This is a genomic window from Shewanella algicola (assembly GCF_014648035.1).
Classification (GTDB): domain Bacteria; phylum Pseudomonadota; class Gammaproteobacteria; order Enterobacterales; family Shewanellaceae; genus Shewanella; species Shewanella algicola.
On the sequence record NZ_BMQI01000024.1, the window covers coordinates 1 to 57671 of the forward strand.

Annotated in this window: 54 protein-coding genes and 1 riboswitch (1 of these 55 running past the window's edge); of the genes, 25 read left to right on the forward strand and 29 right to left on the reverse strand. The window is 43.2% G+C overall.

What is annotated here, in order from left to right; translation table 11 throughout:
• Positions 1–171: 171 nt before the first annotated feature.
• The 3 genes from IEY42_RS11610 to IEY42_RS11620 form a co-directional block, all read right to left on the reverse strand.
• Positions 172–423: a hypothetical protein gene (locus IEY42_RS11610; RefSeq protein ID WP_188925383.1), complete on the reverse strand. Its 252-nt coding sequence runs from the start codon at positions 421–423 to the stop codon at positions 172–174.
• A gap of 618 nt (positions 424–1041) precedes the next feature.
• Complete coding sequence (locus IEY42_RS11615) at positions 1042–1926, reverse strand: cobalamin-binding protein (RefSeq protein WP_268244270.1); 885 nt, start codon at positions 1924–1926, stop codon at positions 1042–1044.
• A gap of 49 nt (positions 1927–1975) precedes the next feature.
• Positions 1976–3013, reverse strand: a complete 1038-nt coding sequence (locus IEY42_RS11620) for a T6SS phospholipase effector Tle1-like catalytic domain-containing protein (RefSeq protein WP_188925384.1) — start codon at positions 3011–3013, stop codon at positions 1976–1978.
• 132 nt (positions 3014–3145) lie between these two features.
• On the opposite strand from IEY42_RS11620, the gene IEY42_RS11625 reads away from it, so the two are divergent.
• From IEY42_RS11625 to IEY42_RS11635, 3 genes are all read left to right on the forward strand, one after another.
• Positions 3146–3688, forward strand: coding sequence for an isochorismatase family protein (locus tag IEY42_RS11625; protein WP_188925385.1), 543 nt, complete (start codon positions 3146–3148; stop codon positions 3686–3688).
• Between the two features lie 61 nt (positions 3689–3749).
• Positions 3750–4742, forward strand: coding sequence for a sulfotransferase family protein (locus tag IEY42_RS11630; RefSeq protein ID WP_188925386.1), 993 nt, complete (start codon positions 3750–3752; stop codon positions 4740–4742).
• A gap of 18 nt (positions 4743–4760) precedes the next feature.
• Positions 4761–5918 carry an aspartyl/asparaginyl beta-hydroxylase domain-containing protein gene (locus IEY42_RS11635; RefSeq protein WP_188925387.1) on the forward strand — a complete coding sequence of 386 codons (1158 nt, stop codon included), beginning with the start codon at positions 4761–4763 and terminating at the stop codon, positions 5916–5918.
• A gap of 179 nt (positions 5919–6097) precedes the next feature.
• Here the strand turns inward: IEY42_RS11635 and IEY42_RS11640 are convergent, their stop codons facing one another.
• On the reverse strand, positions 6098–7672 hold the full coding sequence (locus tag IEY42_RS11640) for a tetratricopeptide repeat-containing sulfotransferase family protein (protein WP_188925388.1): 1575 nt from the start codon (positions 7670–7672) through the stop codon (positions 6098–6100).
• A gap of 262 nt (positions 7673–7934) precedes the next feature.
• On the opposite strand from IEY42_RS11640, the gene IEY42_RS11645 reads away from it, so the two are divergent.
• The 4 genes from IEY42_RS11645 (at position 7935) to IEY42_RS11660 (ending at position 12707) form a co-directional block, all read left to right on the forward strand.
• A complete protein-coding gene (locus tag IEY42_RS11645; RefSeq protein ID WP_188925389.1) occupies positions 7935–9245 on the forward strand; it encodes an ABC1 kinase family protein in 1311 nt (436 codons plus the stop codon).
• Between the two features lie 69 nt (positions 9246–9314).
• Positions 9315–10103 carry a DIM/SIM/IMP family subclass B1 metallo-beta-lactamase gene (gene blaDIM, locus IEY42_RS11650; protein ID WP_188925390.1) on the forward strand — a complete coding sequence of 263 codons (789 nt, stop codon included), beginning with the start codon at positions 9315–9317 and terminating at the stop codon, positions 10101–10103.
• Positions 10104–10458: 355 nt separating this feature from the next.
• Positions 10459–10836, forward strand: coding sequence for a VOC family protein (locus IEY42_RS11655; RefSeq protein WP_188925391.1), 378 nt, complete (start codon positions 10459–10461; stop codon positions 10834–10836).
• A gap of 146 nt (positions 10837–10982) precedes the next feature.
• Positions 10983–12707, forward strand: a complete 1725-nt coding sequence (locus tag IEY42_RS11660) for an RluA family pseudouridine synthase (RefSeq protein WP_188925392.1) — start codon at positions 10983–10985, stop codon at positions 12705–12707.
• 84 nt (positions 12708–12791) lie between these two features.
• Here the strand turns inward: IEY42_RS11660 and IEY42_RS11665 are convergent, their stop codons facing one another.
• The 3 genes from IEY42_RS11665 to IEY42_RS11675 form a co-directional block, all read right to left on the reverse strand.
• Complete coding sequence (locus tag IEY42_RS11665; RefSeq protein ID WP_188925393.1) at positions 12792–13373, reverse strand: hypothetical protein; 582 nt, start codon at positions 13371–13373, stop codon at positions 12792–12794.
• A gap of 236 nt (positions 13374–13609) precedes the next feature.
• Entirely contained in the window at positions 13610–14389 is a 780-nt protein-coding gene (locus IEY42_RS11670) for a 2OG-Fe(II) oxygenase family protein (RefSeq protein ID WP_188925394.1), read from the reverse strand.
• Positions 14390–14455: 66 nt separating this feature from the next.
• A complete protein-coding gene (locus IEY42_RS11675) occupies positions 14456–15823 on the reverse strand; it encodes an aldehyde dehydrogenase family protein (protein WP_188925395.1) in 1368 nt (455 codons plus the stop codon).
• A 110-nt stretch (positions 15824–15933) separates the two neighbouring features.
• Between IEY42_RS11675 and IEY42_RS11680 the strand changes: the two genes are divergently transcribed.
• Together IEY42_RS11680 and IEY42_RS11685 are read left to right on the forward strand one after the other, a co-directional pair.
• On the forward strand, positions 15934–16290 hold the full coding sequence (locus IEY42_RS11680) for a winged helix-turn-helix transcriptional regulator (RefSeq protein WP_160053181.1): 357 nt from the start codon (positions 15934–15936) through the stop codon (positions 16288–16290).
• Positions 16291–16404: 114 nt separating this feature from the next.
• Complete coding sequence (locus IEY42_RS11685) at positions 16405–17172, forward strand: substrate-binding periplasmic protein (protein ID WP_188925396.1); 768 nt, start codon at positions 16405–16407, stop codon at positions 17170–17172.
• A 589-nt stretch (positions 17173–17761) separates the two neighbouring features.
• Here IEY42_RS11685 and IEY42_RS11690 read toward each other — a convergent pair.
• The gene (locus tag IEY42_RS11690) at positions 17762–18301 is read right to left on the reverse strand and encodes a hypothetical protein (protein WP_188925397.1); all 540 of its coding nucleotides are present in this window, start codon (positions 18299–18301) and stop codon (positions 17762–17764) included.
• 511 nt (positions 18302–18812) lie between these two features.
• On the opposite strand from IEY42_RS11690, the gene IEY42_RS11695 reads away from it, so the two are divergent.
• On the forward strand, positions 18813–19151 hold the full coding sequence (locus IEY42_RS11695) for a cytosolic protein (RefSeq protein WP_188925444.1): 339 nt from the start codon (positions 18813–18815) through the stop codon (positions 19149–19151).
• A 265-nt stretch (positions 19152–19416) separates the two neighbouring features.
• Here the strand turns inward: IEY42_RS11695 and cobO are convergent, their stop codons facing one another.
• The 7 genes from cobO to IEY42_RS11730 form a co-directional block, all read right to left on the reverse strand.
• On the reverse strand, positions 19417–20055 hold the full coding sequence (gene cobO / locus IEY42_RS11700; protein ID WP_188925398.1) for a cob(I)yrinic acid a,c-diamide adenosyltransferase: 639 nt from the start codon (positions 20053–20055) through the stop codon (positions 19417–19419).
• A 142-nt stretch (positions 20056–20197) separates the two neighbouring features.
• Positions 20198–20728: a bifunctional adenosylcobinamide kinase/adenosylcobinamide-phosphate guanylyltransferase gene (cobU, locus tag IEY42_RS11705; RefSeq protein ID WP_188925399.1), complete on the reverse strand. Its 531-nt coding sequence runs from the start codon at positions 20726–20728 to the stop codon at positions 20198–20200.
• Positions 20728–21513, reverse strand: a complete 786-nt coding sequence (locus tag IEY42_RS11710; protein WP_188925400.1) for an adenosylcobinamide-GDP ribazoletransferase — start codon at positions 21511–21513, stop codon at positions 20728–20730. The genes cobU and IEY42_RS11710 overlap by 1 nt, the downstream gene beginning before the upstream one ends.
• Positions 21514–21522: 9 nt before the next feature.
• Positions 21523–22641, reverse strand: coding sequence for a nicotinate-nucleotide--dimethylbenzimidazole phosphoribosyltransferase (cobT, locus tag IEY42_RS11715; protein ID WP_188925401.1), 1119 nt, complete (start codon positions 22639–22641; stop codon positions 21523–21525).
• A 12-nt stretch (positions 22642–22653) separates the two neighbouring features.
• The gene (locus IEY42_RS11720; protein ID WP_188925402.1) at positions 22654–23742 is read right to left on the reverse strand and encodes a FecCD family ABC transporter permease; all 1089 of its coding nucleotides are present in this window, start codon (positions 23740–23742) and stop codon (positions 22654–22656) included.
• Positions 23735–24544: an ABC transporter ATP-binding protein gene (locus IEY42_RS11725; RefSeq protein ID WP_188925403.1), complete on the reverse strand. Its 810-nt coding sequence runs from the start codon at positions 24542–24544 to the stop codon at positions 23735–23737. Before IEY42_RS11725 ends, IEY42_RS11720 begins: the two co-directional genes overlap by 8 nt.
• 79 nt (positions 24545–24623) lie before the next feature.
• A riboswitch (cobalamin riboswitch) is annotated at positions 24624–24742 on the reverse strand.
• Positions 24741–25451 (reverse strand): histidine phosphatase family protein, encoded by a 711-nt coding sequence (locus IEY42_RS11730; protein WP_188925404.1) that lies wholly within the window; start codon positions 25449–25451, stop codon positions 24741–24743. It overlaps the preceding riboswitch by 2 nt.
• Before the next feature lie 207 nt (positions 25452–25658).
• Here IEY42_RS11730 and metH point away from each other — a divergent pair, with 207 nt between their 5' ends.
• The gene (gene metH, locus IEY42_RS11735; RefSeq protein WP_188925405.1) at positions 25659–29375 is read left to right on the forward strand and encodes a methionine synthase; all 3717 of its coding nucleotides are present in this window, start codon (positions 25659–25661) and stop codon (positions 29373–29375) included.
• 185 nt (positions 29376–29560) lie between these two features.
• Here the strand turns inward: metH and IEY42_RS11740 are convergent, their stop codons facing one another.
• From IEY42_RS11740 to pbpG, 10 genes are all read right to left on the reverse strand, one after another.
• Complete coding sequence (locus tag IEY42_RS11740) at positions 29561–30019, reverse strand: DUF3465 domain-containing protein (RefSeq protein WP_188925406.1); 459 nt, start codon at positions 30017–30019, stop codon at positions 29561–29563.
• 5 nt (positions 30020–30024) lie between these two features.
• Positions 30025–30780, reverse strand: a complete 756-nt coding sequence (locus IEY42_RS11745) for a Clp protease/crotonase-like domain-containing protein (protein WP_188925407.1) — start codon at positions 30778–30780, stop codon at positions 30025–30027.
• A 298-nt stretch (positions 30781–31078) separates the two neighbouring features.
• Positions 31079–31501 carry a thioredoxin TrxC gene (gene trxC, locus IEY42_RS11750; RefSeq protein WP_188925408.1) on the reverse strand — a complete coding sequence of 141 codons (423 nt, stop codon included), beginning with the start codon at positions 31499–31501 and terminating at the stop codon, positions 31079–31081.
• Positions 31502–31703: 202 nt separating this feature from the next.
• Positions 31704–32072 carry a PH domain-containing protein gene (locus IEY42_RS11755; RefSeq protein WP_188925409.1) on the reverse strand — a complete coding sequence of 123 codons (369 nt, stop codon included), beginning with the start codon at positions 32070–32072 and terminating at the stop codon, positions 31704–31706.
• A gap of 97 nt (positions 32073–32169) precedes the next feature.
• Positions 32170–32706 carry a type II secretion system protein gene (locus IEY42_RS11760; RefSeq protein ID WP_188925410.1) on the reverse strand — a complete coding sequence of 179 codons (537 nt, stop codon included), beginning with the start codon at positions 32704–32706 and terminating at the stop codon, positions 32170–32172.
• 193 nt (positions 32707–32899) lie between these two features.
• The gene (locus IEY42_RS11765; protein ID WP_188925411.1) at positions 32900–33550 is read right to left on the reverse strand and encodes a YitT family protein; all 651 of its coding nucleotides are present in this window, start codon (positions 33548–33550) and stop codon (positions 32900–32902) included.
• A 502-nt stretch (positions 33551–34052) separates the two neighbouring features.
• The gene (locus IEY42_RS11770; RefSeq protein ID WP_188925412.1) at positions 34053–35339 is read right to left on the reverse strand and encodes an acetyl-CoA hydrolase/transferase family protein; all 1287 of its coding nucleotides are present in this window, start codon (positions 35337–35339) and stop codon (positions 34053–34055) included.
• A gap of 340 nt (positions 35340–35679) precedes the next feature.
• The gene (locus IEY42_RS11775) at positions 35680–36030 is read right to left on the reverse strand and encodes a HopJ type III effector protein (protein ID WP_188925413.1); all 351 of its coding nucleotides are present in this window, start codon (positions 36028–36030) and stop codon (positions 35680–35682) included.
• A gap of 166 nt (positions 36031–36196) precedes the next feature.
• Positions 36197–36841 (reverse strand): cupin domain-containing protein, encoded by a 645-nt coding sequence (locus tag IEY42_RS11780; RefSeq protein WP_188925414.1) that lies wholly within the window; start codon positions 36839–36841, stop codon positions 36197–36199.
• A gap of 219 nt (positions 36842–37060) precedes the next feature.
• Positions 37061–37969, reverse strand: a complete 909-nt coding sequence (gene pbpG, locus IEY42_RS11785) for a D-alanyl-D-alanine endopeptidase (RefSeq protein WP_188925415.1) — start codon at positions 37967–37969, stop codon at positions 37061–37063.
• 287 nt (positions 37970–38256) lie between these two features.
• On the opposite strand from pbpG, the gene IEY42_RS11790 reads away from it, so the two are divergent.
• From IEY42_RS11790 to rpiA, 3 genes are all read left to right on the forward strand, one after another.
• Entirely contained in the window at positions 38257–39582 is a 1326-nt protein-coding gene (locus tag IEY42_RS11790) for a hypothetical protein (RefSeq protein WP_188925416.1), read from the forward strand.
• An 11-nt stretch (positions 39583–39593) separates the two neighbouring features.
• Positions 39594–40406 (forward strand): mechanosensitive ion channel family protein, encoded by an 813-nt coding sequence (locus tag IEY42_RS11795; RefSeq protein WP_188925417.1) that lies wholly within the window; start codon positions 39594–39596, stop codon positions 40404–40406.
• Positions 40407–40470: 64 nt separating this feature from the next.
• Entirely contained in the window at positions 40471–41130 is a 660-nt protein-coding gene (rpiA, locus tag IEY42_RS11800) for a ribose-5-phosphate isomerase RpiA (protein ID WP_188925418.1), read from the forward strand.
• Positions 41131–41235: 105 nt separating this feature from the next.
• Here the strand turns inward: rpiA and IEY42_RS11805 are convergent, their stop codons facing one another.
• Positions 41236–43098, reverse strand: coding sequence for a methyl-accepting chemotaxis protein (locus IEY42_RS11805; protein ID WP_188925419.1), 1863 nt, complete (start codon positions 43096–43098; stop codon positions 41236–41238).
• A gap of 307 nt (positions 43099–43405) precedes the next feature.
• On the opposite strand from IEY42_RS11805, the gene IEY42_RS11810 reads away from it, so the two are divergent.
• The 3 genes from IEY42_RS11810 to IEY42_RS11820 are packed head-to-tail and all read left to right on the forward strand — an operon-like array spanning position 43406 to position 45479.
• Positions 43406–43936, forward strand: coding sequence for an RNA polymerase sigma factor (locus IEY42_RS11810; RefSeq protein ID WP_188925445.1), 531 nt, complete (start codon positions 43406–43408; stop codon positions 43934–43936).
• Positions 43933–44547 carry a hypothetical protein gene (locus tag IEY42_RS11815; RefSeq protein WP_188925420.1) on the forward strand — a complete coding sequence of 205 codons (615 nt, stop codon included), beginning with the start codon at positions 43933–43935 and terminating at the stop codon, positions 44545–44547. Before IEY42_RS11810 ends, IEY42_RS11815 begins: the two co-directional genes overlap by 4 nt.
• A complete protein-coding gene (locus IEY42_RS11820) occupies positions 44544–45479 on the forward strand; it encodes a DUF4097 family beta strand repeat-containing protein (RefSeq protein ID WP_188925421.1) in 936 nt (311 codons plus the stop codon). The genes IEY42_RS11815 and IEY42_RS11820 overlap by 4 nt, the downstream gene beginning before the upstream one ends.
• Before the next feature lie 136 nt (positions 45480–45615).
• On the opposite strand, the gene rsuA is transcribed toward IEY42_RS11820, so the two are convergent.
• Positions 45616–46308, reverse strand: a complete 693-nt coding sequence (gene rsuA, locus IEY42_RS11825) for a 16S rRNA pseudouridine(516) synthase RsuA (RefSeq protein ID WP_188925422.1) — start codon at positions 46306–46308, stop codon at positions 45616–45618.
• A gap of 301 nt (positions 46309–46609) precedes the next feature.
• Here rsuA and IEY42_RS11830 point away from each other — a divergent pair, with 301 nt between their 5' ends.
• The 4 genes from IEY42_RS11830 (at position 46610) to IEY42_RS11845 (ending at position 50754) form a co-directional block, all read left to right on the forward strand.
• Positions 46610–48697, forward strand: a complete 2088-nt coding sequence (locus IEY42_RS11830; RefSeq protein WP_188925423.1) for a M13 family metallopeptidase — start codon at positions 46610–46612, stop codon at positions 48695–48697.
• Between the two features lie 219 nt (positions 48698–48916).
• Positions 48917–49696 (forward strand): RelA/SpoT domain-containing protein, encoded by a 780-nt coding sequence (locus IEY42_RS11835; protein ID WP_188925424.1) that lies wholly within the window; start codon positions 48917–48919, stop codon positions 49694–49696.
• A 124-nt stretch (positions 49697–49820) separates the two neighbouring features.
• Positions 49821–50222: an SMI1/KNR4 family protein gene (locus IEY42_RS11840; RefSeq protein WP_188925425.1), complete on the forward strand. Its 402-nt coding sequence runs from the start codon at positions 49821–49823 to the stop codon at positions 50220–50222.
• Positions 50223–50253: 31 nt separating this feature from the next.
• Positions 50254–50754 carry a DUF4447 family protein gene (locus tag IEY42_RS11845; protein ID WP_188925426.1) on the forward strand — a complete coding sequence of 167 codons (501 nt, stop codon included), beginning with the start codon at positions 50254–50256 and terminating at the stop codon, positions 50752–50754.
• Between the two features lie 138 nt (positions 50755–50892).
• Here IEY42_RS11845 and IEY42_RS11850 read toward each other — a convergent pair whose 3' ends face one another.
• Positions 50893–51522: a glutathione S-transferase family protein gene (locus tag IEY42_RS11850; protein ID WP_188925427.1), complete on the reverse strand. Its 630-nt coding sequence runs from the start codon at positions 51520–51522 to the stop codon at positions 50893–50895.
• A 104-nt stretch (positions 51523–51626) separates the two neighbouring features.
• Entirely contained in the window at positions 51627–54191 is a 2565-nt protein-coding gene (locus IEY42_RS11855; RefSeq protein WP_188925428.1) for a TonB-dependent receptor, read from the reverse strand.
• A gap of 233 nt (positions 54192–54424) precedes the next feature.
• Between IEY42_RS11855 and IEY42_RS11860 the strand changes: the two genes are divergently transcribed.
• The 4 genes from IEY42_RS11860 to IEY42_RS11875 all read left to right on the forward strand — a co-directional run.
• Entirely contained in the window at positions 54425–54964 is a 540-nt protein-coding gene (locus IEY42_RS11860; protein WP_188925429.1) for a PH domain-containing protein, read from the forward strand.
• 16 nt (positions 54965–54980) lie between these two features.
• On the forward strand, positions 54981–56240 hold the full coding sequence (locus tag IEY42_RS11865) for an NRAMP family divalent metal transporter (RefSeq protein ID WP_188925430.1): 1260 nt from the start codon (positions 54981–54983) through the stop codon (positions 56238–56240).
• Positions 56237–57286 carry a serine hydrolase domain-containing protein gene (locus IEY42_RS11870; RefSeq protein WP_188925431.1) on the forward strand — a complete coding sequence of 350 codons (1050 nt, stop codon included), beginning with the start codon at positions 56237–56239 and terminating at the stop codon, positions 57284–57286. Before IEY42_RS11865 ends, IEY42_RS11870 begins: the two co-directional genes overlap by 4 nt.
• Positions 57287–57370: 84 nt before the next feature.
• Positions 57371–57671, forward strand: partial view of a YehS family protein gene (locus IEY42_RS11875; RefSeq protein ID WP_188925432.1) — the 5' portion only. 164 nt of this gene lie beyond the right edge of the window; the window shows 301 of its 465 coding nt (coding positions 1–301); the start codon lies at positions 57371–57373; its stop codon lies beyond the right edge, outside the window.

A 57671-nucleotide genomic window follows, 5' to 3' on the forward strand; every position in this document is an offset into this window, starting at 1 on the left:
AAAGTTGCACGCTGGGTTCTTAGGAGGGCGGCACTTGGTAACAAGTGTCGTCTATCCGACAAAGAAATGTTTCAGTCCGAACAGGCTGACATAACAAGGAAAAGATTGAATCAGAGATGAGCTGAACTAAATAGAAAAGATGGGCCGAAGAACTAATTTAACTGATGTAAATTAAAGTACATTGGGTTGAAGGCTGGGTGAACCAGATAACCCCATTGAAACAGCAATAACGGTCGCCTTGACCCAACGCAACATTTTAGTTTTCAGACTATTATTCATAGGCTTATTCCTCTTAGTTGGTGTTTTCAGAACTGTTGTTTTATCCTTGCGGATGGTTGTTGTTTCAGGAAGATTTGAACTTCCAAGTATACATGCTTCTAACTCTATGCTTATTTGCGATGGTGTTTCTACGCTATAGGCCAAGCAGATGCCGTTACCGCCTTCATGCCAATGTACTCTAACTAATTGAAAATACCACAGAAGCCTCTGAAAGCGAATACAATTTAAATGTGTATTCGCTGTGTATTGAACGGTAGCTAGCTTAGTTCATTTCTGATGTTTAATAATAAGTTCAAGTAGCCCCAAAAATTTGCCAGAGCCTAACCCTTTCTTTGGGCTAAAGCATTTTGGGGCATAAAAGAGATACGTATCTTGCTTGCAACAGTCCAAATTCAACTCTGAACTTAAGGCCGTTGAAGAAAATGACGTGAGCCAGCCATGGATGGCGAGCTAGCTTTAGAGGGGAAGGGACGCCCCATCTGAAGCGTTAGCATTTTCGAATAAGGCCGAAGAATGCTCAGACGAAGTTAAAAGCTAGATAATTTTCCGTCGCAATTTTTTCGCTCATCAGAAAATGTTGCCGGAACGGCAGGGGTGATCCAAGAGGGGATTGCCGTTGATCCCCTTTTGGCCCGTGCAGGGTGGAACCTTGCGACCTTATTTCAAACGAAGTTTGAACACTTTGGTGTGGACGAAGCTCCACGACGTTAGTGGCCGCAGGCCATATTCACGTAACAACCGTTACCTTTGAAATAAAAAACTCTACTTTCTTACTTTATCCAACGCTTCACAAACCGCATTAACACCTAATATAGCTCTTGGGGTTGCGCGGTGCAGTAAGTCTGCATCGAATTGATAAATATGCTGGTTTTTTACTGCAGGGAGCTCTGGCCAATCGGCCCAGTTAATGCCTAATACGTTGCCCTCATCCTGGCTTTGTAAAATCACCTCGGCGCCAGTGAGTAGCACATTTTCGATACTGATTTGTGGGTACTGACTCGCAGCGTCATAAAATACATTTTCACCGTGGCACACTTCAATCAAGTTTTGGATCCAGCTGCCTTTCGCCACCGTCATCAATGGAGTAGACCATAATTGATAGAACACTTTTACCACTGGCTTAGTCTGATTTTGCTGTTTTATATCAGCTAATTGTTGAAGATAATCATCTGCAACTTGTTTGGCCTTAATTGAATGTCCTGTCAATTTACCAAGCAGTACAAGATCCGTGGCAATATCAGCTAATGTTTTAGGGTCGCTATTAACCACCTTAAAGCCTAAATCTTGCAGTTGCTTGATGTCTTCCATTTTATTGCCGCTTTGCCACACGACGACTAAATCTGGATTTAACTCAATGACTCGCTCAATTTGCACCCCGTAATACCCGCCTATGCTGGGGATATTTTTAGCTTGTTCTGGGTAATCGGCATAATCAGTGGTGGCGACAATGGCATCACCCGCCCCAATGGCATAAAGCATTTCAACACTTTGCGGTGACAAGGCAATAATTCGTTTAGCAGGCACTACAGGCTCTGCACCGTTTACAGAAAGGTCATTAGCCAACACTGTTGCAAAAGCCGTTGAGAGTACACTTGGTAAAATAATTAACGTAAACGCCATCGACAACGAAACAAATAAACGTAACAAAAGGATATCCTTAACAGCTTAAGTAACAGATCAAAAATGATAAAATGGTTTATTCGACCAGTTTATCTGGCCAACCATAGTGATCAATATATTTAACTAAATTTTTAGGTCGATAATTATTGTCATTCAACCAACGAGTTTTCACTGATTTATGTAACACAATCGGCACTAACTCTGGATCTAATTGACGCAGAAAACGTTTTTTAACCCGATAAAAACTGCGATAAGAATCGTGCATATCGGCCATGGGATTAGGTAATAAAGTATCAGACAAATGCAGTTCAACCGTTAGCTTAAACATTTTGGCTTGGTTTAACATCCACTGTAATGCAACGTCCGATAAGGTACTACCATCGCGATTAGGCGCACAGCTACCGCCAATATTACTGTGAGCCCCGGCAAACCACACTTGTTGAATATCAATGCCGCTGCGAGGTTGCCAAATAGTGGGTTCAAAATCGCTACGATGTTCATCCAATGCCAAAGCATGACGTGCCACTTTAACATTGTGACCAAGCTTGGTGTCGTAAAACTCATCTTTGTCTTCAAATAGCCCTAAAAATGACACCGGGATCCCCATGGCGCCCACGGTATCCCACACGCCCACAAAAGCGACTTCGCGCGATGGATGTGAATGCAGCTGTCTAAATTCAACCGAGCGTTCACCTTCTGGTGCAAACGGTTTCGATTTCATTTTATAGTGATCAAATGCTTGTTGAATCAATTTGGCATCGGGGCGAGTCACAATACCGCAATTATTAATTAAGCCGCACAAACAGCGCACTGTGTAAGCGCCACGGCTAAAGCCAAACAAATAAATCTCATCACCTGGGGAGTAGTTTTGCACGATATAGCGGTAGGTATCCATGATGTTTTTATGCAGTCCTCGCCCCGTTGCACCGCCGATTAATGCGTCATGGTATGAGCCGATGCCCCAATCATAAAACACCTGTTGCGGCACACCATCATTACCTAGTGGTTTAATCGCTCGGGCGAGTTTAAGCACATTGGTTGCGTGATCTTTTTCAAGATCCTTTTCAGGCCGATTCCATGTACCATCGGCACAAATTACAATTCGTTTTTTCATCACTTTCTTTGCTCCCTGCCTAAGTCATCCAGTCATAGTCGTCCTGTCATCACTATAGACTAAAAGCCAATTTGAACCCGACAAAAAATGGCCAATACTCGACAATTAACCCTCAGCATAAGGAACCGCGAAATGATCACTGCAGAGCAAAGTGTATTAATGATTGTTGACGTGCAAGGAAAGCTTGCCCAAGTGATGCAACAATCGGCCATGTTACATCAAAAACTAGCCATACTAATTCAAGGGGCGCAACTTTTTGATATTCCTATTATTTGGTTAGAGCAACTGCCAGATAAACTGGGCCACACGAGTGAAGAGTTAGCACACATACTGTCAAAAACGACTCAACCCATCGCAAAACAACATTTTAGCGGCTGGCATTGTGATGAGGTAAAGCAACAGCTCAACACATTAAACCGTCGTAACGTTATTTTGGCAGGGATTGAAACCCACGTGTGTGTATACCAAACCTGCCAAGACTTACAGGCCAACAACTTTCAAGTGCATGTGGTTAACGATGCGGTGTCATCAAGAGAGTTAGAAAACAAAACCCTAGGAGTACAAATGATGCTAAACGATGGCGCTAAACTCACTAACGTTGAGTCGCTATTGTTTGAGTTACAACATGTTGCCCAAGGCGAGCGCTTTAAGGCATTACTCAAGCTGATAAAGTAGCCATATGATGCCAGTATGAGTATGATGTTAAGCACAAATATAACAATAACATCATACTGCTATGCACTCATTTGATCGGCCCATTATTATTTTATCCGCGCCACGTTCTGGCAGTACCCTACTGTTTGAAGTGCTGTCAAAAAGCCAATCGCTGCATACTATTGGCGGTGAAAGCCATGCATTGATTGAAACCATTCCTAAACTCAATATTGCCTATCGTCAGTTTAGCTCTAATGCCTTAAGCGCTGACGATATTGATGATGAGTTAGCTCAGCAATTACAACAACGCTTTAGTGATGAGCTGCGAGGCAGTAAAGGGCAAAAGCCTAAAACATCATCGGTTAGACTGCTTGAGAAAACCCCTAAAAACAGCTTACGAGTTGATTTTTTTAATGCGCTATTTCCAGATGCGTTGTTTATATACCTAGTGCGCGAACCGAAAGAAAATATCAGCAGCATTATGCAAGCCTGGCGTTCTAATAAATTTGTGACCTACCCAAATCTTCCCGGTTGGGATAAACGTCACTGGTCACTGCTATTACCTCCAAACTGGCAAAAGTTAAACCAACAACCGTTGCACAATATTGCGGCGTTTCAATGGCAAGCAGCTAACGATGCCATTATGAGCCAATTGCAAAAGTTACCAGCCGAACGTTGGTGCATGTTATCGTATGACCAATTAGTCTCTCAACCTGAGCAAACAGTGAAAGCACTGTGTGAGTTCACTGGCATTGAGTTTGACCCAGATTTAGCCGCCCTATGCAGCCAACCTTTACCGCATTCGCGCTACACGATTACCACGCCTAAAGCCAACAAGTGGCTAAACAATTATCACGACATTGAAAAAGTGTGGCCCAATATTGCCAATACCCTTGGTCACATTAATCAGCATTTGAGCGCACACGGCCAACCTGTTTTTGAAGCACAATGGCAAGTGCATGACGTTGCACCGCCGCCACAGCCTAAGGCTGACTTTGCAGCAGTGCCACGTAATAGCCCATGCCCATGCGGCTCAGGTAAACGTTTTAAACAATGCCATGGCGCATTAAGTTAATTTATAGAGAGTCATATAATGAAGTTACCTCATGAATTTTATCAGCTCCCTTACCGCTTTGATGTGCCTAAACTCATTGAAGAAATTAGCCAATTTACCGAAGACGATTGGGTGACTCACCACGAGGGATTTCAAGGTAATTCGGCCATTCCATTAATATCGGTCAATGGTGAGTTTAATAACGATTTTAAAGGGCCAATGAAGCCAACTGCCGCGCTTGAAAAAAGCCCCTATATTAAGCAAATATTGGCCTCATTTGGTGAAGTATTGAGTCGTTCACGCTTAATGCGTTTAGCGCCAGGCGCACAAGTGCCGTTGCACTCAGACATTAATTATCATTGGTATAAACGGGTTCGAGTGCATATTCCTATCACCACCACCGAACAGGTTCAGTTTTATTGTCATGATAAGCAAGTGCATATGGGAGCAGGAGAATGTTGGATTTTCGACTCGTGGAAATACCATAAAGTTGAAAATAACAGCGATCAATATCGCGTTCATTTAGTGATTGACCTGGCAGGTTCAAGTGCATTTTGGCGAACAATATTCAACCACTCACGGGCAATTGTTGCCCCGCAAACGCCGCCATTAGCTTGTAGCAGTATCGATTATCAGCCAGAGGCCCAGCCTGAAATCATCACCGAGCAATATAATGCGTCTATTATTATGCCGGTCGCTGAAGTGGAATACTTAACCAACGAGCTGCTTGCGGAAGTAAAGCATAATCCACAAAATCCAGCGGCCGAAATTGATGCGTTTAACCTATTAATTGCCGAGTTTGTTGCCGATTGGCGCATGCTATGGCTGCAGTTTGAATGCCAGCAACAAGGTTGGCCGCAGTATCATGCCCTGCGTGAGCACACCATGAAAAAAGCCATGCAACAAGTGCCGTCACTGCAATTAACCCACTCTGGCTCTGCGGTTAAAGCATTTGAGCAATTAGTGATTGTGGCGTGTATTAATATCGAACTAAGCCAAACTCGTCAAAGTCCGCCTCATCAAACCACTCAAGCTAAGCCTAGACCTACGCCTCAATCTCAACCTCAACCGAGCGTAATGGAACCTTCGGCGACGGCTACACCTCAACAAGAGATTGCAGCACCGCCAACACGCAATAGCCCTTGCCCTTGCGGCAGCGGTAAGCGCTATAAAGCCTGCCACGGTAAAATGAGTTAAGGTAAGCGCTATAAAGCCTGCCACGGTAAAATGAGTTAAGGTAAGCGCTATAAAGCCTGCCACGGTAAAATGAGTTAATACCACCCTTAAAAAATCATTAAATAACAAAGGCGCCATATCGGCGCCTTTGTTATTAACATTCCATCGTTTAAGTATTGGCGAATAAAGTCACATCGTTGTTAACCAAAAAACTGCTGCGCTGCTTTTTGAGCTATCGCGTCTAACTTGGCAATTTCAACTGGCAGATAGTCGCGGTACTTATCACCTTGGCCAATGGCTTTTGGGTTCATTGGTTGTCTCACCTGACTGGCACTGGGCGTTAATACCGCACGCTTTGACTCATAAAACGTAAAACACTGCGCCTGGGTCTCTAAGCCGCAATAATCTAACATTCGCTGAATTTGCGCCTGTGGCTGATTAACCAACTGCTCAAAACACACATGCAGGATTTCATTAGGGTATAGCATGTCCCAATGCGCCATGATATCTAAATAGTGGCCCCAATATGTGCTGATGCCATCGAGTGAGTATGAATAGTCATGGCCATGACTAAAATATTGTTTAAACACACTTAAGCCATTATCGACCGTATTGCGCACCACATTGATGATTTTGGCTTGAGGAAACAGGCTTTTAATCAAGCCAATATGCAAAAAGTTATTTGGGTTTTTATCAATCACATACACAGGTGCATCGTCAAAATAGTGATTCACTTCAGCCAAATATTTTACCTTAAAGGCATTAATCTCAGTGGCGGTTAAGTTATTTAGCCGTGCTTGATAGCCGCCCGACATTTCCAGTTGCAACGCAAAACGCTCCATAAATGGCAGTTCATCCGTTGCGCCAACCTGGGTATGACACGCTAAAATTTGCTCCACCAATGTGGTGCCAGAACGCGGCATGCCCACGATAAAAATTGGGGTTTGGCTATGCACGGCCTGTTGATCAATCTGTGCTGACGGCAGGTGTTTTAACAATGAAAACACCAAATTTGAAAATAGAGCCTGCTTAAAAGGTCGTTGAGAAGACATTAACTCATTGGCTTTTAACATCGCCTGACACGCTTTATCAACTTGCTCGTGTTGCTCATAAGCCTTACATAACGCAAATTGTATCAAGCTATGATTGCTAACACTTAACTGAGTATCACCTGCGCAGCGTTCAAGCTCGCTAATATCATCAGCGCTAAATTGATAACGCTTTAAATCGGCCAAACTCCAATAACCCACACCATATTGATTACCGCTTAAGCTGATGTACTTTTTATAAAAGTCGGCAGCAACATCAGTGTTGCTTTTGGCTTTATGAATGTGGCCTAAATTAAGCATTACGGCAGGTTCTGGCATATTATTGCTCACACACCAGTCAAAACATTGCTCTGCCAGCGCCATGTTTCCCACTTTAGTGGCAACCATCGCCAGCTTATAACGATACTGCAGCGAAGTCGGCTCAAGCTCACATAGCTGCTGTAACAATTGCAAAGCCGCAAAATGGTCTTCTTTTACTTCACTAATACGCACTAAACCTGCCAGTACATTTACTGAGGTTGGCACCAGTGCTTGCGCCGCTTTAAGATGTGATTCAGCCTCTTGCAGTTGTTGCTGCTGCAAATAAATTAACCCCAACATGGTTAATGCTGAAGCATTGTTAGGGTCACGTTTAACCACTTTGCGAGCATACATTCTGGCCGACGAGTAATTTTTAGATTGGTAAAGAGACTCTGCCTGAGATAAATATTGTTCAATAACGCTCACATCATGATCCTTTAATTATTATTTTATCAACTTGAATTGATTATCCTGATTTAAATGAGGTTATCACAACTCACACTGGCGACTGAACCCAATATTAACCTTAATACTGAACGAAATAGCCCATGCTTGCGTATTGCATTACATAGGCATAGAGCATTGAATGTTCCAGTGGTATTGTAAATATCAAAAGCTCATCCATTACCCCAAGCTCAGGTTAAATACATGTTTTTAATATTCACCACCCAAAGCATAGTGAGTTGCCATGAAAAATAATGAAGTAAAAGTCCCCAGTGGCCGTCTGTCCCGTTTATCTAAAATGGGTGGGCTCGCATCACGCTTGGCGGGTAACGTATTATTTGAAGGGGCAAAGCAACTTAGTAAAGGCCAGTCGCCTAAGCTACAACAATTGGTGATGACGCCATCCAACATTGGTCATGTGGCCGAAAAGTTATCGCAACTGCGCGGCGCGGCCATGAAAGTCGGCCAAATGTTGTCAATGGATGCCGGTGATCTCGTCGCGCCAGAATTAGCAGAGGTATTAGCCAAACTGCGCTCGGACGCTAAAGTCATGCCACACAAGCAATTAACCACCTTACTGGTACAACAATGGGGCCGAGATTGGTTAGCGCCATTCGCCCAATTTGAATTGCGCCCTTTTGCCGCTGCATCTATTGGCCAGGTGCATTTAGCTTACCTAGATACCGGTGAAAAGTTAGCGGTAAAAATTCAATATCCCGGCGTACGAGACAGCATCGACAGCGACATTGATAACGTTGCCACTTTATTAAAAGTTTCAAGGCTGATCCCGGCAAACGTCAAGCTTGATACCTTACTCGCCGAAGCCAAAGCGCAATTACATAATGAGGCCGACTATCACTTTGAAGCTGAGCAAATCGCACTTTATCAGCAGCAACTTGGTGATAATCCGCATTTTATTGTGCCTAAAGTGTACTCAGCGCTGAGCAATAACAGCATCTTAGCCATGCAATTTGTTGAAGGCGCCCCTATCGAATCCGTCGCCCAGGCCTCACAAGAGGTACGCAACCTCGTTGCCAGCCGCTTAATGGAATTGTGTTTTAAGGAGTTATTTGAATTTAAGTTACTGCAATCGGACCCTAACTTTGCCAATTTTCAGTATCAGGCCGACACACAAAAAATTGTCTTACTCGACTTTGGTGCTACGCGCAGTATTAGCGATAAATTAGCACAAGGTTATCAGAAGCTGATGGCTGGCGCACTCAAGCACGACAAAGAGCAAATGGCTGTTGCAGCTCAACAAATTGGCTTTTTTCAAGATGCAATAGACCCCGCGCATAAACAATTAATCATTGATATTTTCTATCAGGCTTGCGAACCAATATATTTTGATGGCGAGTACGATTTTGGCCAAAGTACCTTAGCCAAACGCATTACCGAGGCAGGCAAAGTCATGAGTACTCAACAAAATGAATGGCATACCCCGCCAACCGATGCTATTTTTATTCATCGTAAATTAGCAGGTACGTATTTACTGGCGGCTAAACTCAAGGCTAAAGTGAACGTTGGCGAGCTATTTTCTAAATATCGAAGTTAAATCGCCACTCTTATAAAACCCGGTAATGATGCCTGTTAAATTGCACATTTACTTAACCAAGGCATCATTATGACATTGAATCATTTTTGGCGGTTTTGCTCTCTTGTTAGCATAGCGATGCTCATGCTCAGTGCACCAACGTTTGCCCATGAAACCGAACAACCAGTCGCTCAGAACAAAACTGATGCAGCCCAAAAGCCACAGCCGCAACCCGATGAACTCACCCTATCGCCCCTTGTGCCAGATGTGTATTTGCACCAGTCATATAAACAGGTCAGCGGCTTTGGATTAGTTGAATCGAATGGCTTAGTGGTGGTGCAAGACAAGCAAGCGTTTATTATTGATACCCCCTGGACAGATAACGATACCGCTAAGCTAGTTGATTGGATTATCCAGCAAGGTTTAACCGTTACAGCCAGTATATCGACTCATTCACATCAAGACCGCGCAGGTGGTATTGGCTACCTTAACAGCCAAGGTATCGCCACTTGGGTGTCTGATAAAACCCAACGACTATTAACCGCTAACAAACTCAGCAGCGCAAGCCACACATTTAGTACTAAGCAACACACGCTTGAGCAGCAATTCATCGAAGTGTATGACCTAGGCGCAGGCCACACAGTCGATAACCTTGTGGTTTGGCTGCCTAAGCAACAGATTTTATTTGGCGGCTGTTTAATTAAGTCATTGAATTCACGTACTCTAGGTTATACCGGCGAAGCAGATCTACAACAATGGCCGCTGACGGTGGCAAAGGTACAAGCTCAATTTAGCGAGGCAAAAATAGTCGTCCCTGGGCATGGTAAAACCGGTGGTACCTCACTGCTAAGCCACACCATAAATTTACTGACCCAGTAGCCTCAAGGTTATACCATTCCACATTAATAAGTGACCACTCAGAATGCGTCCAGCGGTTTTTGATTAAGGCGTCGCTATGTAGTAATGGTTGTTCCCTTTCAAATAGCGAGAACGTAAAGCAAAAGCGGCTGGGGCATTCCTTTCAGGCGAGTTTTAAAAGGGCTTACACTGCGTTGCATGACTTCGAAAGAGAATAACTATTCATTCAGTCATTCGCCTTGTTTAAGCCCTTTTAAATTCTCGCTGAGAGATCACTTACTAACGCGGAATGGTATTAGTATTGATTTGCTACAAAACCACAATAACAATAGTTTGTTAATTATAGTTCAATTGAACTTACACAAGGAGAGTCACCATGTTTAGTCACGTTATGCTCGGCGTTAATGATATTGAAGCGTCAAAAAAGTTTTATGATGCCACGTTAGGCGCATTAGGCATTGCACCAGGAAAAATTGATCCTAAAGGTCGTTGTGTTTACATGACCCCTACGGGCATATTGTTATTAACTAAGCCGATTAATGGCGAGCCGGCATGTCACGGTAATGGCTCAACTATTGGTTTTGCTGCTGAAACACCTGCATTAGCCGATGCATGGCATGCAGCTGGCGTTGCTAATGGCGGAACCGCCTGTGAAGACGCGCCAGGCATACGTTCAGGCGCAGGGATGGACTTATACCTAGCCTACCTGCGCGACCCAGATGGCAACAAGCTGTGTGCTCTGCACCGAGTGTAAATAACCGCAGCTAACTCAGCTCAGGTTAATAAATTATGATGGCCTGCCTAGTTCACAAGTAGGCCATCAATTTAGTCACGGTTACTGATGCATCACGACGCACTACAGGGTAAAATAGCCGCCCTTTTGTGCTGTGAGTGTATGTAATGACTGTTAGCGATCCGTGTTTTATCCCTTTTACTGATGCGATAGCGTTCAATAACACAGTTGCAGAACAAGGATTGCCTGAGTCTTTTACCTTCCCGTTTTATTATCAACCTCACCCATTAACCGTACTGGCAGCACAACAGTTGCAGCAGGAGCTACTTGAAGCTAATCCTTGGCAGCATAACTTCGGCCTAGACAGCAACAACGATCGCGGCATGGTAATTGGTAAAATGTTTGGGGTGTTAGTGGTGAAAGACATCCACGGACAACTTGGATTTTTAGCAGCGTTTTCAGGCAAATTAGCCGATCAAAATATCTTGCCGCCCTTTGTGCCACCGGTATTTGACATGCTGACCCAAGACAGCTTTTTTAACGCTGAAAACAAACAAATTAACCAGATTAACCAGTTACTCCACCAACATGAAAGCGACCCTTTACTGGCGAGCTTAACCGCGCAGTTAACTCTGCAACAACAGCAAGCTGAACGCGAGCTTGAGCAGCAACGCAACGCAATAGTTGAAAGCCGCAAACAGCGTAAGCTCGCCCGAGAGCATGCAGATAACGCATTAGCCCTGGCCGATATCAGTAGTGATGAGCACAAAACTTTATCAATTGAGCTTAGCCGCCAAAGCGTGCAGCAAAAACATCAGCTCAATGCATTAAAGCAGCAATGGCAGACACAAATAGACGCAACACAATCACAACTAGGCAAGTTACAACAACAGATAAAACAGCTTAAACTTAAACGAAAACAACTGTCTAACAGCTTGCAAAAAAAGCTGTTTGCGCAATATCAGTTTTTAAATATTAAAGGCCAGGCACGCGACTTAAACGCTATTTTTAACGATGCTCCTAATCACTTACCGCCCGCTGGTGCGGGCGAGTGTGCTGCACCTAAATTACTGCAATATGCATTTATTCATCAATTTACTCCGATTGCGATGGCTGAATTTTGGTGGGGGTCATCGCCCAAATCAGAAATAAAACAGCACAAAAACTACTACCCAGCTTGTCATGGAAAGTGCCGTCCAATTCTCACCCACATGCTTAAAGGCATGCAGGTTGACGCTGATCCATTACTGATTAATCCCGGTAAAGACACTCAAATAGATATTATTTATCAAGATGATGTGATGGTCATAATCAATAAGCCAGCGGAGTTATTATCGGTACCCGGTAAAAATATTACCGACAGCGTGTTTAGTCGTATGAAGCAGTTATTTCCTGATGCAACAGGGCCGCTTATTGTCCATCGTTTAGACATGTCGACCTCAGGGCTGATGGTGATTGCATTAACCAAAAAGGCCAACAAAGCCTTACAGCAGCAATTTATACAGCGCAGTGTAACTAAACGTTATATTGCATTAATTGAAGGTGTGCCGAGCCAGGATGAGGGCGATATTAGTTTGCCATTGCGGGTAGATTTAGACGACCGCCCTAAACAGCTGGTGTGTTATGAGCACGGCAAGCACGCAGAAACTTTTTGGCAAGTGTATCAGCGCGTTAATAAACGCACCTTAGTGTACCTGTACCCTAAAACGGGGCGGACTCACCAATTACGCGTGCATTGCGCTCATCATGATGGTCTGCACATGCCAATTGTCGGTGACGATTTATATGGCGTTGCAGCAAACCGCTTGCACTTACATGCTCAATATTTGGCATTAACTCATCCAGGATCTGGTGAAGCAATGGTATTTGAAGTTAAAGCGGATTTTGAATAACGGACGATAAAAACAATAAAACCGATATTGAATTAACAATATCGGTTTTGGTTAATGCATTAGCGTTGCGAATAAAGCCGCTAATTAGAAGTTATTGGGTTTCTCTTCTAAATGCATTTGCTCTACAAGGCCTTGGCCTGTACGTTGCTGATAAGTCGACTCAGCCTGCTGCATTCTGGTTTTGCCACTGGTGACCAGCGCTTGCCCTTGTTCAGTTTCACTTTGACCTTCAGCGACATTGGTATTACCGTCTTCGATAAGATCTTTAGCGTCGACATACATTTCGTCTGCGTCTTCCCATGCATCGGCAATATCATCTAAGCGTTCAACCAAGTCAGCTGCACGTTTACCATTTTGAGCACCTGTCAACGAGCTCGCCATTGCTTGAAACGCTTCACGTTGCTTTTGTGCATTGGTTCTCGCGAGGGTCATTAGCTTTTCACCTTCACGAATTTGTGCATTACCTTTACTTATCGCTTTGCGACCATCGGCTAACAATGTTTCACCTTTTTTAACGTCTTTTTGACCTTGTTCCCATTGCTGAGACACATCAAGATGTTTTTCGCTCTCGGCTTTTACTTTTGAGGCAAAGGTATTTTGAGGCGTGGCACATCCAGTGATTCCCACAACACCAACAACGATCAAACTACGCAGTACTTTGTTCAATTAACGTCTCAATAATTCAGGTTAGGATCGGCGCAATTAAACCGCTTGATCACAAAAATAGCAAGAGCCTAACCACATTAAATCGTGTTAATGAAACCCAGTGCCCTCAGGGTTTAGCGCTAATTACTAATAAACATCACTCATCCAAAATACGCAATAAATCATTGTGATTTTTTAACCTTATTTGCAAAGATAACACATCACTCAATTGACGCTAAAAAGTAGCCAATGTAATGCTACAGCTCGAACAACACATCGGTTCTAATGATGTATTTAACCCCATGATAAATCGGCTCAGAACTGTGAATACAATGCAGTGGATGCATGCCATGAGGAAAACACAATACGCTCCCGGCAGGCGTTCTTACATCGACTTGTTTGACATTATCACCACGTTTTGCCGGCAAATGTGGATTGTCGGCATTGACTAAAAAGCGCGTCGCGCCGCCTTCAAAGTCTTCTGTGAGTAAGATTAAAAAGGTCAACTGACTATAACGATCGCCAAAAGCATCACGCACTAGCTGGCCATCAATCACCTGGCTTCCTGGCCATGAACCGTCAGAATGCGGTTTAAAATAATCCCCTTCACTGTAACGATAAAATCGAAAACGATTGTTTAACCCCAGCGCGGCTTTGCCCGCAAAATTACCTAAATCATCACCCATAAGGTGCTTCACTTTATTCCAAATGGCTTGCTCGGTGGCGTTATCAACCACCCAGGTCAAACTGTCGTTATGGCGAACATCTCGCGGTAACGACACGGCAGCATCGGGCAAAAAGCCCATCGACTCGCTTGCCGCAATTAAGCGTTGGCACTCATTGGCAGACAATACATTCAATAACTGAAACGCCCCTGGTACTTCGTCTAACATTTTTTTAGTTACAGGTGTTACTGCAACATCATTCAGTGACGCGGCATTAGCCTGATGATTTGCCCAGGTGGGCAATGCTGGATGCTCGGCACCCGGCTCGTGAGCGATAACATAAAACGCTGAATTTTCATTTGTGCTGTTCATTAATAACTGACCTTAATACTTAATAAGATTTTTTGTGGAACCCTGCAATAAGCTAATGACTAATGACTAATAACTCATCACTCTTACCTGGGCAAACTGCCGATGGCCCGCCGCCGTACCATGAAAGCCAAAACCACTTTGCTTAGCGCCAACCCATGGTGCATTACCAGCCCCACCGCCCTGGTTAACGCCCACCATGCCGGCTTCAAGTTGTTCAGCCACCGCGTTAGCACCTTGTCCGCCAAATACCGCCGCACTTAAGCCATAAATACTGTCATTAGCTCGAGTAATAGCATCGTTAATGTCATTAAACCGGCTGATGGCCACCACTGGGCCAAAGGTTTCTTCACGCTCAAGCAACATATCAGGGGTTAAACCACTGACCACAGTTGGATGAATAAAGGGTAACGGGTACTCATCACTGCCTAATAAAAATTGCGCGCCTTTGGCTTTAGCATCTTGCAATTGTTGTAATACTTTTTGGTGCTGAGTTGGATTCACCATTGGGCCAATATTCACCTGAGTCTGGTCCCATTTACCCACTTGATATCGGCTAGCTAGTTGCACCACCTTTTGCTCAAACTCATCGGCAATTCGCTCATCTACGTAAACACGCTCGGTTGAGGTACACATTTGCCCGGCATTCTCAAACGAACTTGCCACCGCAAAACGCACTGCAGCATCAATATTGGCACTGGCCATAACAATCATTGGGTCATTACCACCCAGTTCCATCACTAAGCGTTTTAGCCTTGGAGCTGCATTGGCCATAATATGCTTACCTGCGGCCATCGACCCGGTAAAGGCCACCATATTAATGTCGGCGATCACAAGTGCCTGGCCGAGGGCTTTATCACCTTGGGCCACTTGCAATACATGAGCAGGCAACACTTTATTTAAGGTATCAACAAACAGCTGTGCCACTAACGGCGTTTGTTCAGATGGTTTTAAGATCACACTATTGCCGGCAATTAATGCAGGAAGCAGCAAGTTATTTGCCATTGCTAACGGATAATTCCAAGGTGAAATAATCGCGACAATGCCTAAAGGTCGATATTGCAATTGAGTGTTGTTGCCAAGATCTTCAGCTGTCAAGGCGTCGCCTATTTCACCAGCAAAATAAGGCGCGTTTTGAATCGTGCCGCCTACTTCATAAGTGGCGCGGCGATAGTCTTTACCCATTTCCTGGCCAATTAACATAGCCAATTCATCTTGCACCTCGGCTAACGCTTGATAAGCCTTAACCACATACTGTTGGCGCTCGCTTAACGCTAAGCTCGTCCATGCTTTTTGTGATGCTTTGGCTTGCGCTATAATCTGTGGAAGCTCGGATATTGCTAAAGCATCAACACTGCCCACCGCAGTCGCTTGAATAGTGTCGCTCCCAGCCACTTTATGGTAGCTACCTGCATCATAAGAAGTTAATACTGCCATGGAGAAAGGTCCCTTAATGGTACTAGTTTAATTACCGTCTATTCTGATACAGTGCGATACAAAAGCAACCAGTATACTTTTAGTAACCTAGTTAAAATCAAGTTGGAATAATGAAAACAACAATTGAAACAATGAATAACGGTCAAAAAAAAGTTATCAACCCATGTGCTGAACCTTGCTCAGTTGAACGCGGAATGCGAGTGTTAGGCGGAAAATGGAAAGCGTCTATTCTGTGGCACTTACAAGATGAGCCAGTACGCTTTAATGATTTATCGCGCATGTTAGGCGGTGCCAGTAAAAAAATGGTCGACCAACGCCTCAAAGAACTTGAAGCACAGGGCCTGGTCACACGCCATGTGATTAACGACAGACCTATTGCTGTCGCTTATGCTATTACCGACCTAGGCCGCACCGCTTTAGATATTTTAGAACGCTTAAAAGACTGGGCGGATGAGTATGTTGTGTGATGGCGATTTCAGCCACACCATCTAAAATGATCAGATAGTCAGTACTCATTACGATTAGCTAGTGGTGTGTTAATTCATTCAGATACCTAGCTGATTGTTTGTAGTAAGGTATTTATGATCAGATATATCGTCGCCTTTATCATTATCGCCAATATATTTATTTCGCAATCGGTTTACGCGAGAGACAAGGTTGTTTTTTTCACAGAGCACTATCCACCGTTTCAATCACAAAATCACCACGGTGAATTTGTTGGCTTTGCTATCGATATACTCCACGCTGCGCAGCCCCATCTTGATTTTGATATCGATATTCAATTAATGCCCTGGAGCCGGGCTTACTATAATGCCCAGCAAACCCCAAACACATTCATTTTCTCCATTGCTAACACCGACAAGCGCTTAGCACACTTTAGGTGGGTTGGTGAGTTTTATACTGTACAAGACATGATTTACCGTAAAAGTAATCGTCCAGATATTGTGCTCGAAAAAATCAACGATATTGATCGTTATACTTTGGCATTATTACGAAGCGATGCAGCATTAAATCGCCTAAAACTCGATGGTACACACCCCAATATTTATTTCGTAAGAAGCCAAACCGCAGCACTAAAAATGCTGCAGTTTGATCGCGTTGATTTAATTTATAACAATGAGATTGGTTTTGCCGAAGACATCAAAAAAATGGGTTATACACTGAACGACTTTACCGCAGTATTACCTGTTGTGAACATGCCCATTGGTATTTCAACCCACAAAGACACCGACGAAAAGCTGGCCGAAGATATGCGCCAGGCGCTTCACACGCTTAAACAAAATGGCGAATTAGCAAAAATCACCGAGCGTTGGTTCGCCCCTCGAGTTATTCCCCTCGTTACTGAATAACCCAATAGACTCATTTGGGAATAAACCGTGTAACCCCTTCTCGTCGTCCCGGAAATGCTTTAAGCCGAAATCCAGGCGTTTGTTTTGCTTTGTACTTTCATGGCCTGCGCCCACTAACGTCGTGGCGCTTCGCCCACACCAGAGCAAAGGGGTAAAGCGCATTCTTGTTTAGCAATCAACCTTTGCAAACCCTCAGCGTTCCGGCAACATTTTCGCTTTTTAACCAAACAACAGCTGCGAAAAAATTGCGACGGAAAATTAGCGAGATTTTGACCGCGTATTTATCCCTCTTCGGCCACCTCTTTATGGTAAAGAATGAAAATGCTAACGCTTCAGATGGGACTCTGATGTGAATGGATTCAAAAGTTTGTTAGTGGCAAACGGTCTAAAAATGAGCGGTGAAATTAGGAAATGTACGGTAATAAATTAAAGTTTCACTGACTGTAGTGGCTATACTCAAATGAAATCACTTCTATGACACGCGGTAAACCCATCCCTGGGCGCTCTACGAAAACATCCATGTTTTCGAAGGTCATAGCCGCGATTACATCCATCGTTCAGTTATCTTCGATTCAACCTAGTGAGTAATCTAAAGATCTAACGCATTTTTGGACAAAAACGTTTTAGCGCTTAACCATAGATAGTTTATTGTATTTTTTTTGATTAAACAAAGAGGGATATAGTTAGGCTGCTTTTGGTCGGCTTTTAACAAATTTATATAGCCATTATTATCGTCAATGAGTGAAGCATACGACTCATGAATTAATATATGATTATGCTTGGTTGGATGGACCTTTATTGACATTGAGACCGACTTAAAGGGGCTTGGATTTGTAGGTGCTCCCCTTACTCTCGGTCCACGTTTAGAAAAGTTAAAATTTAATATATCATCTTCAGATGGCGATGCCGTTCCATCACTTGTAGATCCCAGCCCCAAATTTAATACCCTTGGTGCGATAGCAGTATAACCTTCACTCTGAAGACTAATTTCAAGAAAAACATCGTTATTATTTATATTAGAATTTAGGGTACAGTCAACTCCTGCTGTCGCTAAATACTCCCCTTCATAATTATGATTACACCCCAATAATGACAAACCTAAGACTGTAACTGAGATTACCTTTTTCATTGAAAACACCTCAACCTGAAAATCGTATAGCATTTGTACAGTGCGCATGCGCACTTATTGGGATTAACACGCATATGAATTTGCCACGTAAAAGAAGACTAAATACGAATTATTATTCAATATACTTACAATAACTTACTTCAAATACCCCAAATATACCAGCCGACTACATGTGCATGGGAATTCTGCTTGAAAGCTTAAACATCATTGGCTTTATTTTTGGGTACTATTACTCAATATTTGATTTTGCATAATTAGGAGGGAAACAAACTTTGGGGAAATGAGTCACCCCCCTAAACCGTTTATGGACAAAAGTGGATTAGAAGTTACCTTTTTATTAAAGTTTACCCTCCCCCGACTAAATTCGACTAAATTTAACGCTTTTTTGGACAAAGACATGTTTAAAGATGGCCTAGTGAATGACCGTAAATTGCACAGAATGACTAAATCTCTACTAGGTTCTGCCTCTGATAATGTTAAAATCTCCGCAACAGAATTACCGAGAAACTCAATGTTTATCCATCATGTTAACGGCATCGACTGGCTAGTGATCACAGCTTTTGAAGAACTGAAAACGATGTTTATCGAAGAAGCCGGTACGATACCCGCTTGCTTCTCTACTGCCAGCGAATTGAGCTTGATTGATCAAGCCAAGCGCACTTATGGGTATTTGCCTACACACAGCGGCGTAATCACCGATACAGGTACGTTACAGAGACAGGGTATCGAAGAAGATTTGAACCCACAGCTTGCCTGCTTAGTTGAGGGGCGTGGTCGGGTGTTTATCTATTACGGTGGCTTTGTGGCTTTTGTTGATGGCGAGCAAACCTTTATTACTCGAATGGACTGAAAATTATCCAATAAGTTGAAATCGGCGAATTGCCCCTAGCTAAAAATGGGGCAAATGAGTTAGATGCCTAATCAATATGTCGAATTTTCAGCAAATGAAACCATCGATAATTTCGTTGCTTTGTTCAGCAATAAAAGGCGCTACCCTTACTTCAACTTGATAGCTCCCAACAAACTTAAATCATAAAAAAGCCTCTGCCCAACAAATGAGAAGAGGCTTGACTGCCTATTCGATGGTCTACATCACATCAAACAACATTAATAAATCAATAATCAAATCCAAGTTGCGCTTTAATGCCGTCATTAAACGCGTGCTTTATCGGTTGAATCTCGCTCACTGTATCGGCTAACTCAATAATGTCGCGATGACAAGCGCGCCCGGTAATAATCACATGTTGCATTGGTGGACGGTTTTTAAGTGCAGTTAATACTCGCTCAAGCTCGATGTAGTGATAACTCACCATATAGGTTAACTCATCAAGCAGCACCAAATTCACCGACTCATCTTTTAACAATTTTTCGGCTTCAACCCAGGCTTCCATTGCCGCTTGGGTGTCTGTTTCTTTATCTTGAGTTTCCCAGGTAAAACCGGTTCCCATGACATGAAACTCAACGCCTGCGCCTTCTAATAAATTACGCTCACCACAAGCCCAAGTGCCTTTAATAAACTGCACTACAGCCGCTTTATGACCATGACCCACAGCGCGAGCAACCGAGCCAAAACCCGAGGTTGATTTACCTTTACCGTTACCGGTGAGCACCAACAAAATCCCCTTTTCATCTTGCGCGGCAGCAATTTGAGCGTCTACGCCTTGCTTTACTTTTTGCTGGCGCGCTTTGTGACGCTCTGCTTTAGTGACATCAATCGCGTTGGTTTGTTCAGTTTGTTGGTTATCCGTTGTCATAGCTGTATTCCTGTCAATGTGCTCATATCCAAATGCGCTTATATTACGCCAACAATACGAGCGATTGGCTGCAAATGGATCTGATTAATCGGTATTTGTTGTACATCGAATCAATGTACGATGAAGTCTTATTGCTTTAATGCTATTGCTTTAACGCCAATGGCAGCCCAGCAACCACCAGCGTCACTTGATCTGCTATTGATGCGATAGCTTGATTTAACCAACCCGCCTCATCGACAAATTGACGATTGAGCTCGCCCATTGGCACTATTCCAGAGCCGACTTCGTTACTCACTAACACCACATCACTGTGTAATTGGGTTAGGCATTCAAGCAATGCCGCCTTTTGTTTAGGCCAACGAACAGGGTTTGGATCGAGTAAATGATTAGTTAATAGCAGCGTTAAACAGTCAATTAAAATGACTTGTTGTGGCTTATCAATTGCCACTAAGGTTTGGGCAACATCAAAAGCTTGTTCGTGCAATGTCCAGTCATGGACGCTGGACACTCTGTCTTGCTGGTGCTTGGCAATACGTTGAGTCATTTCATGATCTAGCGCCGTTGCGGTTGCAACATAAACGCACGAATAACCGATGGCGGCGTATTCGGCAACACGCTGCTCTGCAAATCGGCTTTTACCACTGCGCGCGCCGCCTAACACTAAGTGGATCATTAGCTTAATCCAACGGCTAATATCACCAGGTAACAGCAGACTTCGCTAATTTGTTGCGCGGCGCCCAAGGTGTCGCCGGTGTATCCGCCAATTTGTTTGCGGAAAAAGCCACCCAACAAAATTCGCACCAGCCACAACGAAATAAACAGTGCAAATGCCGCAACACCATTTAGCCACAACAACACAAAAATGCCGCTGGCGATTAAAATAAACAAGTCGTTTAATTGCTGGTATTCAGCAATCGGTTTTGATTTGCTCGTGTCATCATCGCGAACATATTGCTCACTAAAAATGAAACTCGATGCCAACACTCGGCTCAAGGTGTGACCCGCAATAAGTGCGCTCACCGCCGCCATGGGGCTGTATAGAGCAAGTTCAACCAGTAATTGCCATTTAAGCAATAACACGAGTCCGAGCGCTAAAGCACCATAACTGCCTAAGCAAGAATCTTTCATAATTCGTAACTTATCAGCTATTGTCCAACCACCGCCAAAGCCGTCAGCGGTGTCCGCTAAGCCGTCTTCATGAAATCCACCCGTGACGAATACACTCGCAACCATCGACAATAATATGGCAATGCTAGTAGGCAAAATTAATTGTGCTAACCAAAACACCAACGCACAAATTAAGCCGATAACTAAGCCGACTAAACCAAAATAACGACTGGCTTTGTTGAGTTTATCGTTATCAATGACTACCCACGACGGTATTGGGAGCCGAGTAAAAAAACTCATCGCCACAAAAAATAAATTTAACTGCCGCAACCATTTTATATCGCCAGACATCTTGTTCCTTTAAACCACATTATTAACGCCAGCATCATCGAAACTGGCCATTTGATTGTAAAAATTTACTGCCCCTTGAATGAGGGGTAAGGCCAATGCTGCGCCAGTTCCCTCTCCTAACCTTAATCCTAACGACAACAAAGGTGTAGCCTGCAACGTTTGCAGCATTAATTGATGCCCTTGCTCGTGCGACTGGTGAGCAAACACTAAATAATCATTTGATTGTGGCGCTAATTTTAGCGCAACTAATGCTGCTGCAGTAGCGATAAAACCATCTATTACGACTAATATTTTTTGTTCTGCCGCCGCCAAAATAGCGCCGGTCATTTGTACAATTTCAAAACCGCCCAAGTGGGCTAATATCGACTCAATTGACGTCAGCTCATTACGATGTAAATCAATTGCTTGATTAATTAATGTGACTTTTTTGTTTAAGGTTGCATCGTCAATGCCCGTTCCGCGCCCTACACATAGTTCAACATCAAGATTAAGCACTGCCGCCATTACCGCCGCTGCAGCACTGGTATTGCCTATGCCCATTTCACCTAAGGCAATCATGCTACAACCATTATCGACATGCCTTTTGACCAACTGCTTTGCAAACTCAAAACCCTGACGGACTTGAGCTAACAACATAGCCGGTTGCAAATGCATGGCTTGAGTTCCCGCACCTAAGCGCTGATTAACCACACCACAGTCACTGGCTAATGGTTGTAAAATACCGCAATCGATGACTTCTAATGTAAAACCCACCTGACGACAAAACACATTAATTGCCGCGCCACCATGAATAAAATTATGCACCATTTGGGTGGTTACTTCGCTTGGGGCTATCGACACCCCATGCGCTGCAATACCATGGTCAGCAGCAAATACCAGCATGGTAGGCTTATTGATATACAGCGGTAACTCAGTCACGGTCGATTCAGTGCGTTCAGATTGAGCATTAACCCATTCACTTTCGCGGCTATATTGCACTCTGGCTATTTGTAACGCTAGAGATTCAAGCTGGCCTAATGCCCCTAGCGGTTTGGTTTTTTGGTTAATTTTGTGCTCAATGGCCTCATCATATTGGCGGTTTGTTGCGGTAACAGTAAATAACGACTGGGCAATAGATTGCTGATTCAATTCTCAATCCTTTTATCGACGGTGACGTAAAATAAACAAAAAGAACACACTGCCAAGTGCAGCAGTAATAATACCGACTGGTAATTCTTGATTGCCCAATAAGCAGCGCGCAATCACATCAATCCATACCATAAATAAACCGCCCAATACCGCAGTTAATATCATCGGCTGACGCCCAGAAAACAATAGCCTTACAGTATGCGGGATCATCAAACCCACAAAGCCGATACCGCCACAACTGGCCACCAGCATTGCGGTAATCAGTGAACACAGCAGTAGCATGCTTAATCGCAATTTTGCCACATTGACCCCGAGAGTATGCGCGCTCTCATCACCGGCTTGCAGCGCCATTATTTGCCGTTTAAAGGCCAACATAATCAATAGGCTCGCGCCAACCGTTACCGTAGGAAGCCACAGCTGCGACCAACTGGCTTTAGCAAAACTGCCTAAGCTCCAAAACAACACAGATGCAGTCGCTTGCGGACTTGAAAAATACAGTAATAAACTGGTTAAGGCGCCAAACAGAAATGAGGTTGCCACCCCAGATAACAACATACGCTCAACCTGACTCGTGCGGCCAATACCCGACAAAGCAACCACAAACATTACCGATAAACTGGCACCAATAAAGGCCCCAACAGGTAAACTGAGCATCGACCAGGACCACCAAGGCTGGTGACCGAGTGACGATACCACCAGCGCGCCATCAAACAGCTGAGCAAAAATCCCCGTTTGGCTAAATAGCGAAATCACCACAACTGCACCAAACGATGCCCCAGAGCTAATGCCAAATAAATACGGGTCGGCAAGCGGATTTCGGGTCACGGTTTGCAATACACTCCCCGCAATAGACAACCCTGCTCCCGCCACAAACGCCAGCAAAATACGCGGTAAACGCAGCTCTAATATAATCCGCTGGCTTAAACTTGCGCTCTGGCCTGCATCACTATTACCACTCAATAGCGATGTCATAACGCCTAATACGTCAGACAGCATAATATTGGCGGCACCAAAGCTGGCTGCAAAAAAAGGGGTCACTATGGTTGCTAGCACAATCAAAGCTAACACACTGTAATAGCGGGTATGCGCAGCATTAATCATTGTATTGACTCACTCTATTATTGGTCTGGTAACCATAAAAATAACTGATTAACGGCTTACCATGCTGAGGATGTTGGTTAACCTCGCAGCACACGCCAAATACATCACTAATCTGCCGTTCGGTCAGCACTGCGGTTGGATTGCCTTTAGCGATAAGCTTGCCCTGATCAAGTAACAGTAATTTATCACACATGGCACTGGCTAAATTTAAGTCGTGGATTGAGGCGATGACGCTTATTCCAAGCGAAGCCACCAATTCTAAAATTTGAATTTGGTATCGAATATCCAAGTGGTTGGTTGGCTCGTCTAAAATAAGGATTTGCGGTTGCTGCACAATTGCACGGGCAATAAGCGCACGTTGTTTTTCGCCACCAGACAAATGCTCGTAGGGTTGCTGGGCATGTTGAGTAAGGCCCACTTTAGTTAATGCGCTATCAACTAACTGGCGGTCATGTTGAGTTGTCGCGTCAAATAAGCCTTTATGTGGTGTTAACCCCATGGTGACTAATTGCTCTGTGGTGAGGTCAAAATAATGCGGTGTATCTTGTTGTACCACGGCAACGGTGCGCGCTAATGCCTTAGGCGAGTATTCGCTAATGTGTTTAGAAAAAAGCGTAATTTTGCCGCTGCTAGGTTCAATATAACGATACAAACAGCGCAATAGGCTCGACTTACCGGCACCATTAGGGCCAATAAGCCCTAACATTTGCCCTTTAGGTAAGCTGAAATGAATATCTGCAAGAATGGTTTTACCGTCAACTTGCCAAAAAAGGTGTTCGACATCTAATACCGACTCAGACATGGCTTGTACCTCGCCATGACCAAATCACTTTAATAAAAATAAACATAATAACTCCCCTAAGTTGCCCGCTTAGGTATGGATATTGAAGTAATTCAAAGCTGGTATCTGACTTATATTCAATAGGTTATTGAACATCTACAGTTGCGGGTACAGTTTGGGCTTATCCCAATTCCCAATACCTTGAATTACATAATGATTAACGTGTATCAGTTGGCAACATTTGCGGCCAATTTAATCTAAAGGTCACTTCAGGTTGCTGCGTTTGATTATCAGCTAAAGGCGTAACGTCATCGCTTGGTTCAATCCAGTACACATCAACAGACATAATAGCAGCATAGGGGATGGCAAGGTTAGAGAATAATCCGTTGTTTTGGCTGCTTTTAAGCACATAAGCCATAATGCAGCGCATTACCCCGCCGTGCGTCACCACCAGAGCTTGCAGGTTATTTACTTCAGGTTCATCTGCTGCATTTAGCGAGTGCCACATACTGTCGATCACCGCCATAAAGCCTTGTTGCACCCGTTGATAAAAATCTACCAAACTCTCGCCATTTTCGGGTGTATTGGCGACTTGCCATGGGTCTTGCCAGTACGCATCAAATTGGCTTGGGCTGGCCTGATAAATCGCATCATAGGTTTGGCCGTCCCATACGCCAAAGTTAACTTCTTGCAATGCAGGCAGTACAGTAAGAGGTAAGTTTAATTGTTGAGCAATGTTGGCCGCAAAGTTTTGGCAACGCACTAATGGCGAGCTAAAAATTTGCTCAATAGGCTGTGGCACACAACTAAAAGCCTGGTGCATTTTTTCTCGGCCCAGCTCTGTTAGTGCCACATCTATTTGGCCACGGGCGATTTCACCGCCCTCGCACTCACCGTGACGCAAAAATACAATTCTGGCTTGTTTCATTTAATGCCACCTCAGCCTTGCCCTTTGAATAAAAACTCGCGTATTATAGCCGTCTATACGTTTATATGTCTAAATGAAGTTTTTAGGTCATCATTCAGAATAGACTCTTTGCCTTGTACAATGAGTATATCGCCCTTTTTATCAATTTAAGGGTATGCTTATCTCTAATAAGGTATCAAGTAACATAGCGATAAAAAGGTAACAGTTATGGCGAAATCGACTTCTCACAGTCAAACACTTGAACAACTTAACGCATTGTTAGCTGAGCGTATTGTGATTTTAGACGGTGCAATGGGCACCATGATCCAAGATCATAAGTTGGAAGAAGAAGATTATCGCGGTGAACGCTTTAAAGATTGGCACTGCGATGTAAAAGGTAACAATGACTTATTGGTACTGAGCCAACCTGAATTAATTAAGGCGATTCATGTCAAATACCTACTAGACGGTGCAGACATTATTGAAACCAATACCTTTAACGCCACCACTATTGCCATGGCCGATTACGACATGCAAGCCTTGTCGGCCGAAATTAACCTTGAAGGTGCCCGCGTAGCACGCCAAGCTGCTGATGAGGTGGCCGCACAAACAGGTAGCCCACGTTATGTTGCTGGGGTGCTTGGCCCAACTAACCGCACTTGCTCTATTAGCCCAGATGTTAACGACCCAGGCTTCCGTAATGTCAGTTTTGATCAATTAGTTGAAGCCTACATTGAATCCACCAGCGCCTTAGTTGAAGGTGGCGCTGACATTATTTTGGTCGAAACCATTTTTGATACCTTAAATGCCAAAGCAGCCTTGTTTGCCATTGAAAAAGTGTTCGATGAAATCGGCGAGCGTTTACCGGTAATGATCTCGGGCACCATTACCGACGCATCCGGTCGTACCCTTACCGGCCAAACTACCGAGGCATTTTATAATTCGCTGCGTCATATTAAGCCGTTATCGATTGGCCTTAACTGTGCCCTTGGCCCAAAAGAGCTGCGCCCTTACGTCGAAGAGTTATCACGCATTGCCGAATGTTATGTGTCTGCCCACCCTAATGCGGGCTTACCTAACGAGTTTGGTGGTTATGATGAAACCCCAGAAGAAATGGCCGAAGTCATTACTCAATGGGCTGAAGCAGGCATGCTTAATATTGTCGGCGGCTGTTGTGGTAGTACGCCTACTCACATTAGCGCGATCCGTGAAGCCGTGCTCAGACATGAACCAAGACAACTCCCCGACATTCCCGTCGCCTGTCGTTTATCAGGACTAGAGCCATTAACCATCGATAAAGACTCATTATTTGTTAACGTTGGTGAACGTGCCAACGTCACTGGCTCGGCTAAGTTTTTACGCTTAATCAAAGAAGAAAAATTTGAAGAAGCGCTCGATGTGGTGCGTGAGCAAGTTGAAAACGGCGCACAGATTATCGACGTCAACATGGACGAAGGCATGCTCGACGGCGCGGCGTCGATGACCAAGTTTTTAAATCTAATTGCCTCCGAGCCAGACATATCCCGCGTGCCTATCATGATCGACTCATCAAAATGGGACGTAATTGAAGCTGGCCTTAAATGCGTGCAAGGCAAGTCAATTGTTAACTCAATTTCGATGAAAGAAGGCGAAGAAGCCTTTATTAAACAAGCCACATTAGTGAAACGTTATGGCGCTGCGGCGATTGTGATGGCGTTTGACGAGCAAGGCCAGGCCGATACTCGCGCCCGTAAAACCGACATTTGTACCCGCGCTTATCGTATTTTGGTTGATGTGGTCGGCTTTGCCCCAGAAGATATTATTTTCGACCCGAACATTTTTGCTATCGCGACCGGTATTGATGAGCACGACAATTATGCTGTCGACTTTATCGAATCAATTAAAGACATTAAATCGACACTGCCACACGCCATGATTTCAGGTGGTGTGTCTAACGTGTCGTTCTCATTTCGTGGCAACAATCCAGTACGTGAAGCAATTCATGCGGTGTTTTTATACCATGCGATTCAAGCGGGTATGGACATGGGGATTGTTAACGCGGGTCAGTTAGCGATTTACGATGACATTGATAAAGACCTAAAAGACAAAGTCGAAAATGTAGTCCTTAATTTACCTTGCCCAGTGGCCGACTCAAGCAATACTGAGCAGCTACTCGACATTGCAGAGCAATATCGCGGTGACGGCTCACAAGTAGCTAAAAAAGAAGATTTAGCCTGGCGCAGCTGGCCGGTAAACCAACGTCTATCGCATGCCTTGGTTAAAGGGATAACCGAGTTTATCGATGAGGATACCGAAGCTGCGCGCCTTGAAGCGACTCGTCCACTTGATGTGATTGAAGGGCCATTAATGGATGGCATGAATGTGGTTGGCGACTTATTTGGCGCTGGCAAAATGTTCTTACCGCAAGTGGTAAAATCAGCCCGGGTGATGAAAAAAGCCGTGGCCTATTTAAACCCGTACATCGAACTTGAAAAAGTCGAAGGCCAATCTAACGGCAAAATCTTAATGGTGACCGTAAAAGGTGACGTGCACGACATTGGTAAAAACATTGTTGGTGTTGTGTTGGCCTGTAATGGCTTTGAAGTATTCGATTTAGGCGTGATGGTATCGGTTGAGAAAATTCTCGACGCAGTTAAAGAGCATGATATCGATATTATTGGTATGTCAGGGCTGATCACGCCAAGCTTGGATGAAATGGTCCACAACGTGAAAACCTTCCACCGTGAAGGCTTAACCATTCCAGCCATTATTGGCGGTGCAACTTGCTCTAAAATTCATACCGCCGTGAAAATTGCCCCACATTATCCACACGGTGCCATTTACATTGCCGATGCTTCGCGCGCTGTGCCTATGGTGTCAAAACTGATTAATAATGAAACTCGCCAAGCTACCATTGACGAAACCTACGCTGAGTACGACGTTATGCGTGAAAAGCGCCTGTCGCAAACCAAGCGTAAAACCATCGTATCGATTGAAGCGGCTCGTGAGAATCGCTGTAAACACGACTGGGAAAGCCACACCCCATTTACCCCTAATGTACTTGGGCGTCAGGTGTTCGACGACTATCCATTAGAAGACCTCGTGGAGCGTATCGACTGGACACCATTCTTTAGAAGCTGGGAGCTACACGGCCATTACCCTGAAATTTTAAACGATAAGGTTGTGGGCGAAGAAGCACGCAAACTGTTTGCTGACGGTAAAGCCATGCTAGACACCATCATCAAAGAGAAATGGTTAACCGCCAAAGGCGTGATTGGGCTATTTCCTGCTAATACTGTTAATCATGATGACATTGAGCTGTATACCGACGAAAGCCGCACCACTGTTGAAATGACCACTCATCATTTGCGTATGCAACTTGAACGAGTGGGTAACGACAACTTCTGTTTATCTGACTTTGTTGCGCCAAAAGACAGCGGCGTTGCTGACTATATGGGCGGCTTTGCGGTGACTGCAGGCCACGGTATTGACGAGCACATAGCCCGTTTTGAAGCCAACCACGATGACTATAACGCCATTATGCTCAAATGCTTAGCCGACCGCTTAGCCGAAGCGTTTGCCGAGCGCATGCACGAGCGTGTTCGTAAAGAGTTTTGGGGATACGCTGCCGATGAAGTGCTAGACAACGAAGCATTAATTCGTGAACGTTATAAAGGTATTCGACCTGCACCTGGTTACCCAGCTTGCCCTGATCATACCGAAAAAGGCTTGTTATGGGATTTACTCAAACCCGATGAAACCATCGATTTGAATATCACCGAAAGCTTTGCCATGTACCCCACAGCTGCGGTTTCTGGCTGGTACTTTGCCCATCCAAAATCGCGCTATTTTGGCGTGACCAATATTGGTAAAGATCAAGTTGAGGATTACGCACAACGTAAAGGCATGAGCCTGGCAGAAGCAGAAAAGTGGCTAGCGCCAGTGCTGGACTATGATCCTGAGTAAAGAATGATCCTGAGTAAAGGATCATTCTGAATAGCTTTGATTCGCATATCATCTTGATGATGCATTTAGCGCCTCCATCAAGATGATTTTCAGTCACTCCATTTACTCGTCTTTGGCAGGCATTCTTTAACTTTTCCGCCCGACAGCACTCCCATTTACAAATCGCTATTTACAAATCACAAAGCTTATTGATAAGTGCTGCCATTATGCTTCAGCCAACCACCGATATGCTGCCCGCGTGGGTCGTGATGAGTCCAATGAATAACGCCGCCTTTATTATTAAACTCATACACACCGTAAAACTTGACGGTATCGCCAATATTTAGGCTATTTATGCGTGGGGCTAAATCGATATTATGGGCAACAAGTAAGGTTGTACCACTGGCTATTTTCAAAATAAACCGTTGATGACGACTGCCTTTAAGATCATCAGAAAGTACTTTTATAACATTACCATAACCCGCCACTTGAACATTACTTTGTCGATTATCAATGGCATTTTGTAAGGCGCTGTTGCTGTCATTGTTAGTGGCAACGGTATCAGCCGCGAAAACGTTTTGTACTATTTGTGTGGTTTGAGCGTTTTTGTCTAAATAGCCAAATAACGCGATGCCGAGTAAACCAATGAGCAGTATTTTTTTCATGATTATCAAATCCCTTTTGATAACAAGCCAATCTTTTCTTGTTCTAAAATCTTACTGTGTTGAATTAACAATAAGTCTAAAACCTCAGGCGATAAACTAAAAATTTGCACTACGTACTCACCAGATGCTGAGTGGGTTGCTTGTTCACCTTCATACGCAATGTGTAAGCCTAATCGCTTTAAGGTTTTCTGATCATAACTAAATAGCTGCGCGTCTCTTTTATCGTGTAACCCCGGCATCATGCCTATCACCGTCACGGTCTGATTCACCTTTATCTTATTGAAAAAATCGAGCTCGGCTTGTTGCCACCTAGTCAAGAAGTCATTCTCATCTTTGCTCAACCTCTTGTTAATACTTTGGTTATTAAAAACCGGGGCATAAATCGGTTGTAATGCTCCGCCATGCCAACCTAATAGCCCACCTTCTCTGACCGTGACATCATTACTCGCTGTAGCAATATAATTAGCACAAGATGATGCGCAGACTTTGTCTACTATCACCTTTAACTTATATTGATATACCAGTTCACCAAATCGAATGCCTGCGAACACTTCACCGCCACCACTATTGATGATCAGAGATTCTATTTTTGTTGGGCTGTTAGTGAGGAGTTCTTCAAAAGAGGCGACATTATCAGCGGTGATTTCACCACTATAAACAATTGTGTTTGCTGAAAGTGGATCAACCACCACACTAAATGGCTCTGGCTGGCTTGCACACCCAGTTAAGGTGAGCAGCAAAACGACAAGTAAATTACGCATTCATATTCCATTATGATGTTAAGTTAGGGATAAATTATCACGAATAACTGCTTTTACGTAAATTTATAAACATAAAAAAATAACACATTTGGTTATTAATATTATGGCTAACAGCCGATATCATTGTGACGCTTAACTCACGGCAAATACCCAACAGTATGGCTAATGCCATCAATGCTTGTGAGACTCATAGGCTATGTAAATTCATACTCAGTGGTATTCAGATTACTCATAAAAAACGCGATATATTATCGCGTTTTTTACAATTAGCTCTGTGCCACCTTACAAACTGTAGTGCTTATTTCAGCGACTCTAACCATTGATTAAACGACGATGCAGGCATAGCGCCAGATTGTTGGGCAACCACTTTACCTTGTTTAAATACCATTAAGGTTGGAATAGATCGGATATTAAACTGCGCGGCTAGAGCTTGTTGCTCTTCGGTGTTGAGTTTGCCAAAACGGAATTTGGGTTCCCATTTTTTAGCGGCTTGGGTAAACACAGGCGCAAAGCTTTTACACGGACCGCACCAACTGGCCCAAAAGTCGACGACTAATGGCAATTCAGATTTATTAGCATGATGGGCAAAATTAGCCGCGGTTAACTCTATCGGTTCACCAATAAACACAGGCTTTTTACAATGACCACAGGTTGGTTGCTGCTCAAGACGTTCATCTGGGACGCGATTTAGGGTATCGCAATGTGGGCAAGCGATTATCATGATATGACCTCATCAACTTCATTATTGAGACGATTAAATCATAAACTAAGTTGAGGCGAAGAACGATGATTCATTGATATTTCTCATTAGCATTTTTCGTTAGCATATGATGACTTACAACCACGAGCCTCCTGATTCAGCATCATTTGCACCATCGCCTCATGAGCTGCATAGATAACCTACATCCTGTCACCTAAGCAGCTTACAATAAATAGCTCGAAATTATTTTTGATATTTCCAACATTGAAGACTGACCCGTGAACTCAAATTTCACTTTGCCGATGGCCGAAAAATAGATTTCTAATTCAGAATCAAGATCAAACGTGCCAGACGTTTCGATCGAATATGCGACAATGTTTTTGTAAGGCAAAGAGGTAAAGTCTTTTTTGCTGCCCGTAATCCCCTGAACATTAACCGCAATAATCCGTTTATTGGTAAAAACCACACCATCCCGCATCGTTTTATATGAATCAATAATTTGTTCATCATCTAACAGTAAATCATTCACTTTTTCTGCAAAATCAGAGTTTTGTTTAAGCTTAAAAAAGCCTTTATTATTAAAATCGATCATAAAACATCCTTTTTATATAAAACATTATCCGCAATGATTATTGTCTTCTCAACACACAAATCTAAGCAGGCAACCAGAGAACTTGCACTTAATACCATTAACACCCAGAAGTCACAGAAGTGATCACCGGTTCGCCAGCACTCTTCCAGTGGTATTGGAAATAACAACTGGTTGCGATAACTTCAGTTGAAGTGGGTTCTGCTACATCCAGTGCCGACTTAGGGGCGGCTACTACGGCATAACTGCCGCTTGATACATAAATTCGATACGACCATTCATCCATGTCCAGGCCTGCAGCCTCAAAAATTTCAGATGACGTTGTGTAACCAGCATTAAAACCACTGCCACTGGCATTCGCTGCAGCGGCCCAAGGTTGATAATTACTGCCTTTTACCCCAGAAAACTCAACCGTATCAGTCATCGCACTGCCTGAAGTTAAGGTTTTTGTTTTGAATAATGTCACTGCGGTTTTAATGGACCCAACCGCCCCATTAATCGCGGCTATGTGGGCATCAGTCTTTAAATTGATAAACTTAGGCGCAGCTACAACAGCCAAAATACCTAAAATAATAATCACTACGACCAACTCAATCAGCGTAAAACCTGTCTGGCGTGGAGCTGTCAATTTATTCATATTGCTATACACCCTCAATACCCATTAACGATTAATGAGCCATAAAATCATCAGATTAATTATTCTAATTCGATTTTCACACATAATCACATGAAATCATGAATAAAAACCACATAATGTGACATTAACTAATGGCTGTAATTGCACCAAAGTAACTGAGTGGTTAAACATAACGGTGAATATGTTGTTTGATTTACGCTTTTTCTGGGTTTAAAACTACAGTATTCTTCGGCTTTTTAGGTTCAACATAAGCTTGGTAGCGACCTGGTTTATGATTAATCGCAATCAACACATTGAGCATAGCGGCGCCCATTACCGATAAAATAACCACCTCAATTGGGAACATCAGCAACGATGAGCTTAAAATAATAGTATCGACTAATAAGCCAAAATTACCGGCGCGAATTGAATACTTATTTTGCAGATACAGCGCCAAAATACCCAAACCACCTAAGCTTGATTTATGCCTAAACATAATCAGCATCCCGACTCCAATCAACATTCCACCGACTGTTGCAGCAAATGCAGGATGGACATTATCGATGTGAATAAAGAGCGGCATGTAATCTGTCATTACCGAAATAATCGATACAGAAATAAAGGTATTGATGGTGAAACGCTTTGACAGCTTGGTCCATGCAATATAATAAAACGGCACGTTAACGATAAAAAATAACATCCCAAAACTTAACGATGTTAGGTGCATCCCTATGATAGCTAAGCCAGCAGTACCGCCAGTGATCAGTTGATTACTGTTATAAAGCGTTACGCCTAACGACACCATTACACCTGCGCAAAACAAAGCCATAATGTCTTCGTAAAAACGGTGTGATGGGAATGGCATATTATTTATATCCTTCTTTAACCAAAGCGTTAATAGCATTAACGCAAAGCTTGGGTTAGTACTTAGATTAGTGCTGAGCAGAGGCACAACATCTTAAAGGCGCGCAGTTTACAGAAACACTGTAGATTTAACAGTGAATAAAACAAGACAAATGATGAATAACAAGCCAACATCGTACACAAAACTTTACGAGCGATATTCAGCAGTAAATAAAATGATACACAGATGTTATTTATCAAGTAATAAGCAGTACAAAACTATGCCTCAACACATAGTTAGGGTGTGAATTGCGACATACGTAATGAATGTAAAATTATTTGTCGTGATAGATCAACAACGACTCAATATACCAGCCTTGTAAATGACATAATTCAAACAAAGCTAACAATAAACTTGATGAGTTATCTCAATAAAAACGCAGAATCATACGCCACTAAAAACTTTAAAAACAACAAGGTACATCAACTTAAAAACCAAGACTAGCAATAGCTACTAGCGAGAATTAAACCCTAAGTTGCCACATTTCAAATGCTTCTTGGCACAGTTGTTCTCTAAACTTAGGATGAGCAATATCAATTAGCGCGCGGGCACGTTCTCTTAACGATTTAGCGCGTAAATATGCACAACCATACTCGGTAACAATATAATGGACATGGGCACGAGTGGTCACAACGCCAGACCCCGGAGAGAGCACAGTCGCAATCCGCGAGACGGTGCCGTTAGCAGCAGTACTAGGAAGAGCAATAACAGAACGACCACCTTCCGACAGCCCAGCGCCTCGAATAAAGTCCATTTGGCCGCCCACGCCTGAGTATATTTTTGTTCCTAAAGAATCGGCACAAACCTGGCCCGATATATCAACTTGTAGCGCCGAGTTAATTGACATGACATTGGGGTTTTTACGAATAATGGCAGTGTCATTCACTTGCTCAATGTCCATAAAGATCACTGATGGATTATCATCGACAAAATCGTAAAGCCGTTGGCTACCCAGCGCAAAACCAGTCACAGTTTTACCTGGATGCACTTTTTTAAGGCTGTTATTGATCACCCCTAACTCAACGAGATCCAACACACCGTCTGAAAACAGCTCAGTGTGTACCCCTAAGTTTTTATGTTGTGTTAAGCACGACAACACCGCATCTGGAATAGCACCAATTCCCATTTGTAAACAATCACCATCGCGCACCAAGGTAGCAACATGCTGACCAATTGCTTGGCTGGTTTCATCACTCGAATCAATAAAATGTTGTGGCAATGGCATACTCTGCTCAAAAACCGCAGCTAATTTTTTGTAGTGAATAAACCCATCACCATGAGTGCGGGGCATCATAGGGTTAATGTGAGCAATAATTTTACCCGCCACCTGGCAAGCTGCAAGCGTGGCCTCGACCGAAATCCCTAATGAGCAAATACCGTGTTTGTCTGGCGGGGAGACTTGAATAATAGCCGTATCAATTTTTTGCTCACCTGAACGAAATAACTTAGGCACTTCAGACAAGAAAATAGGCACATAATCAGCTTCACCTTGCTGTAAAAGCTCACGCGTTGGAGCGCCGCCAAAATAACAGCGATGACGAATATGCGGTTTTAAATGTTCGGCGCTCAATGATTCAGCCCGCTCAGTATGCAACTGTAACAAGGTTAACCCTTGCTTTGTTAAGGCATGCTGTGCAAGCGCATCGAGCAAAACCTTTGGGGTAGCCCCCATAGAATGAGTCCATAAGGTTTCATTGTTTTCAATTAACGAAACCGCTTCTAACGCACTTTGGCAAATAATGGGTGTCATCGATATAACTCAAGGTAATTAAGCTATTTGTAGTGTAAGGAGGAACATCAAGATTTAATAGTTTTTAGCGCAAAGTCGCAAAGCTAATCACAACAGTTGAGAATGATATCAATCAAATGAATTATTTGAGAGGTTTGCCACAAAGCGGCAAATGATGATTCACCGCAGCAACGCTTTGCAGTAAGCAATGAGCCAAACAAGTGAGGGAAAATAATAAAAACGAGTTAACCACCGCAGCTATGAAATATAACACACTGCAATTTGCAACAGAAACTAACAACCTACAATTAAATGAGCCTAAGCCCAATAACCTTAAGCGCAGCTCACTCAAACTAGCAAACTATTTTGATGTTAATGCCGATTGAGAGAACAGCACTCCCGGCCAACCATGTTGCATAAACTGGCGGATATTTTGATGGTCATCACCTTGTGGTGTGGCAACCACATCACGATAATGCTGACCAAATAGCTGCAATGTTTGCTGCTCAGTCAACTGTTGTATTTGCCCAAACGCGAACACTTTACAAGACCCAGAGTTTTGCCCAGCGTCATTTAACTGGTCGCCATTTTTAAATGCTGTTGGGGTAAAATCATAATGCGCATCAATCAATGCCATCGTCTCTTCAAAACGCACCTCATTTGCACGCTCAGCTAACGAAGTTATAAATTCATTCACCTGTGTTGCAGACATTAGCATCACCTTAATTTGTCAAAAGTAATTGGCAAGACAATAACAAAATAACTGAGTTTTCTATAGTGAAAAGACCTAATTTAAAATGGTTAATGCCTTAAGCTGACAAACAACAGAAGCAACACACTACCTATAAAAGATGAAAACTAACTAATCACGGCTACGTTCACAAATGGCCAACTTTAACTAAAATCACTGTGTCCTGCTCAACATACGGATTATGCTGGCTTAAATGCGGACTGCGGATCCAGGTACCTGCGGGGTATCGACCTAATTCATCAATAAATTCACCGCTTATCACGTAAATCTCTTCACCGCCAAAATGACGATGCGGTTGAAAATGTGTACCAGCTGGCCACATCACTAATGCAGTAGATTCGGTACCATGCTGATGTAAGGGCATTACCCGTAATTGGCCTTGGCCTGGTAGCCATGGAGTAGTGTTAGTGTCTATTGCAACTTGCTGGTTATCAGTAGGTTGAAACTGGTGTAGTTTCACTAACAATGTACAACCTTCAACACTAAACGGTGCGTGTTCAAACCCTTCAGGGTTACGCAAATATGTGCCTGCAGGATAGTTTCCAGTTTCGTCTGAAAACACCCCGTCGAGCACTAAAATCTCTTCACCTAGTGGATGAGGGTGTGACTTAAACTTAGCGCCGGCCTCATATTTAACAATACTGGTCGCATGGCCGCGTTCTGCTTCTTCACGCGCCAGACGTTTACGTAAAACCCCTGCTGCTGGGCTATTTTGCCATTCCATATCATGAGTGTTTATCACCACTCGCTGACTAAAATCCATGTTCAACATATTGATACCTCAAAACTCATTAATGGCGACAGTGTAAGGCTTTCGCAATTGATAAAAAAGTAGGTACTTTTTGGTGCCTATGCCCAATTGATTGTGAATATGAAATTGAAGTACCGTTACTAGCCACATTTAAGCATTGGCCTTATTAAGGTATAAATGTACATAACAAAAAGCCCAGTCAACAACGTTGGCCGGGCTTTAATGAAGTACTAGTGGTGATTAAATACTATTACTTTGAGCAGCTTGACGCTCCAGTTTGTACGCTTTTGCAGACGCAGGAATAGGTGTTGTCCGCCCTGTTTCTAGCCATTTTTTTAAGCGATTTGCATCTGCCATGTGGGTATATTTACCAAACGAATCGAGCACCACAAATGCCACTTTACGTTTATTCATTTCGGTTAACATCACTAGGCAGTGACCAGCTTTATTAGTAAAGCCGGTTTTAGTTAAGGCAATATTCCAATTGTTTTTAAACACTAATTTGTTGGTGTTTTGAAAATCTAATGCATAACGAGGTGAAGAAAAGTAAACATGCTTTTTAGTGGTTGAGCTCAACTCACCTAACAATGGATACGACTGACTCGCCTTGAGTAATAAAATCAGATCATTGGCACTCGACACATTGTCTGGCGACAAACCTGTGGGTTCTACATAGTGAGTGTTTTTCATCCCTAATGCAGCGGCTTTATCATTCATGGCTTTCACAAACATATTAAAGCCACCGGGATAATGATGTGCTAATGAGGTTGCGGCGCGATTCTCTGACGACATTAACGTCAGTAACAACATGGTTTTACGCGTCACTTTACTGCCAATTCGTACTCGCGAATACACATTAGCCATAACCGGTGAGTCGGTAATTTTTATTGAGATTTTTTCGTCTAGCGGTAACTTAGCATCCAATGTCACCATGGCCGCCATTAATTTGGTTACCGAGGCAATCGGAACTGATTGATGTTGGTTAGTGGCATATAACACTTCGTTAGTGGCCAAATCGACTAACATCGCACTGTTTGACGCTAGCTCTTGTTGAGGAAGGTCTTGAGAAACGGGGGCCGCAAAAGAAACCGCACTAGTCAGTGTGGTTGAACAAAATAAGGCACAGGCAAAAAGAAAACGAAACTTCATCACGCTCACTTGAAAATAGGGCTAATAACGATTGAGTATACGACAAAGGTTTAGTTCAACAACAGATCAAATACTACTTTTGGGTAGGTATTTCGCAATTAATTAACATAGATCAAACCCATAGTTTTAGCCACGCCTAATATTCGTCCAATTTAGGTCACTTGCGGTATTCACTATAAATACGATGCCAAAGTAATAAGCAACAATAAAGAGTCAAATACCGCTTTTGTTGTCTTCATGTTAAGATGAAAATAATCGTTTAAAAAGAATGATAAAAGAGAGTGTAAATGGACATTAACTTGCGTTTCTTTAGTCGGTTGGGCCAGTGGGCGACCAATTTATTCGCCCCTAAGAGCCCATTAAAATCTGAATCTGATGATGCGCAACAAGGGTTAATTTCACTCAAAACCATCGCCAATCAATATCCATTACAAATTGGCCAAGGACAGCTCAACGAAGCCGTGCCCACCAGACCATTTTACTCAAGCGATCGTTTTATAGGTAGAGAGCCACAACTTAAGCAAATGGCCGATGTCATCAATTTATGGCGTAATCATCATGGTGAGATCAGTGCCATTGTAGCCCCTGCAGGGGCGGGTTTATCGGCTTTTTTAGGTTATATGCCTACACTATTGCAACAGATCCAAACTGACATTGAACATGTGATCCCAACAAACGCCAAAGCTCTGCCAGACACCTGGCTGATAATGAGTTTTTACCAAGCCCCGTTAAGTGCCTTTGCCGCCATCACCAACCTGTGCTATTGCTTTAACATTGCTCCTCCACCCAACATTTCTGACAGCAGTATTACCGACACCATCTACGCGATTAATCAACAACCGCCGCAGCTCATCATTATTGATGACCTACACAAGTTGATGTTAAGAATGATGGGAAACAATCAAGCCTTAGTTACCTTTGCCACCATTATTATGGAAACCCGCAAACACCACTGCTGGATTTTAGGTTGTGAAAAATACGCCTGGCAGCGACTCAGTGCACAATATCAAATCACTCATTTTATTAAACATATCATCAATATTGATTATTTTAATGCCCAAGAGCTTGCTAGCATTCAGACACAACAATTGGTCGAATTAGGTTTAATCAGTACCGACTACCTTGAACAAAATCCAGTAGAAAAGCCTAATAATCACAGCACAGAAACTCAAGATGACACTAGCGCAACGGATGTAAATCCTTACGATGAACAATTAAAGCAACTGCATTCCATTAGCCAGGGCCATCCCAAATTAGCGGCGTTATTGTTGCAGTACTCACTCACTCACCAAGCCGATATCACATCAGATAACAAGCATAAAACCGACATTTGTAAAATTAACTCGTCCGCCATACAAGAGTGCCAGGACAATGATTTATTCTCATTGGCTGAAATTTACGTCCATGGCGGCCTAAGAGTAGAGCAACACGCCCATATTTTTGCCCAATCCATTGAACAAAGCAGCTTACAGTTAGCTTACTTAGCTCGCCACGGCTTAATCATTGCCCAATATTCACAGAAAGATTTTGCCCAGCATTTTTATTTTATTACTCCTACGTTAACAAAAATTATCGCCAGCCATTTGGTCAACAATAACAAGCTGTTTAATTAAACGAGGCGAACATGGACAACTCACGTGAGGCATTGCAAGCTTTTTTAGACATCATTTCATTTGATCGTATTTTAAGTATTTTATTGCTGTGCTTAACTGCGTGGCTGTTTTTGGTACTGGTGCAATTTTGTTTAAACCAACTCAACAACAAACTGCCTAAATACCGCCTAATTTGGAATCGGTCTTACCCTTTTGTACGCCTATTTGTGTGGCTGTGTGTGATCATTTATTCCATTGTTGGCATTATTGATCCCCATGAAAATTTAATCTTAGCTGTGGTTGGTTCTATCAGTATTGTGGTGGGTTTAGCCACGCAAGAGCCGGCTAAAAACATGATTGCAGGATTTATTATTATGCTTAATCCGCCTTATCGGGTGGGTGACATGGTGACACTGGCAGGCCATTACGGCGAAGTGATAAAACTTGAATGGAGCGTAACCTGGCTGCGCACGTTTGACGATAATACCGTCATGGTACCCAATGCTGAGGCACTTAAAACAGCGGTATCGAATGCCAATAGTGGTGCATTAGATGAAATGGTGGTGGTTAAATTTTCCATCCCTATGGCTGCCGACCTTCAAAAAGCCATTGCCTTAGCACGCGAGGCAACACAGTGCTCGCCTTACACTTTTTTAAATAAACCTATTATTGTCAATCTAAGCAATGATTACTCGTTTGGGCAGTATCAACAAATCATTACCGTTAAAGCTTATGTTATGGATGTAAGGCTCGAAAAAAAGTTTGTTAGTGACATTAATATTAGGGTGTTAAGTGCATTTAAAAATGCCCATTTTTATGATGAACAACAAACGTCTCCAACATAATTTGCGTTATAATCGCGCCAATTAAGTTCAACATTTTTAAAATTTACCTACTGGGGATCAGTTAATGACACAAGATGAAATGAAAAAAGCCGCAGGCTGGGCTGCACTACAATATGTCAAAAAAGATACAATTGTTGGCGTTGGTACAGGCTCAACGGTAAACCACTTTATTGATGCATTAGCCACAATAAAAGACGATATTGAAGGTGCGGTATCAAGCTCTGAAGCGTCAACTAAAAAACTCGAAGAGCTCGGCATTGAAGTATTCGACCTCAACAGTGTTGACTTAATTGATGTCTATGTTGACGGCGCAGATGAAATTAATGATCGCATGGACATGATTAAGGGCGGCGGCGCAGCTTTAACTCGTGAGAAAATCGTCGCAGCCGTTGCTAAACAATTTATTTGTATTGTCGACAACACTAAGCAAGTGTCGATTTTAGGTGATTTTCCATTGCCTGTTGAAGTCATCCCAATGGCACGCTCGTATGTGGCTCGCGAGTTAGTTAAGTTAGGCGGCGATCCGGTTTATCGTCAAGGTGTTGTGACCGACAACGGTAACGTAATTTTAGATGTCTACAACATGCAAATTTTGGATCCTAAAGTAATGGAAAACAAAATTAATGCGATTGTCGGTGTCGTCACTAACGGCTTATTTGCAAACCGCGGTGCAGATGTATTACTAGTGGGTACGCCAGATGGCGTGAATACCGTCACCTTGTAATTATCCTGACAGACTTTCACATAGCCTCAGCTATTACTAAAAATTGACCTCGCAAATTTGCGAGGTCAATTTTGGCTTGTACTAATCTGTTTGTTATACCGTTAACTACACACTGAATTGACTCACCGCCTCATGTAAGGCTTGTGCTCGCCCCCTAACCTCTTCAGAAGACGTCGCATTTTGCTCCGCTGCCTGTGATGATTCGCCAGCAATATCACGAATAACCACCACATTTTTGCCAACCTCTGCTGCGACCATGCTTTGTTCTTCAATAGCCGCAGCAATTTGGGTACTCATGTCCATAATATTGGTCACATCACTGGTAATTTGACGTAACACATCACCCGCAATTGCGGCTTGCTCTGCACTGTCTCGTCCTTGTTGTTGGCTTTCTTGCATCAGTTCAACAATTGAATGAGTGCGTTTTTGTAACGTCGATATTATATCGGTAATTTGTTGAGTGGAGCTTTGAGTCCGCATGGCTAAAGACCTTACTTCATCAGCCACTACGGCAAAGCCACGGCCTTGCTCCCCCGCTCTTGCTGCCTCAATCGCTGCATTTAGTGCAAGCAAGTTAGTTTGCTCAGCAATACCTCGTATGACATCAAGCACACTACCGATAGTGACACTGTCGCGCTCTAAATCGGCCACCACCAGTGATGAGTCAGTTAATTGTTGAGCCAATAAATTTATCTTCGAAATAGTTTGTTCAACCCCTTGCTGACCAGCTTGAGCATTATCGTGGGTTTGGCCAGCTTTAACGGCTGCTAACTCAGTATTTTGAGCAATTTCTTCAATGGTAGCCCCCATTTCAGTCACTGCGGTGGCCACCATGTCGGTTTCGTTTAGTTGGCGTGATACACCTTCCGATGCCGAGGCCGCATTAAGAGACAGTTCATGACAAGACTCATTCATGGCATTTACCGACTCGTTAACCTGCATTATAAGCGTTTGGAATGACATCACCATACAATTGAAATGTTGTGCAACAAGCGCTAATTCATCATTGCCAGATTCATCACAACGTATTGATAAATCATTACTTAACTCAATAGAAGAAATTGTTGAGGTGATCTTATTAATGGGCACCATAATGCTTTTAATGATAAACAAGGTTGAAATAGCCAACGTGGCCGTTATCAATACAAAAAGACTAAAACCAATCACAAAGGCTTGCTGTTTATCCTGTTTTATTTCAGCAAGTGTTTGCTCACGTAATTTCACAGTATCATTATCAGTTTGGTGGATTTTATCGCGTAGCACAGCCATTTTGCCATCATTATCGGTTAAGCCAAACAATGATTCTTTTGCAACAAGGTTATTAAACTTTTGCCGATAATTTTCAATATTAACAATCAGTTGTTGTTTTTCAGCGAACGGAATTCCCGATAATTGTACTTGCTGAGTAAAACGGCTTACACCTTGCTCAAACGATTGAACATACTTGAGATCACGACGTAACATAAAGTCTTTTTCATTACGCCGTAACTGCAACATATTCACGAGTAAGCTGTCTTGTGAGTAATTACTGAGTATGGTTTCAACGATTTTAACCGCTGCGCGTAACTCACCATACAAACCAGATTCATGGGTTAACCCTATCTCTTTCTTTAACATTATGACTTCATTGAAAATATGGTTATAGTCATTGAGGTTTTCTTTAAAGTGATCGAGTGCGGTTACGTCCATACCTTGGTGTTCAAGTGCGGCTCGCACATCGGCAACAAAAGCCAATGTGTCTGCCATACTGTGAGTAAATTTATCGACGTACCTTGTGTCTGCTCGATGAAAAAAATCTTTTTCTTCTGTTCTTAACTCAAGGACTTTCCTTTCTATTTCTATAATTTTGCTTGATGTAGTTGATAGTTCAGATAAAACTGATTCTGAATAATTTTGTAAACCAAACATAGCAAGGATGGAAAACACTGAAATTGTCGCACTTAACATCAGTTTAGAACGAATAAGCATATTAATTACCCCCTAAGAGTAAAATGCATAAGTCCTTTTAAATTGATTGAAATTAAAACGATCTACCGAAGTGAATCTATCTGTTTAGTAAGGCCTGTGAACGATAGGCAATACATATTTGATTTGTCTACCTTTCGCAGTATAGAACACCGGCTAGCAAACCTAAAACTAAATAACATCTTACTTACATATTTTTTAACTTAAACTAAACCTTTTACCTACTTGAGCCTGTCAAATAACTAAACAATCATAATGGACAGCTTGGAACATTAAGGATGCCGGTATCAATCAGCCTAATTCACAGCAAATAAATCACCTCGCGCAGTTAGACGACAATCAACTTGTCGCCATTGCAACTACCGGGTGTCAGCAGGCCTTTGAGCAACTGTATCGCCGCCATCACCAGCGAGTGTACGCCATTTGTTTTCGGCTTAGTGGCCAACCAAGTTTGGCTGACGATATGACCCAGGCGTGTTTTATTCGCTTATGGAATAAGTTGGCGCAATTTAACGGCGATAGCCAATTTACCACCTGGCTGCATCGGTTATGTGTTCGCCAAGCCATTAATGATCTCAAGGCGCAGCAATCATTATGGCGACGCTTTTTGCCTGCAGAAGATATCGCCCATCAATACATGCCTAGCGTTGAGTTAACCGATTACCATTTACTCGACAAATGTATCGCCAGATTACCGCAACGAACCCGCATTGTGTTTGTGTTATGTGCAATTGAAGGCTACCAGCACAACGAAATAGCAGCACTGCTGAACATTGCCGTCGGCACCAGTAAGGCGCAATATCACAATGCCAAACATTTACTACAGGAGATGCTTGCATGAGTACTAAAAAGCATGACCTAGACCATTTAATTAGCACGTTACCGCCTGAGGTTGCGCCAACCACCGACTTATGGGATGGCATTAAGCCGCATTTAACGTCTCAAAAAACGCATCAAAACAGTGTTGTGCGCCCCTTATGGGCCATAGCCGCAACGTTCTTAGTGTGTTCACTCTTATGGTTAACGCAATGGCGCGACGAACCTGTGCTACCCCAAGAGCAAACATTAACCCAGGTGCAAACGGCAAATGTTACCACTGCAACAATAGACACACCTGCATCTATTGAAGTAGATAATCACTTAATTGAATTAATAAACCAAATAGCCCAAACCCATCAAAGCCAGTTAGATGGATTTATTCGCAATCAATATACCGTTAGCTGGCAGTTATCAGCAAACAACAATGAGCACATTCAAACCGACATTGCCAAGGCGCTCGCAGAGCTAGAAAGTGCCTCTGTTCAAGTGCAAGCAGCATTAACACAACAGCCGACGAATCAACAACTTTGGCAGTTATGGCGCTGGATAATGCAGCGTCAAATCACCCTATTACAACAAGGGCAAAAATTGCCTTTTACCCATACACGCCCATCACAAGGAAATACCCTATGAGCAGCATTAAATACGCACTGTTAGCCCCACTAATGGCCATAAGCGCTCTAACTATTGCATCAGAGTCGGTTGACCAACAACAAGATGTTGCAGCTAACCCCAACGTGAGTATCAAAATACAGCGTGGCAATGTTGAATTTATTAGCTGGGACAACAACAGCATCCAAGTTAAAGGCGAACTAGACGAGCTAAGTAAAGGTTTTATATTCGATGTAAAAGACAATACGGTAGTGATTGAGGACAAACTGCCGCGCAGCTATCAAGGTAGTAATAAACAAGGCTCACAACTGACTATTTATTTACCCACACAGCTGAGTTTGGACGCTGAAGGCGTATCAGCCGACTTTGCCCTCTCTAAGCTCAGCGGCCAAATCGCCATCGCATTAGTCAGTGGCAATATTGAAGCTAAACAACTGAGTGGCAGTAGCAAGTTGACCACGGTTTCGGGCAACATTAACAGCGAACAATTAAGCGGAAAAATCAAACTTGAAACGGTATCAGGTGGCATTGACGACAAGGAGAGCCAAGGTGAGGCAGAGTTTAGGTTAGTCAGTGGTGAACTAGAGACTCACAGCGACTTTACCCAAGTGAGCATTGACCAAGTCTCTGGCGATATTGAGGCAACCCTAAAACAAATAAACAAAATTAATATGGTTACCATCAGCGGCGATGCTGATCTAAACCTCGGCTCACAGCTCAGTAAAGGTCATCTTGAAACCATTAGCGGCGATTTAACCATGGCATTTAGTGCAGCACCTAATCTAAGCTTTATGATAGACGGCGGCCCAGGTGGCAAAATTAGTAATCAATTAACTGACGATAAACCCGCTAAGCAAAAGTACTCATCAAGCCAAAGTCTACAATTTAACAGCTTGTCTGGTGACGGCCAGGTCAATATCAACACCATTAGCGGCCGCATTAGCGTTAAGTAATACTATTGATGCCAGACAGTAAAATGCCCAGTGATATCGCTATCGCTGGGCATCGTTACTTGATACTAATATCGCTGAGCAAAGCTGTTACAGATTAAGATTAACCGTAACGATAGCTTGGTTGTTCAGGCTGGCACTACTTAACCGAACTCACTTCATTATCGGTTAAAAAACGCCATTCTCCTGGCGCTAAATCAGCATCTAATTCAATACTGCCCACGGCTTCGCGGTGTAGGTTAACCACTTTGTTACCCACTGCAGCAAACATGCGTTTTACTTGATGGTATTTGCCTTCACTAATGGTTAAACGCACCTGAGTTGGCGCAATGATCTCAAGTACCGCAGGCTTTGTTAAGCCATCTTCATTACGCAGTTCAATACCGTCAGCAAACACAGAGATTAAGCTGTTATCGATAGGATCGGCCAGCTCAACTAAATAGCGCTTACCGCAATCTTTTTTCGGCGAGGTGATTTTGTGCGACCATTGGCCGTCGCTAGTAATCAGCACTAAACCTGTAGTGTCAGCATCTAAACGCCCAGCAATGTGTAAGGTGTCAGCTTTTTCAATTTCCATCAAACTTAATACCGATGGATATTGCTCATCAATCGTTGAACAAATGGTATCAACCGGCTTGTTCATCATCACATAACGATCGCCCACAATACTGATAGACTGGCCTTCTAAGCGCACATCCATTTGCGGTAATACCTTAAAGCCAGAATTCTTAACCACCTCACCATCGCAGGTCACATCACCACGATGCAGGGCTCTTTTGGCCAACGAACGGGTTAATTCGGTACTTTCACAGATAAATTTGTCTAAACGCACAATGGACTACTCAATCTAAAAATAATGGCGCTATTATGCTGCTTACACGCTTAAATAGAAATCAATCAATGATCTTTTTACTCCATTCGGTAATTTTTAGTTACACATCCGCGCACTATCTCAGGCAAAAATGACCAAAAGTGCCTTGTTTTCTAGTCTCCTAAGGCCTTAACATAGTATTCACAAAAAAAGTGTTGGTTTTTTCCTTACTAAGTAGCATTTAAGGACCAACAATATAATAAAAATATAAAAATGCTCATACGCCTAAAATAGGCGCCTTAAACAAAGCAAAGGAAACACAATGAAAAAGTTGGTTATTGGAGGTCTTTGTGCCTCACTTATTGCAGGCCTAAGTGCATGTAGCGACGATAAAGCCGTAGTAGCTCCGGCTGCAGACGTAGCAAAAACAGCTGCTGCAGTTGCCGTTGAAAAAGCACTGACATCTGGCATTACGTTCGACAACATCGATAAATCCGTTCGTCCACAAGACGATTTTTACATGTATGTAAACGGTGCATGGATGAAAACAGCAGAGATCCCAGGCGATCGCACTAACATTGGCGCATTTTACGACTTACGCGAACATGCCCGTGATGACGTTAAAGCGATCATTGAAGACTTAAGTGCTACGCCAAATTTAGCTGATGGCACAGATGAGCAAAAAGTAGCTGACTTATACCGTTCATTTATGGATGTAGAAACCCTAAACAAACTGGGTATTGCGCCAATTCAAACTGACCTAGATAAAATTGCAGCACTAAAAGACAAACAAGAATTAACCGCGTTTTTTGGTGAAAACCAAGCAAACGGTGGCGGCACACCATTAGCCTTTTATATCTCTGTTGATGCTAAAGACTCAACCCGTTATGCCACTCACATTTGGCAATACGGCTTAAGCCTTCCTGAAAAAGATTACTACTTTAATCAAGAAGAACGCTTCGTTAATATCCGTAAAGCCTTTGTTGAGCACATTGAAAAAATGTACAACCTAGCAGGCTTACCAGATGCTAAAGCCAACGCCGAAGCCATTCTTGCACTCGAAACCCAAATTGCTGAGCAACATTGGGACGTGGTAGAAACACGCGACAGCACTAAAACTTACAACTTATACCAAGTTAAAGACCTTGCAACCCTAGCACCAGACATTAACTGGGAAGGTTATTTAGCGGCGTTAGGTGGTGACAAGCAAACTGACATCATCATCAACCAGCCTAGTTTTGTTCAAGGGTTAAATGAAGTCATCAAGACCAATGATCTTGCTGCATGGAAAAACTACCTCACCTGGATGACCCTAACGCATAACGCCAGTAACTTGTCTGAAGCATTAGACAACGAAAACTTTGCCTTTTTCTCTAAAACCTTAAACGGTCAAGAAGAACAAGAACCGCGTTGGAAGCGTGGTGTGAGCACTGTAAGTGGTACCTTAGGTGAAGTGGTCGGTAAAGTGTACGTTAAACGTCACTTTGCACCAGAAGCAAAATCGCGTATGGAGCAACTCGTTGAAAACCTTCGTGGCGCATATGGTTCTAGTGTTGATTCGCTAGATTGGATGAGCCCTGAAACGAAAGTCGCTGCAAAAGAAAAATTAGCTCTATTTAATCCTAAGATTGGATACCCTAATAAGTGGGAAGACTACAGCAAATTAACCATCAAAGCTGACGATTTAGTCGGTAATGCTAAGCGTGCTGCTGTTGTACAACACAACAAAGAAGTGGCTAAATTGGGTCAACCCATTGATAAAGACGAGTGGCACATGACGCCACAAACGGTTAATGCTTACTACAACCCAACCATGAACGAAATCGTGTTCCCTGCTGCGATTTTACAGCCACCATTCTTTAACTTAGAAGCGGATGACGCAGTAAACTACGGTGGTATTGGTGCGGTAATCGGTCACGAAATGGGCCATGGCTTTGATGACCAAGGCGCTAAGTTTGACGGTAATGGCAACATGCGCGACTGGTGGACTGAAGCTGACTTAAAAGCGTTTGAAGCTAAAGGCAAAGCGTTAATTTCTCAGTACGATGGTTATCAAGTATTTGACGATTTACACGTTAACGGTAGCCTAACACTGGGTGAAAATATTGGTGACTTATCAGGCGTAACAATCGCTTATAAAGCTTACAAAATGTCACTTAATGGTAAAGAAGCACCGGTAATTGACGGCTTAACTGGCGACCAACGCTTCTTTATGGGCTTTACCCAAATTTGGCGTGTGAAGATGAAAGAAGAAGCAATGCGTAACCGCGTAGCAACTGATCCGCATTCACCTGGTCACTTCCGTGCACTTGGCGCATTGTCAAACATGCCTGAGTTCTATACCACTTATGACGTGAAAGAAGGCGACAAGATGTATATCGCCCCAGAAAACCGCGTTAAAATCTGGTAATCAATAATGTAAAAGCTGACCTAGGTCACACTTACACACAACAAGGGCATCATTTGATGCCCTTTTTTTATAAGAAAACCATCTAAACAACTGATATATAAATACATATATACTTATCACCTAGATATATCATCGATATGATTAAACCTTGTTCATTAAGCCCCTATTCAGCTAAAAAGCGGTAAAGTGATTTCACAGACATTACGCTGGAGCTATTCAATGAATAAGTTGTTTCGTACCTTTTTTATCTTTTTAATTTTACTGTCTACCCGTGGCGCGATTGCTCAACCTAATGAAGTTAAATATAACAAGTTAGCCGAGCCATCTGATTTCAGCCAAAAGTCATATAATGACATTGAACAATTAATCAGCTTAAGCGAGCAACATAGCGCGCTTGCACAACAAGACTCTCAAGACTTGGATGCCTTAATGGCACGAGCCTCAGCAGCTCAACAAGAGCTTATTGATCTGCTTAATCACATCAACCACGCGAGCCATACCTCAGCAATTATTCCCGCGACAAAAAGCTATGCTCGAGCAGCCCAAAAAGTACAATTAAAGTTTAATGGTGACGCCAGTCAATTAACCGATATTGCCCGCGCCAGTGTGGTCGCCAATGACGTCAATAGTTTACTGACCAGTTACCACCAATTGCGTCAGTCGACCGAAGTCGTGCAATTAAAAAACCGTTTTGCTGAGCCAAAAACCTCAGGGTATCGCGACTTAAACGTGTTAGTTAAATTGCCTCAAACCCAAATGGTAGTTGAGGTGCAGTTTCATTTAAATGATATCGCCGAGATTAAAAGTGGCCCAGAACACCAGGTGTATGAGCAAATTCAAGCCATTGAACTGCAAGCAAAAACGGAGCAAAGACCGTTAACCGACTTTGAGCACGCCAGCATTGCTAAATTACGCCAAGATTCGCATAAGCAATACCATAAAGCCTGGTTGTACTATAAACGCCAAAGCTTGTATCCATCGACCATTCAAGCGGCTTAACCTCCCGCGTTGTGTCACTATTTCCACCCTTTAGCGCTCATTGAGCGCTTTTTTTTTATCGAAGAAACTCAGCGCTATTCACATCTGCTATACTCGCGCCAGAGACTAGCTGTCGGACCTTGTCATGAACGAAATTATTGACCAATTGCAAGAACTAAGCGAAACCGTACCAGTGCCGCTGGAGCTACCAACATTTGAACAAATTGTTGAAGTTGAAGAACAAATCCTGATTGGATTACCTAATGATTTAAAAGAGTATCTACTGCATGCCAGTGATGTTATTTACGGCACTGTTGAGCCGGTCACGGTTGCCGACCCGTACTCGCACACTTACCTGCCTGAAGTCACCTGTTATGCCTGGTCTATCGGCATGCCACGTGAGCAAATTGCCATTTGCCAGGTCGGTGACAGTTTTTACTGTATCGACGAAGAAGGTCAAGTGCAGCTATGGGAAGACGGCGATTTTGACGAGCAGGTTTGGGAATCGTTTTGGGATTGGGTTGAAGACGTGTGGCTTGAGCAATAACCCACATAAATCATGATTAAAGAGAACACACATGGCTAAAACTAACGGCTTAAACGCCATTGAAATGCAATATTTACGCTTGTCTTTAGGCTTAACCACTGAACAAGTTGCCACTATCACCACCACTAGCAACGAAGATGTATTAGCGTGGGAAGCAGGCGAAAAAGACGCGCCTGTACCTGTACAAAAAAAGCTACTCGACATTGATGATATCATCGAAATGCAAGTACTTAACACCACTGACGGTATTGAAGAGCTCTTTAAAAAAGAGCCCAAACGCCGTTTAGCCTTTGTGGTTTACCCAACACAGGCGCTTTACACCCAGTATAATCCAGAGTTTTTAAGCTCTTTGCCTTTAACAGAGCTATACAATACTTCTGCATGGCGCATCAAAAAAGAGTGCAAACTGGTGCTTGAAGTTGATGTCTCTTTAGTGGCATTAGATGCCGAAGCCTATAAAGCTTATCGTGCTGAAAACGGCATGAGCGAAAACCGTGAAAGCCGTGCGAAGTGGGCTGCGACTCAGCTTTAACTCGGGCTTTAACTCGGGCTTTAACTCGGGCTTTAATTCAGAGTTTAAACCTTTGCGATAACACGTCTAGGGGTTAATACCAATCCGCTATCATCAAAGAAGCCTATCCTGGCTTCTTTTTTATTGGACTCTTTTGTATTAAGCAGGGTTTGCTACAGATTCTGTTTTGTTGATAGCCGCCTGCAATGCGGGGCGTTGTTTAACTCTATCTCGGTATGCAGAGAGTTTTGGCGGCAATTGTTGCTCAAAACCTAATGCCCAACCTAGGGTTTGGGTTAATAAAATATCCGCAATAGTCGGTTGTGCACCGCACACAAAACCACTTTGAGGGATCCATTGTTCAGCAATGGCTGCCGCCTTACCAAACTCCCATTTCGCCACCGCATACATGCCCTGTAAACGCAACTCTTTTGGCAATGCAAAACGGTGCTTGCCCATGCTCCACAGCGGTTGCTCTAGTTCTGTTATCACAAAGCTGACCCAGCGCTCATGAATACCAGATTCTTGGGTACCCGCCTTGGGTAACCATAAGCCTTCGCCATATTTTTCAGCAAGATAGCGCATAATTGCGGCAGATTCGGTTAACACAAAGTCACCGTCGCTGAGCACAGGTAACTTACCGCTTGGGTTTAACGCCAAAAATGTCTCTGTTTTATTATCACCTTTGGCAAAATCAATAAAATGAAACTGCCATTCGATTCCTAATTCTTCTAATAGCCACGACACGCGTAAAGCACGGCTTTTTGGTGTTCCGTATAATGTAATCATGTGGATTGCTTCTCCCTTGGGGTCATCCAATCAATTTGTACACTAAAAAAAGCCACATTCACTTATCGTGAAATGTGGCTGTTATTTATCTTATAACCATGCGCTTAGAAGTTCATTGTGACTTTAGTATAAATGAAACGTCCTAGTGGGTTATGTACTCCCATTGCATAACCATAAAGGTCAGCATCACCATCGCCAATCGCAAATGATGGCTCTTCATCAAACACGTTGTTGACACCTACCGACAGTTTAAACATCTCATTGATACGGTATGAACCAGACATATCAACTAACAACTGTGCATCCACGGTGCGAGTTTTGTTGTAGTCTTCAAATTCACCGATATAGCTTAAGTTAATGTTGGCAGCAAAGTCGTCCATCATCCAGTTAGTTGTCGCTAACCAACGGTGTTCTGGGTATTCATACTCGCCAGTGTAATCAATCGTTTCGCCATCAATTTCTTTTTCGAAACTGATTAAGTAGCTGTATTCTAAACCGAACTTAATATCACCATAGTTATTTAGCTCAAGGCCATAATGAGTCGATAAGTCGAGACCTTGTACTTCTTGCGAGCCGATGTTAACAAACCCAGATTTGATCACATCAATCGTACCAAAGGTTTCACCTGCTTGCGGCGCGTTACGTAAACACACAGTGCTGTTTTGGTCGCCACAGTTTTCTTGGTAAAGTTCTTGGTTTTGCAATGAATCAATTTTGTTGTCTTGAACAATATTGAATAAATCAAAACCAATATCAAACTGCTGACTTGGTGCCCAAATCATCCCAACGTTCCAGGTTTCAGACTCTTCAGCGTCTAAATCAGGGTTGCCAGCAAAGATGAAGTTGTAATCGAGTAATTCACAATCAACATTATCTGCAGCACAGCGGTAACTATCGACTAAAAAGTCACTCTTTTCAGATGGACCTAAGCCAATTTGCGCCAATGATGGTGCACGGAACCCGGTAGACCATGAACCACGAGCAGTTAACTCATCACTAATGCCCCATTGGAAAGCAATTTTAGGGTTAGTGGTTGAGCCAAAATCACTGTAGCTGTCATAACGACCAGCAAGTTGTAGCTCAAAGTTATCTGTAACAGGGATAGAAAACTCAACATAAGCGGCATGTTGATCACGCGAACCAAACGCCGATATAGCTTCAGTACCAAAAATCAAACCGCGTTGGAACTGCTCATCTGGCACATCACTGACACTTTCTTCACGGTACTCAGCACCCGCTGCCATCAGGATATCGCGGCCATCAATGGTAAAAGCATGGCCTGTAATGCTGGCATCATAAGCAGTAATGCTCGACTTACCTTGTCTTACTAAGCTAGTGGTAATACGGTCAATGACATCTTGTGAATTAACCGCTGCGCCAAATGGGTTGTAGTTACCGGCATCTATCTCAGCTTGTAAGTAATCCGTTCTTACCCAACCTTGTGTGCGGTCACCTGTTTGAGTTGATTCGCTACGGCCACGTTGCGCCGACACTTCCCAGTCCCAATCGTTGATCACACCACGAAGCCCGGCCACAATACGCATAGTGTCAGACTCGATATCCCAACGACGTGCACCAGCATCAACGGTACGGTAACGGCCAATATCAATGTCTTGTCCAAATGGATTGTCAGGGTGAGTACCCGGTACGGTTAAGCCCGCATCTTCATCTAATGGTGTGGGTGCACCGCCTGCTTCAGAGGTGTTGTGCTGTACCGACAACTCTAAAAATGCGGTTAAATCGTCAGTTAACATGTAATCAAATTGACCAATGGCGCCCACGCGCTCAGAGGTCGGAATGGTCATATTGTATGGGCCATAGTCAAACAAACAGCTGCCGCTAGCCGTGGCGTTGTCAGCAGGACAATCTGGGTCAATGGTTTTCACGCCATTAACATAAAAGTAGCCAGGGTAACCCCGTGATGAACGGTAGTCTTCACCGCCGTAAGGCGATTGATTGGCAGTACCAAAACGCCCCATATCTTCTGCCGATAAGGTACCATTGGTAAAGTAATCTAAAATGATTGACGCACTGCCTTTATCCGCTTTTACGCCCCACACTAAACTGGCTGTGGTTTCGTCATAGCCGGTGCCACTGTCATCGCCATAACCTAAATTAATTTCAATGCCTTCGATGTCTTTTTTCAGCACGATATTAACCACACCGGCAATAGCATCCGAGCCATAAATCGCTGACGCACCATCTTTTAGAATGTCGATACGTTCAATAGCAGAAACCGGAATGTTGTTAATATCAACAAATGAGTTTGAAATGCCTTCAGCAAATGCACTTGAGCCAACACGACGCCCATTGATCAAGACCAATGTCGCATCTGGGCCTAAGCCGCGTAAACTGATTGACGCACCGCCGTTTGCAGTAGAATCTTGGCTGTTACCGCGGGTAGAAAACGCACCAGAGCCGTTAGCTGGCATACGTTCAAGTAATTGCTGTAGGTTGTCAAAACCCATGTTGGCAATATCGTCTTTACTGAGTGATTGAACCGGAGATGGGCCTTCAATATCAGTCCGTTTGATACGAGATCCCGTCACTTCAATACGTTCTACTTTAGCTTCAGCAGTGTCTGCTGCTTGTGACATAAAAGCGATAGGAGCAAAAGAGAGTGAAACTGCGATAGCGCATGCACTGCGCAAAAGGTTAGGTTTTTTCATGATCATCCTTAACGTTCATTTATTGTTTTATATCCATGATTACTGCAAACTGCGGTAACAATATTACCGCCTACTACTTTCGTGGAAGCTAATTTACCTGTTTAAGTTAAGTTAAATTTTAACAATGTCAATACATTGTCAAGACAGTGCCGTAATGTAATTGTAACCAAACGGCTAATCAAGAATAAAAAGTTAATAAAATCGCATTTATATTCAACATTCAAGGAAGAGTTATGAACGAGAAAAAATTAGTGAGTGCCCACTTTCACCCAAAACTAGGGGTTTACTGGTTAGTGTCGGGCGCAATAATAATCACCATCACTGTTGTAGGTATTCCCTTGTTATTATTATGGTTTCCAGTCGGTTTACTGGCGGTCAGACGGTATATTGCCAACATGAGTGCAGAGTTGACCGAAAAAAGACTGATTGTACGAAAAGGCCTGTTAACGCGAACAGAGAATACCGTGCCATTAGATAAAATTACCGATATGGCGCTTATCCAGGGGCCGCTTATGCGCTTATTTGGTATTTATCAACTCACCGTTGAAACCGCTGGGCAATCGGGTACTGGCTCATTAATTAACTTGGTGGGCGTAGTTGATGTGCAAGCATTTAGAGAACAAGTTTTACTACAAAAATCATTACTCACTGATCGCCAATCTACGGTTGTGGATAACGTCGATATCGATCAATTATTGCTTGAGAACCTGCAACAAATGAACGCCACTTTGCAGCGGATTGAACAAGTGTTAACTCCACACTCTCCACAATAGGTTGTTGCTGTTTATCATGTCGAATAAAAATAAATCCATCTCTTTTGTTGCCAAAATTAATACCCTTTTAAAAGCCACAGGCCCAGGCGTTTTAATGGCTGCAGCAGCCATTGGCGCGTCTTATTTAGTGGCATCAACTCGTGCCGGGGCCGAGTTTGGTTGGCAGCTAGCCTGGCTGATTTTGTTAGTTAATATTGTAAAGTATCCCTTTTTTGCCGCTGGCGCGCGCTACACCGCCGCAACCGACGAAAGCCTATTACAAGGCTATCAAAAACAAGGTCGTGGTTATTTAATGCTGTTTACTGGGCTTAATGTCATTGCCGCAATCGCCAGCACCGCGGGGGTATGCATGCTAACCGCGGCCATGTTGACTCAGTTTGTACCGTTATCGATTGATATATTGGCCTTAATCGTGTTGCTGAGCTCATTGGCCTTATTAATTTTTGGCCATTACAAACTGCTCGATAAACTCACAAAAGTGATTATGTTTGCCCTCACTCTAACCACGTTAGTCGCGGTGGCATTGGCGTTTAATCACCAAACAGGTTTGGCCGCGCCATCGACAAGCGAATCACCCTGGCAATGGGCTTACGTCGGCTTTTTAGTGGCAATGATGGGTTGGATGCCGGCTCCTATTGAAGTGAGCGCCTGGAATTCATTGTGGCTCATAGAAAAACGCAAAAGCCAAACCGTCACCGCAAAGCAGGCTATTTTCGACTTCAACTTAGGCTATGTCACCACCGCAATATTGGCGATTGTATTTTTGGCGCTTGGGGCATTAGTGATGCACGGCAGTGGCGAGCGCTTTTCAGACTCTGGGGCTGTATTTGCCTCACAACTTATCACCCTCTACAGCCAAGTGATGGGCAATGAAACCCGCTATTTAATTGGTATTGTCGCTTTTTTATGTATTTTCAGTACCACGGTAACCGTAATTGATGGCTACAGCCGCACGTTAGATATGGGTTGGAGACTGTTGTCTCGCAGTACCTCACCACGCAGCTATTTAACCCAAGTCATGTTAACGGTGAGCACATTAGGTTTATTGCTGATTTTATTTTTTAAAGGTGCTTTACTGCCACTGCTAGAGTTTGTGATGATCCTAGCTTTTATGACCACAGTGATTTTTACCTGGCTAAACTTCCGCTTAATGACCAGTCAAAACCTACCTAAGCAGCATCGCTACGGCCCAGCTATGGTCGCACTATCTTGGCTCGGCCTACTGTATTTAGTTGGTTTTGCGCTGTTGTTTATTTATTGGTATTTAACAAAATGACAAAAATGATAAGCAAAATAACAACCCGAGTTTACGCATTACTAGTACTAAGCAGCAGCCTACTGCCAGCTTCTGCGTTTGCATTGAGCATAACCAATAGTGATGTACAAACGATTATCGACCATGACTCCAGGCCTTTTACAGGGCGGATTTTAGTCAGTGACAACCAGCAAACTTATGTCGACCTAACGATAGGAAAAGACATTCACGTTGACAGCCGCTTTTTAATTGGTTCAATTTCTAAAACCATCACCGCCACCCTAGTCATGCGGGCTGTTGATCAACAAAAATTAACCTTAGAAGATGATATTACTGATTATCTGAATATCGTGACGGAATACCCAATCACTATCGCGCAGTTACTTAATCATACCTCTGGCATATTAGCGCCTAAATCACCGAGTCTTAATGCGAGGTCGCAATTTATTCCTGGCAGTCAATTTAACTACTCAAATTATGGCTACAAACTACTTGGCGATATTCTTAGCCAAAGCTACCAGGTGCCCTACGCTGAATTAGTTAATCTATTTGCCAAGCAATACCAGCTCGATATAAGCGCTGATGTGGGTGAAATAACCGACTTATACGCTCAACAACCACGATTAGTGCGCGGATTTATGGAACAACAACAGCAACGCGTGCTGTTAGATGAGTTATCCATAGACAATGGTTTTATTGCTTTTGGCGCCATGCAAGCCAGTAGCCAAGGTATTGCGGCATTTATTGAGGGTTTAACCCAACAGCAATTTTTATCTGCTGCCAGTTTACAAGCCATGACCTCACCTAGCGCCAAAAGGCCGCATCGTTGGGGCGAGTTAAATTATGGCTATGGTTTACAAATTAGTCAGCAGCCTGGCTTAGTTGAATACAGTCATACAGGGTATTTACCCGGATACATCAGCGCCATGCTCTATTATCCACAAGCACAATTAAGCGTAGTCATTTTAGAAAACACCTCATGGGACTTAGACAATATGGAACGTGTTTTTGGTTTGCATGACAAAATTCGCCAGGCCATAAGAAATCAGCTAAAAACTGACGAATAATCTGACGTTACGCTGATAACTCGCTATAATAGCGCCTCGTCACTTGACCTAAACTATTTATGCGCAGCCGCGCCAGAGAACCTTATGATAAACAATGATATTCTTCGCCGTGTTCGTTTTGTGTTTGATTTTTCAAATGCCAAAATGATTAACATTTTCAGCCAAGCTAATACCGAAATCACCTCAGATCAAATTATTGCACTGCTGAAAAAAGAGGACGAGGAAGGCTATCAAGCGTGTAATGACAAATTAATGTGTCAATTTTTAGATGGATTGATTATCAACAATCGCGGTCTAAAACCCGGTACCGAAGTACCCGCGCCATTAAAGCAATTAACCAATAACCTGATCTTCAAAAAATTACGCGTTGCGCTAGAAATGCGCG

Coding starts and splice junctions, on each gene's coding strand:
- IEY42_RS11645 (WP_188925389.1), top strand. CDS start 7,935: ATGAAAAATAATGAAGTAAAAGTCCCCAGTGGCCGTCTGTCCCGTTTA.
- rpiA (WP_188925418.1), top strand. CDS start 40,471: ATGACACAAGATGAAATGAAAAAAGCCGCAGGCTGGGCTGCACTACAA.
- IEY42_RS11780 (WP_188925414.1), bottom strand. CDS start 36,841: ATGTTGAACATGGATTTTAGTCAGCGAGTGGTGATAAACACTCATGAT.
- IEY42_RS11680 (WP_160053181.1), top strand. CDS start 15,934: ATGAAAACAACAATTGAAACAATGAATAACGGTCAAAAAAAAGTTATC.
- cobO (WP_188925398.1), bottom strand. CDS start 20,055: ATGACAACGGATAACCAACAAACTGAACAAACCAACGCGATTGATGTC.
- IEY42_RS11655 (WP_188925391.1), top strand. CDS start 10,459: ATGTTTAGTCACGTTATGCTCGGCGTTAATGATATTGAAGCGTCAAAA.
- IEY42_RS11805 (WP_188925419.1), bottom strand. CDS start 43,098: ATGCTTATTCGTTCTAAACTGATGTTAAGTGCGACAATTTCAGTGTTT.
- IEY42_RS11835 (WP_188925424.1), top strand. CDS start 48,917: ATGAATAAGTTGTTTCGTACCTTTTTTATCTTTTTAATTTTACTGTCT.
- IEY42_RS11760 (WP_188925410.1), bottom strand. CDS start 32,706: ATGAATAAATTGACAGCTCCACGCCAGACAGGTTTTACGCTGATTGAG.
- IEY42_RS11675 (WP_188925395.1), bottom strand. CDS start 15,823: ATGGCAGTATTAACTTCTTATGATGCAGGTAGCTACCATAAAGTGGCT.
- IEY42_RS11745 (WP_188925407.1), bottom strand. CDS start 30,780: ATGCGTAATTTACTTGTCGTTTTGCTGCTCACCTTAACTGGGTGTGCA.
- IEY42_RS11775 (WP_188925413.1), bottom strand. CDS start 36,030: ATGTCTGCAACACAGGTGAATGAATTTATAACTTCGTTAGCTGAGCGT.
- IEY42_RS11860 (WP_188925429.1), top strand. CDS start 54,425: ATGAACGAGAAAAAATTAGTGAGTGCCCACTTTCACCCAAAACTAGGG.
- IEY42_RS11830 (WP_188925423.1), top strand. CDS start 46,610: ATGAAAAAGTTGGTTATTGGAGGTCTTTGTGCCTCACTTATTGCAGGC.
- IEY42_RS11625 (WP_188925385.1), top strand. CDS start 3,146: ATGATCACTGCAGAGCAAAGTGTATTAATGATTGTTGACGTGCAAGGA.
- IEY42_RS11710 (WP_188925400.1), bottom strand. CDS start 21,513: ATGTCTGGCGATATAAAATGGTTGCGGCAGTTAAATTTATTTTTTGTG.
- IEY42_RS11865 (WP_188925430.1), top strand. CDS start 54,981: ATGTCGAATAAAAATAAATCCATCTCTTTTGTTGCCAAAATTAATACC.
- IEY42_RS11815 (WP_188925420.1), top strand. CDS start 43,933: ATGAGTACTAAAAAGCATGACCTAGACCATTTAATTAGCACGTTACCG.
- IEY42_RS11685 (WP_188925396.1), top strand. CDS start 16,405: ATGATCAGATATATCGTCGCCTTTATCATTATCGCCAATATATTTATT.
- IEY42_RS11630 (WP_188925386.1), top strand. CDS start 3,750: ATGCACTCATTTGATCGGCCCATTATTATTTTATCCGCGCCACGTTCT.
- IEY42_RS11695 (WP_188925444.1), top strand. CDS start 18,813: ATGTTTATCCATCATGTTAACGGCATCGACTGGCTAGTGATCACAGCT.
- IEY42_RS11795 (WP_188925417.1), top strand. CDS start 39,594: ATGGACAACTCACGTGAGGCATTGCAAGCTTTTTTAGACATCATTTCA.
- IEY42_RS11620 (WP_188925384.1), bottom strand. CDS start 3,013: ATGAAAAAACGAATTGTAATTTGTGCCGATGGTACATGGAATCGGCCT.
- IEY42_RS11790 (WP_188925416.1), top strand. CDS start 38,257: ATGGACATTAACTTGCGTTTCTTTAGTCGGTTGGGCCAGTGGGCGACC.
- cobU (WP_188925399.1), bottom strand. CDS start 20,728: ATGATCCACTTAGTGTTAGGCGGCGCGCGCAGTGGTAAAAGCCGATTT.
- IEY42_RS11845 (WP_188925426.1), top strand. CDS start 50,254: ATGGCTAAAACTAACGGCTTAAACGCCATTGAAATGCAATATTTACGC.
- IEY42_RS11725 (WP_188925403.1), bottom strand. CDS start 24,544: ATGTCTGAGTCGGTATTAGATGTCGAACACCTTTTTTGGCAAGTTGAC.
- IEY42_RS11720 (WP_188925402.1), bottom strand. CDS start 23,742: ATGATTAATGCTGCGCATACCCGCTATTACAGTGTGTTAGCTTTGATT.
- IEY42_RS11730 (WP_188925404.1), bottom strand. CDS start 25,451: ATGAAACAAGCCAGAATTGTATTTTTGCGTCACGGTGAGTGCGAGGGC.
- IEY42_RS11840 (WP_188925425.1), top strand. CDS start 49,821: ATGAACGAAATTATTGACCAATTGCAAGAACTAAGCGAAACCGTACCA.
- IEY42_RS11755 (WP_188925409.1), bottom strand. CDS start 32,072: ATGATCGATTTTAATAATAAAGGCTTTTTTAAGCTTAAACAAAACTCT.
- IEY42_RS11670 (WP_188925394.1), bottom strand. CDS start 14,389: ATGAACAGCACAAATGAAAATTCAGCGTTTTATGTTATCGCTCACGAG.
- pbpG (WP_188925415.1), bottom strand. CDS start 37,969: ATGAAGTTTCGTTTTCTTTTTGCCTGTGCCTTATTTTGTTCAACCACA.
- IEY42_RS11740 (WP_188925406.1), bottom strand. CDS start 30,019: ATGAAAAAAATACTGCTCATTGGTTTACTCGGCATCGCGTTATTTGGC.
- IEY42_RS11635 (WP_188925387.1), top strand. CDS start 4,761: ATGAAGTTACCTCATGAATTTTATCAGCTCCCTTACCGCTTTGATGTG.
- IEY42_RS11850 (WP_188925427.1), bottom strand. CDS start 51,522: ATGATTACATTATACGGAACACCAAAAAGCCGTGCTTTACGCGTGTCG.
- IEY42_RS11870 (WP_188925431.1), top strand. CDS start 56,237: ATGACAAAAATGATAAGCAAAATAACAACCCGAGTTTACGCATTACTA.
- IEY42_RS11660 (WP_188925392.1), top strand. CDS start 10,983: ATGACTGTTAGCGATCCGTGTTTTATCCCTTTTACTGATGCGATAGCG.
- metH (WP_188925405.1), top strand. CDS start 25,659: ATGGCGAAATCGACTTCTCACAGTCAAACACTTGAACAACTTAACGCA.
- blaDIM (WP_188925390.1), top strand. CDS start 9,315: ATGACATTGAATCATTTTTGGCGGTTTTGCTCTCTTGTTAGCATAGCG.
- trxC (WP_188925408.1), bottom strand. CDS start 31,501: ATGATAATCGCTTGCCCACATTGCGATACCCTAAATCGCGTCCCAGAT.
- IEY42_RS11820 (WP_188925421.1), top strand. CDS start 44,544: ATGAGCAGCATTAAATACGCACTGTTAGCCCCACTAATGGCCATAAGC.
- IEY42_RS11855 (WP_188925428.1), bottom strand. CDS start 54,191: ATGAAAAAACCTAACCTTTTGCGCAGTGCATGCGCTATCGCAGTTTCA.
- IEY42_RS11765 (WP_188925411.1), bottom strand. CDS start 33,550: ATGCCATTCCCATCACACCGTTTTTACGAAGACATTATGGCTTTGTTT.
- IEY42_RS11770 (WP_188925412.1), bottom strand. CDS start 35,339: ATGACACCCATTATTTGCCAAAGTGCGTTAGAAGCGGTTTCGTTAATT.
- IEY42_RS11690 (WP_188925397.1), bottom strand. CDS start 18,301: ATGAAAAAGGTAATCTCAGTTACAGTCTTAGGTTTGTCATTATTGGGG.